The sequence below is a fragment of the Legionella parisiensis genome (genome assembly GCF_001467945.1).
GTDB classification, from domain to species: Bacteria; Pseudomonadota; Gammaproteobacteria; order Legionellales; family Legionellaceae; genus Legionella; species Legionella parisiensis.
Window position 1 is genome coordinate 865109 of sequence record NZ_LNYQ01000013.1, and the last position, 57154, is coordinate 922262.

Genomic DNA, 57154 nt, shown 5'->3' on the forward strand with positions numbered 1-57154 from the left:
GAAAACATAAAGTATTTGATGTGGTTAAAGGACGAAGTGAAGGAGATTTAAGAGCCTACCTCCAGCAGCTGCCTGGAAAAGAACGGGTAAAAGTGATTTGCATGGACTTAAGCAGCACTTATCGCTCGATGGTAAAAAAGTACTTTCCTAATGCAATGATAGTCGCTGATAGATTCCATGTAATTCGTTTAATTCAACACCAGTGCATGATGACTTACCGAGAACTTTCTAGTGAGATAAAAAACAATAGACGCATCTTAGCGTTGTTAAGAACAAGACCCGATAACTTAACTGAAGAGAAGAAGGCTAAAAGAGATGCCTTTTTAATGCAAAATCCGGCTATCGATGCGATTTATCAATTTCAACAACGACTTCATTCTCTTTTAATGAAAAGAGCGTTAACGCAACATGTATGTCGTAAAGTAATTCCTACATTCTTGGACATGCTTGTTGAATTGAAGCAGAGCGCATTTAAAGCATTGGCTTCGTTAGGAAAAACACTTGGTGCCTGGAAAGATGAGGTCGCTAGAATGTGGCGGTTTAGTAAATCTAATGGGATCACAGAAGGGTTCCATCGCAAAATGAAACTCATTCAGCGTAGAGCTTATGGTTTTAGGAATTTTGAAAATTACAGGGTGCGTGTTAAGGTGCTCTGCGGGTGATTATAGCTGCCCCCTTAAATGGGAAAGAGCCAGTTATATTTCCTCTCATCATGAATACATGCAGCGCGTGAAACTATTGTAGTGGTAATAATTGGGAAAGAGCTTGGATCTATTTATGGTACCTAGGGTGGGACTCGAACCCACACGGTGTCACCACCACCGGATTTTGAATCCGGCGCGTCTACCAATTCCGCCACCCAGGCACTTGAGCGGCCATTATAACAAAGAAATGAATTCTCACAATGGGTTTTAGTATATTATTATTTAAAAAATAGCTCATTACTTAAGAGGCATTTATGAGAAAATATCGTTTTGTTATTTTTAGTTTTTTTCTTGCACAATTTACGGCAATGGGACATGCAGCAAATTGTCCCGATCCTCAAACAACTTCTTTAAAATGGGGTGTTCCTCCAGATCCGTGGGTAGTGAATCCTTATTCGCCTAATCGTCCGCAAGGGGATAAAAATACCCGTTTTGAGCGGGCTAATATTTTGGTCGCTGGTTATGGACAAGGAGTGGTGTGTACTTATAAGAACTCAACAGGTGAATATTCAATTTGGTGGCAAGTTCTTACTAAAATTCCCTCGCGTCTTGATTACAATTGGATTGATACCTTGGGTGGTTTTGTTTGCACACAAGGATTGGAGCAGTGCCAATTTTATACCGCATGAAATTCATGTCATGGCATTAATAAATATGGTCTATAGTATTAATGTCATTCATGAAAATGGAGATGCAAATGAATAATACTCATTCAGTTCCAAGAGGGATAGCCCAGCTTTTTGCCATTCTTTTTTTATTGGGTACCCCATTAGTTGGAGCATATGCAGCCTGCTGTTCAAAGCATGGGGGCGTTGCTTCTTGTAATACTACCACGGGTTATCAAATGTGTAAGGATGGTACCGCTTCTCCAACATGTACTTGTAAGAAAGCAACGGGGACTACGACCAATGCCAAAGGATGTTGTGCAAAGCATGGCGGGATAGCACAGTGTGATAAATCTACTGGTCATCTAAAGTGTAAAGATGGTACGCAATCACCTGATTGTACTTGTCATTAAGACACTTATATTCTGGATGAGCAATAGATTAATATCAGGGGAGGTCGAGTCTAGAGTTTGTTCAAATTCTTCGATTCTCTCATGAAAAAATTTCTATCGAAATTACGTAATTCAGTGTGTTGGGCAATAAAGTCAATCTACCACTAAATGGCCGATGGAAATACATACCCACTCCAACTCTCGGAAATAGGAATAAAATTTTTAATCAATGATTCTTTTGATAATCACAATTAATGAACTCTCTTATGCTCTTAAGCATACATCTCTTTTATCCAGAACTCCTAGACTGCCGATTGTTCCAATAAGCAGGTCATTAAATGCGATCTTCAGTAATATCTATCATCATTTGCAAAGATTTTTTAGCATTATCGATAACCCATTGTTGATCCTTTATTGGTAGCCTGTTTCTATTTCCCGTGAATTCATTAACGACGTCACCTGCTTTGACTTCATTATAAGACATTGTTTTCCCCTGTCTTAATAAATCAACAAGCGCGACTAGATGAGGGGGATCGTTACGCGACATCGTAGCACATCCACAACCTATTCCTTTTTCATTTCCTTTTTTTGGTGCTTCAGCCAAATTGACTACTTCTATATTTAAACCCTTACAATATTGCTTTAGATTTTCTACCATATGATTTTCCGTACCAATCGCATAACGTTTAGTTTGAGCTCGATCATGGACTACATAATCCCAGATGAAGGCTGTGGAACCTGAGTGTTGTGCTACTTTAATGACTGAGTTACGGCATTCTGGATGGACTATAGTAGTGTATCCTTGATTATTCCAATAATCACACATTTCAGGTTGATAGTGTGTATGTACGGCGCATTGGCTTGCAAATAATATTAATTGGGCTTCATCAAACTGTTTGAGTGTTTTCGAATTTTGAGCTGCAAGTGAATATTGGGCTCCTGCGGTTCCACCAGGCCAATAAGCAAGATTTTTTAATCCTAACCAATAAGCTACATTTTCTCCCATATGCTGATCGGGAATAAAAAGGATCTTTTTATTTTGCTTTAGTGCCCATTGAAATATTTTTTTTACGTTAGAACTGGTACAAACAGCTCCACCTTGGGCACCAGTTAAGGCTTTGACTCGGCCGGACGTATTCATATAACAAACTGGCAAAATATTCTCGGCACCATAACGTTCGTTTAAATCAAGAAAAGCAGGTTCAACCATGAAGTCCTTGGCAAGCATTTCCATGGTACAACCCGATTTAGGATTAGTGATATAAACCTGTTGGTTGGAATTCGCTAAAATACTAATGGATTCCGCCATAAAGTGCACTGCAGATTCAATAATAATGGATTTTTCAGGATGTTCAGCTGCCATCAAGGCCAATTGATAGGAGTCACCGATAACTCCTCCAAATTGTTCGACTAAACGGACAATATCGCCACCCATGTAATAATGAGCTAAAAGTAATAACCGCTCACCAAAATGATCTTGGGCTTTTTTAAGATAAGGAGTCATCCAGCTTAAAATTGTTGTAAGCTTACGATCAGGTAATGCCTGGTACTCTTGAGCATAAGGAATGAATTCTTCTTGATACCAGTCGATTGGATAATCACTTTGGCAAATACTCATATCATTTCTGATATGCATTAAGGTAGTTTCAGGTTTGTACAGAGTGGAATTTTTAAACATCAATTTTACCTCAAATCATTTTAATGTATCACTTGCATTTTATTATTCCGGGGAAGTATCCATTAGCCCAAGTTTGGCAATGCTTTCTTGTGCCTCGGCTTTCTTATTTGGGTAATCCTCACGAAAGTGACCGCCACGTGATTCTCGTCTTGCCAGAGCTGCTCTTACAATGAGTTCGGCATTAAGAATAATGTTTCTTAATTCAATAAAATCTCGGGTGATACTATGCTTCCAATAATATTCTTCAATTATTTTTTTACGCTTCATTATTAATTGTAGTAGATCTTCAAGTCCAGCTTCAGTTCGCACTATGCCTGCATAAGAGGTCATTTCTCCTCTTAAACCTCGCCATTGAGCATTAATTTGGCTGGCGCGGCGTGCATTGACTTCACTGGGTGCACTCCAGTTAGGAATATGCTCGGTGTATTTCCACGGAGAAGAAACATCTTTTAACGTACATCGAGCGGCATTGGAACCCATGACTAAAGCTTCAAGCAAGGAATTACTCGCCAAGCGATTGGCACCATGTAAACCGGTAAAAGCGACCTCTCCTATGGCATAGAGTCGTTTTAAATCTGTACGTCCATCAATATCCGTAAGTATGCCTCCACATTGATAATGTGCTGCTGGTACGACAGGAATCATATCTTGGCTCATATCAATGCCAATGGATAATAGAGTCGTATAAATTTGCGGAAAACGTTTTTTCAGGAACTCTTTGGACTGATGTGTAATATCTAAATAAACATATCCCATTTGACTGCGTTCAATTTCACTAAAAATAGCACGCGCAACTACATCACGTGTTGCTAACTCCATTTGCTCAGGGGCGTAGTGCTTCATAAATCGTTCCCCTGTTTCGGCATTTTTGAGGGAGGCTCCTTCGCCACGCACCGCTTCTGAGATGAGGAAATTATTTAAAGAATGATGATGCAGCAGAGTAGGGTGGAATTGGTAGAACTCCATATTCCCAACTCGTGCGCCAGCACGATAAGCCATGGCCACCCCATCTCCGGTGGCAACCATAGGATTTGTTGTATATCGGTACGTCTTTCCTGCGCCTCCAGTCGCCAATACCACACAGTTCGCTAGAAAAGTATGAATTCGATTTGCAGTACAATCCAGTATATAAGCTCCTAAAACCTCTCCTTGAATATCGGTACGATGAGGATGGTAATGAGTAATTAAATTAACCGCTACGTGATGCTCAAAAAAATGAACTTGGTGCTGCTGTTGAGTGAGTTGGTTCATTGTTTGGGTAATCGATAAGCCCGTTTGATCACCACAGTTAAAAATACGCCGATAGGAATGTCCTCCTTCTTGAGCCAGGTGAAAGTTTCCCTTGCTATCTTGTTTAAAGTGAACATTATATTGACTCAGCTGTTTTATCATCTCTGGGCCTTGTCGAATAATAAATTCGACGGCCGGAGGATAACATAGCCCATCTCCAGCGATCAGGGTATCGGAAATATGCGATTCCGGAGAATCATCTGCTGAAAAAACAGCAGCGATTCCGCCTTGGGCATAACGGCTATTGCATTCAATGGCTTCTGCCTTGCTAATTAAAGCAATCTTTAACCGCGGCTGCAGCTCAATCAACTGTAAACAATATTGTAATCCCGCCAGTCCTGTGCCTATAACAAGGACATCAAACTCAAAGGTTTGTCCTTGTTGCGAGAATGTCTCACTCATAAAAAGGCCTTTACTAACTGGGTTGCCAGGCCTGTATAGTTTTCTGGAGTGAGTTTAATCAATTGCTCTTTAGCTTCTTCAGGTATCGAGAGCCCTTTAATAAATTGTTTGAGACTTTGTTCATCAATTCCTTGCCCACGGGTCAAAGTTTTTAACTGTTCATAAGCATTTGGCACATTATAACGACGCATCATGGTTTGTACCGCCTCAGCCAATACCTCCCAATTTGATTTTAAATCTTCTTGCAAAGGACGTTTATTGATCTGTAATTTATCATTACCTTTGGCAAGGGATAGATATGCAATAAGGCTGTAGGAAAATGCCATACCTATATTACGCAATACGGTAGAGTCAGATAAATCGCGCTGCAGTCGTGATTGAGTAAGTTTATTTGCAAAATGAATGAAAAGGGCATTTGCCATTCCTAAATTTCCCTCGGCATTTTCAAAATCAATGGGGTTTACTTTGTGGGGCATAGTGGATGACCCCACTTCTTCTGCTACAGTTTTTTGTTTAAAGTAACCGAGAGAAATATAGCTCCAAATATCTTGAGTATAATCGAGCAGGATATTGTTAATGCGCACCATAATTTGTGATACTTCTGCTAATCCATCATGCGGTTCGATTTGTGTAGTATAAGCATTAAAGGATAAACCCAGGGATGTAACAAAATTAGCACAGTGCTTGCGCCAGTCAACTTCAGGATAAGCTATAGTATGAGCGTTATAATTACCAACAGCACCATTGAATTTACCAGGAATTAATACTTCACATAATTGCTGCTGTGGTCTTTTGAGGCGGGCAACAAAATTAACTAACTCTTTGCCCATAGTTGTAGGTGTTGCTGGCTGGCCATGTGTTCTGGATAACATAGGTACATCAGCATGCTGTTTTCCAAGCAGCGTAATGCCTCCCATAATTTCAGCAAGCGTCGGTTGAATAACCTGGGCAATTGCCTGTTTGACCATTAAAGCATAAGCTAAGTTGTTGATGTCTTCTGAGGTACAAGCGAAATGAATAAAAGCAGTAATTGCTTTCAAACTGGCATTATGTTGGAACTTATCCTTTAAGTAATATTCTATTGCTTTAACATCGTGATTTGTTTGTCTCTCAAATTCTTTAATTTTGATGGCTTCCTCTTCATCAAAATTGGCGAGAAGATCATCAAGAAAGTCCTTGGTTTTCTGATTTAATTGAGGGACCTCAGAAATTGCATTATTGGCTGCTAAAGATTCAAGCCACCGAATTTCTACGGTTAGGCGATAATATATTAAAGCAAACTCACTAAAATAAGGACTCAAGGCCCTGGTTTTATTAATATAACGTCCGTCGATTGGAGAGATCGCATTTAAAGCAGTAAGAGTCATGAGTAGCCAGCCTTAATGATAAAGCACATATAATATTAGATGCGCGTGCAGATGTGAATAAACTGAGGAATTTTATCAGAAAATTGATACTTTTTTAATACAATTGTGTATAATAATCACATTTTTGGAATGTGTATTATAAAATTTTATGAAAACCATCATTGAATCATATCAAGAAGGCCTGTTCCATAAGAAATATTGGTTACAAAATATTATTTCAGGAATTATTGTGGGAGTTGTCGCCTTGCCTTTGGCAATGGCTTTTGCCATTGCGTCAGGTGTGCGGCCAGAGCAAGGGATTTATACAGCAATTATTGCTGGCTTGATTGTTTCAGTTATGGGCGGAAGCCGGTTACAAATTGCAGGTCCTACCGGCGCTTTTATTGTAGTGCTTTCAGGGATTACTGCCAAATACGGGGTTTCTGGTTTACAAATTTCAACGCTACTTGCGGGATTCATGCTCTTATTTTTTGGTCTTGCACGTTTAGGGGGTATTATTAAATTTATACCTGCCCCTGTAATTATTGGTTTTACTGCAGGGATCGGTGTAGTAATTTGGGTAGGGCAATGGCACTACTTTTTTGGTCTTTCCTCTGGTGGAAGCGGCCATTTTCATGAAAAACTATGGTATTTACTGCAGTCTTTGCCACAACTCAATATACCTACAACTCTTTTAGGCTTTTTTTCACTGTTTTTGGTTATTTTTTCAAATAGAATTCCAGGATTAAAGCGTGCTCCAGGACCGCTTGTAGCACTATTGGTTGTGGCAGGATTGCAGGCAATTTTTCATTTTTCCGGAGTTGCTACTATAGGTTCCTTGTTTGGTGGAATACCTCAGGGCTTACCGGAATTTAAATTGCCCGATCTTACAATAGACAAAGTAATTGAATTAATAGGCCCCGCTTTTACGATTGCGATGCTCGGTGCTATTGAATCCCTTTTATCTGCAGTTGTTGCGGATGGGATGGCAGGAACAAAGCATAATTCCAATCAGGAGCTGATAGGTCAGGGAATAGCTAATATTTTTACACCATTGTTTGGAGGTTTTGCAGCAACAGGTGCTATTGCCCGTACGGCGACAAATATTCGTAATGGGGCTAATAGTCCCTTAGCAGGGGTAATCCATGCGTTTACTTTAGTTTTAATAATTCTTTTTCTAGCTCCTTTGGCGGTGAATATACCGCTTACGGTGCTCGCTGCAATTTTGTTTGTAGTCGCTTGGAATATGAGTGAAGTAAAACATTTCATTAAGTTAATACAACGTGCCCCAAAAGCTGATGTTGTAATTTTGTTAGTCACTTTTTTCCTTACTGTGTTTGTTGATTTGGTGGTTGCAGTAAATATAGGTGTAATTATCGCTATACTGAATTTTATACGAGGTATGGCTTCCAGTGTTGAAGTGCAGCAAATGACTCAAGAAGAACTGGCACATGAATTGGCACAACAAAATATAGAAACGTTACCTGATGGAGTATTAGTCTATGCTGTAGAAGGGCCTTTTTTCTTTGGAGCAGCAGAAACCTTTCAACATGCTTTAGCGGTAACCCATACGGATCCCAAAACATTAATAATCAGAATGCGTTGGGTACCATTTATGGATGTTACTGGCTTGCAAACTTTAGAAGAAATTATAGAAGATTTACAGGGGCGTAACGTGAGAGTAATTTTAAGTGGCTCTAACTCACGAGTAGAAGAAAAACTACGTAAGGGAGGAATTATCAAACTTCTAGGAGAGAAGAATTTCCATAAGGAATTTTCTGAAGCTTTAGTTGCATGCCATGCCTATTAACCTGGTATCTGCTGCATTGATTCGATAAAAAGATCGTTTATCCCAATGGGATAAAAACAAATGTTGACTGGTAAGTAAAGTTTCTAATTCCCATAGCCTTACATTTTCAGTAAAATGACTATCATTTTATGGACTTGGGGTAGTTATGACGGTCAAAACACATATTATCGATTTAGCACATCTTGGCATGCACGATCTGGAACAGGTTGGTGGGAAAAATGCTTCTCTTGGAGAGATGATCAGTCATTTATCCTCAGCAGGAGTGTCCGTTCCTGGCGGATTTGCAACGACAGCGGATTCATTCAGAGAGTTTTTGTCCCAAAATAATTTAGATAAAAAAATCTATGAAAAATTAGCTGTCCTAGATCCGGATAATGTGCAGCAGTTGGCCGTCGTTGGGAAAGAAATCAGAGAAATGATTGTCAATACCCCATTTACTCCTGAGTTTGAACATGCAGTGCGAGCTGCGTATGAACAGATGTCCCACTCTATAGGCCATGATAATTTCAGTGTCGCTGTTCGTTCCTCAGCAACAGCAGAAGATTTGCCCGATGCATCATTTGCAGGTCAACAAGAAACTTTTTTAAATGTCAAAGGAATTGATGAAGTTTTGCTTTCGATTAAACATGTGTTTGCATCATTGTTCAATGATAGAGCAATCACTTATCGTACCCATCATCAATTTGCCCACCATGAAGTAGCTCTATCTGCAGGTATTCAACAGATGGTTCGTAGTGATTTGGCCGTAAGCGGTGTGATGTTTACCATGGATACCGAGTCGGGGTTTGACCAAGTAGTATTCATCACTTCATCTTATGGATTAGGAGAAATGGTTGTTCAGGGAGCAGTCAATCCAGATGAGTATTATGTGCATAAACCAGGAGTTCAAGCAGGTAGACCTGCGGTCATTCGCAGAAATCTAGGAAGTAAAGCCTTGAAAATGGTCTATTGCGATGACCCTAGCAAGCAGCAACGAGTCAAAACTGTCAATGTTGATGCAAAAGATCGGCTGCTCTTTTCTTTAACTCCGAGTGAAGTGGAGAGCTTGGCGAGGCAAGCCATAATTATCGAAAAGCATTATGGCCGACCAATGGATATAGAATGGGCAAAAGATGGACTAAATGGCCAATTGTATATTTTGCAAGCACGTCCTGAAACAGTCAAAAGCCGAGACAATAAACAAATATTGGAACGCTACACCCTGCAAAAAAAAGGTGAGATATTGGCCGAAGGACGCAGCATAGGACAACGTATAGGGCAAGGTAAGGCACGGATTATTAAAGACGTAAGTGAAATGGATCGTGTTCAACCTGGTGACGTACTGATCTCGGATATGACGGATCCAGATTGGGAGCCTGTAATGAAGCGTGCTTCAGCTATTGTTACTAATCGCGGAGGCAGAACCTGTCATGCGGCTATTATTGCTCGTGAATTGGGTATCCCCGCTGTAGTAGGATGTGGTGATGCTACAAAAACTATACGTGATGGGGATGAAGTAACTGTTAGTTGCGCTGAAGGGGATAATGGCTATGTTTACGCAGGCTTACTACCCTATGAGCAAGTACATCTTGACGTAGAAACCATGCCTGAATTACCGATGAAAGTGATGTTGAATGTGGGTAATCCGGAACGTGCCTTTACATTTCAATCCATTCCTAACTCAGGAGTGGGTCTGGCTCGCCTTGAGTTTTTAATTTCCAATACTATTGGTATTCATCCACGGGCATTGCTTGATTTTGATCGCTTGAAAGATAAGGAATTAATACAATTTATTAGAGAAAAAACAGCAGCTTATACATCTCCCGTTGAATATTATATTGAGCGATTAAAAGAAGGAATTGCAACAATAGCTGCTGCATTTTACCCTAAACCTGTAATTGTGCGGTTGTCTGATTTTAAATCAAATGAATATGCAAATCTTGTTGGCGGTAATTTATACGAGCCACAGGAAGAAAACCCAATGTTGGGTTTTAGAGGTGCATCACGTTATGTTTCTGAATCGTTTTCCGAGTGTTTTGCTTTAGAGTGTAAAGCAGTTCGACGAGTTCGTGAAGAAATGGGATTGACGAACGTGGAAATAATGATCCCTTTCGTAAGAACGGTCACTGAAGCAAGCAATGTAATTCAAGTTTTAAAGGAACATGGACTTGAGCGAGGTAAACATGGATTACGGGTGATTATGATGTGTGAATTACCTTCCAATGCATTGTTAGCTAAAGAGTTTTTAGAGCATTTTGATGGTTTTTCTATCGGTTCTAACGACTTAACTCAATTAACGTTAGGTTTAGATAGAGATTCTGGTTTAGTAGCTGCGCAATTTGATGAGCGAGATGAAGCAGTGAAAGTTTTATTACATATGGCAATTTCTGCTTGCAAAAAAGCCAATAAATACATAGGTATCTGTGGTCAGGGGCCTTCAGATCATCAAGACTTTGCTAAATGGTTAATGAAAGAAGGCATAGAAAGCGTTTCACTTAATCCAGACTCCGTTTTGGAAACATGTTTATTTTTGGCAAAACAATAGGGACTGTTTGCATTTCTACTATCTTGACCAAAATTGCCTGATTTTCGAGTACCAAGCGCAGTATACACGAAGTATGTGGATCAGAACTCAGAAAATCAAGCCATTCAATCCAGCAGGATCAGGTGGAATAAATTGTTGAACAGAATAGCCCTTGGCTGATGCTGGTATGCGGCATTGCTGTAAGGGATATTCTGCTCGAGAACTAAGTGCTAAGTGCGCGTTTTTTAGTGAGGGTATAAAAGAGTAATGCAGCGTTTAAAATGGTGGCTTTTTATTGCGGGACTATTTCCTGCCCTGGTTTTTGCCTCGACTGAACCCGATCATACTGATCCGGTTGCGTTTGTATTACTTGGTGTAACTACAATTTTCTTTTTTGCAATTATTGGCCGTTATACAGCAAGACGGATTCATCAGCCCAGCGTTCTTGGAGAATTGCTGATAGGGATTCTTATTGGTAATTTATTCTATTATTGCGGATTTCCTTTGGCTATTTTGCTACGGGAAGGCTCTTCAATTTTTGCGGCGATGAGGCAAATGCTTGAAGGAGTACCTTTAAATCAAGCAGTGACTTCGGTTATTCCTAATGCAAATTATGCACAGCAAGTTACTAGTGCCTTAAGTGGCCCTCACGGTGCTGATTTCCTAAAAATCGCTTATATTGTCGATATTTTTTCACGATACGGGGTTATTTTTCTTCTCTTTATGGTGGGGTTGGAAAGTTCAATAGAAGAAATGAAACATACTGGCCGTGATTCATTTTTTGTTGCTTTGATTGGTGTTGTTGCGCCTATGCTATTGGGGTTTACGGTGGCATATCTATTAATGTCTAATGGCTCTTACCAATCCGATTTGTTTATTGCCGCGACATTGAGCGCTACCAGTATAGGAATTACTGCACGCGTTTTGACTGAAATGAAAAAATTACGTACTCGTGAAGCAAAAATCATTTTAGGTGCGGCAATGCTGGATGATGTATTGGGTCTCATCATATTAGCTGTGGTCAGTTCTTTAGTAATTAGTGGCTCCGTAGATATGATGGTTGTCTTGCGTATTATTGTAAGCGCACTGTTGTTTTTTGCTGGTACTCTTTTCCTGGGGCCAATTGTTTTACGTAAGGCAATTCATTTTTTTCGTTTTCTTGAGCCTTGGGAAGCAAAATTATTTATTTCCTTTATATTTATCATGACCCTTTCCTGGCTCGCTTCGGTGCTTCAACTTGCAACAATTATCGGTGCATTTACCGCAGGGGTCATTCTACATGATGGCTATTTTGATGATATTCCTTTGACCCAACAAGAAAATCGCAGTATTTATCATTTATTATCGCCATTGGAATCCATCTTGGCTCCGATGTTTTTTATTGTAATTGGTATTCAAGTTAAATTAGAGACTTTCTATCATTTGAATGTAATTATTTTGGCGAGTGGTTTAATCATTGCGGCGGTGATTGGGAAGTTGCTTAGTGGCTATGGAGCCCGCCCTTCAGATGATCGATGGGTTATTGGTATTGGTATGTTACCTCGTGGTGAAGTAGGTTTGGTTTTCGCTTCAATTGGTCGAACTTTGGGGGTTATGTCAGATGATTTATTTTCTGCGACCGTTTTAATGGTTATGGTTACCACTTTTATTGCGCCTCTTTTATTAAAAGCTCGCTATGCGAAGAAGGATAGGAAATAGCATATGAATAAAACTTCTTTACGAATAGAAGCTGAAGTGACGCGTGCATTACATGAGGATGTGGGTGATGGCGATGTGACTGCAACTTTGTTATCTGCCCATCTTCAGGCTGAAGCAACAATTATTTCTCGTGAACCTATGGTAGTTTGTGGTCAACCTTGGGTTAATGAGGTATTCAATCAACTTGATGATCAAATCAAAGTGGAGTGGCACGTTGCAGAAGGTGAATGGTTGCCATCCCCATCTACCCTGTGTACTTTATTTGGTTCAGCAAAAAATATTTTAACAGGCGAGCGTACTGCCTTAAATTTTTTACAAACTCTTTCAGCTACAGCAACACAAACTCATCATTATGCAGAAAAGCTTCGGGGTACGCCAACTCGATTACTGGATACGCGCAAAACGCTTCCTGGATTAAGAGCAGCACAAAAATATGCGGTTACGTGTGGAGGCGGTTTTAATCATCGTATGGGTCTTTATGATGCAGTTTTAATTAAAGAAAACCATATTTTAGCCTGTGGTTCAGTAGCAAAGGCGGTTGCTTTGGCAAGAACGAACCAAAAAAATGTATTAGTTGAAGTAGAAGTCGAAACTTTAGATGAGTTACGCGAAGCAATTTGTGCTCACCCTGATAGAATCATGCTGGATAATTTTAGTCAGGAGATGCTTGAAAAGGCGGTTAGAATGAATCAACCAAAGCATTGTACTTTAGAAGTTTCTGGAGGGGTTACGTTGGAAAATATTGCTGCAATAGCTCAATTAGGTGTTGATTTTATTTCTGTTGGTGCGCTTACCAAATCAATTCAAGCCATAGACTTAAGTTTACTAATTAGGAAAATTTTATGATGCCAAGGATTGTTTTTACAGGAGGAGGTACAGCCGGGCATGTAGCGCCTAACATGGCGTTGATTAAAGAATTTAGCCACAAAGGTTGGGAAATCGCCTATATTGGTTCTGCTCAAGGTATTGAAAAACAGATGATAGCGCCACTTAAAATTCCTTTTTACGGGGTAAGCAGTGGTAAATTGCGTCGATATTTGAGTTTTAAAAACTTATCGGATCCTTTTAAGATCCTTCTGGGTATTGTGCAATCTTTTTTCCTTCTTAATAAATTAAAGCCCGATGTGATTTTTTCTAAAGGCGGTTTTGTTGCATTTCCTGTGGTAGTGGGTGCTTGGTTAAATCGCATTCCTGTTGTTGCTCATGAGTCTGATATGAGTCCCGGTCTTGCCAATCGACTTTGTTTTCCATTTGTTAATAAAATATGTTTGACCTTTGAAGTGGGAAAAAAACATTTTAAAAAACAAGATAAAATAGAAATAACTGGTACTCCTATTCGTGAGCAGCTATTTACTGGTACCAGTGGCCAGGGGCTTGCGTTGTGTGGATTTAATGCAGATAAACCCTGTCTTTTAGCGATAGGCGGTAGCTTAGGGGCTGGCTCCATCAATCGTAGTATTCGGGAGTCATTACCTCAGTTAACAAAAAAATACCAAGTCATTCACATATGTGGAAAAGGGAAATTAGAATCTTCCTTATCTGATCAAAAGGAATACAAACAATTTGAATATGTTAATGAAGAATTAGCGCATCTGTTTGCTATGGCATCTGTAGTTGTTTCACGGGCTGGGGCTAATTCTCTATATGAAATCTTAGCTTTGGGTAAACCTCACATCTTAATTCCTTTACCGACTGAGGTAAGTCGAGGAGATCAAATCCAAAATGCTCGATATTTTCAAAAACTAGGTATTAGTCTCGTAATTGATGATCGATCTTTGAATACCGATACTTTACTGCAAACGCTACATGAACTGGAGAATAATAAAGAGGATATTAAAAATAAAATCGATGCACTAGGTATTAAGTCCGCCACGGAGCATATTGTATCTATTATTGAGGAGCAAGTTCATGTTCAATCCGCAAGCACTGTATGACTTTGTTTGTCGTCAATGGGAAGAGAAAATCATTCCCAGTTTATGTGACTATATAAAAATTCCTAATAAATCACCCCATTTTGATCCTAAATGGCAGGAGCATGGATTAATGGAGCAGGCAGTGTCTCATATTGCTACTTGGTGCAAGGCGAATGCGCCTAAAGGGATGATGCTGGAAATTATGAGGCTTAAAGGGCGTACTCCATTAATTTTCATTGAAGTCCCTGGCGAAATTGATGAAACGGTTCTGTTGTATGGACACCTTGATAAACAGCCGGAAATGTCCGGATGGAATGACGATTTGCATCCATGGAAACCTGTGTTAAAAAATGGACGTCTTTATGGTCGCGGTGCTGCAGATGATGGTTATGCCGCTTATGCTTCATTAACCGCGATTTGTGCATTGCAGAAGCAAGGGTTACCTTTTCCTCGTTGTGTTTTGATTATTGAAGCATGTGAAGAGAGCGGTAGTTATGATCTGCCTTATTACATTGAGCTGCTCAATGACAGGATTGGCAAACCCAAACTCGTTATTTGTCTTGATTCTGGCGCAGGTAATTACGAGCAATTATGGATGACTACTTCCTTGCGTGGCAATTTAGTGGGTGAGTTATCAGTTGAGCTGATTCGTGAGGGTGTTCATTCGGGTGCAGCGAGCGGTATCGTTGCGGACAGTTTTCGAATTGCTCGACAATTAATTAGTCGTATTGAAGACGAAGTTTCAGGCGATGTAAAATTGCCTGAATTGTATTGTGACATTCCTGAAGAAAGAGCAAGTCAGGCAGATCAGTGCGCACAGGTGTTAGGGGATTCTGTTTATACAGAGTTTCCGTTCCATGAAGGTGTTGAACCAATAACACAAGATAGGAAGGAATTGATTCTGAATCGAACCTGGAGACCCGCATTGACGGTTACCGGAGCCAATGGGTTTCCTGCCATAGAGGATGCAGGAAATGTTTTGCGGCCGCAAACGGCATTAAAATTATCCATGCGGCTGCCGCCATTGGTAGATCCTGAGATTGCTGCAACAGCGATGCACAATGCATTAACTGAAGAAACTCCTTATCATGCTAAAGTGAGTTTCAAGATAGGTGATGGCTCGCAAGGATGGAATGCTCCTAAGCTTGCTTCCTGGCTTGAAAAAGCTGCTGATGCTGCATCAATGGCCTACTATGGTAAGCCCGCTGCCTATTTGGGTGAAGGTGGAACCATTCCATTTATGGGGATGTTAGGGAAGAAATTTCCTGAGGCACAATTTATGATTACCGGCGTTTTAGGACCTCATTCCAATGCGCATGGACCTAATGAGTTTTTGCATTTGGATATGGTAAAAAAACTAACTGCAAGCGTTGCTTATGTGCTTTATCATGCAGCTTAATGTTTTCAATCATACAACTCTCTATGCACTGCACTTTATACCCTAGAAGGTTCTCACAAAACTTAAACAGGAAAATACGTTTTAAAAACCTTCCATACCCGCGTAGGCAGGGATGGAAGGTTTTTAGGTATAACTCTAATTGTACTATTGGTTAGTCCGTAAACCACAAGCTATTTGCAATCCGAACCCAAATTATCCCAATCATGTTATGTAATGAATCTTGAGTTACTTGTTGCTTATTGAAAGAAAATAAAAAACCACTCGACAGCGAGCTCAAATCTTGGGATACTCTTTCCGGCTCTGGAACGAGCCATATAGTCCAACAATTAGGAGAAAATTATGAAAGCAAAACTTATTGCTGTTGTATTGTCATTATCTGTAATTACTCTATCTGCGCATGCAGTTAATACTAAAGAAAATTCGATCAAACAAAAGCCGCCTGTAGTAATTCATAAAATTGATCTGAACACTGCTGATTTATCCATGCTTACTGGTTCAGTGAAAGGCATAGGAAAAAAACGAGCTGAAGCAATTATTGCATATCGAAAAAGCCACCACGGCTTTAAATCTTTGGAAGAACTTGCTGAAGTGAAGGGCCTAGGGCAGCATTTTGTGACTGCGAATCGAGATAAATTGAATCAAGTATTTGTTGTTAATAAGATAGAATAATAAACTGGAGTCAGCGGTTTATTTTCATCCTGGGGGAAGATCTGAAAGATCGAACCCCGGGTTTCGCTATGCTACACCCAGGCTAGTTTTAAGTTTAACCCTATTGCGCGAACACTGAAAATAAATCAAATTATTTAAAGTACTTTTGGTACATTAATTTTTTCCAAATCCTGTTTTAAATGACCAATTCCGTTCTTAAAGAAGGTAAAACTTGTGGCTTGATGAATCGGGATAAAACCTCTTTTATGATGGATTGCTTTAAGGAGTTTACCGATATCACTTTCTTCGCCACGGTTCTTGTTTAATTCTTCATTAATGCTTTCCTCAGATAAGGTAGCTATTTTATATTTATCATCAACAGACAATTCTTGGAAAGCAGTTTCAATTGCTTTCGTTTTCTTATGGGGATCGGAGGAAAAAAATCCAGCTCGCTCCAAAATTCCTTTATTGATATTTTCAATAAACATATTGATTTTTTGCAAACGTTTAATTTCAGTGTCGATTTCCAATAACTGCTCACCCTCTTTGCTTTTAATTATTTTATCTTTTATCCCGATCATATCTGATCTATTTAAACGCAATGCCCCAAGAGCAATTAATAAATCAGCTTTTATAGTACTTAAACCAGGTAATACGCGTTGCTCCCTGGACATTGGTTGTGTTTGACGCAATACTTCTTTAAGTTGAATATTTTCTTTCTGTATCGATTCCAACTGAGATCTAAGCTGAGTTACTTCCAAGGTATCATTAGTTGATGATCCTTTAGCATGTTTGCCTATATCGCGTGGTTGCATAGACTCTAACTGGAATCTAAGTTCGGACACTTCAGATGTGGCCTCACCTGAAGATTTTGGAGTTTGTTTCTCTACTTGAAGTTGTTGTTTTAACAAGATGTTTTCTCGTTGTAAGGCTTCTAACCGCCTTCGAAGTTCAAGAACAGTTTGTTCGTGTTTTTTTGCAGAAACTAGCTGAATTTTTAACTCTTCGTTTTCTCTTTTGACAGCTGACACTTCCTTTTCCAACTTTACTAAATTACTACTATTCTGCTGTGCATCGATACGAGTTTTTTCTATTTCCTCTTTTAGTTTCTTGATGGTTTCTTTAGAGGTGGATTCAACCTGCTTTAATCGCTCAAGCTCTAAATGTTGTTTCTCAAGTGTTCTGCTAGTTTTATCTGATTCAAGTTTCAGCGCTTCATATTGTCGCTGAACACTTTTTAGCTGTTTATCGGATTGAGCTAAAGCAGACTCTTGTTGATGTAAGGTATCTTTTGTCTTTTGTAATTCTTGTTTAGAAGAAGCTAATTCATTTTTTATCTTATCTAAAGCTGCTTGCCATTGAGCAGCATAAGTATTGATAAGTTGGGTGAGCGTCATGGCTTTTATTGCTTCAGCTTTCTCAGGTTCTCTTTGGACAAGGCTTTCTCTAAATGCAGTAATATAGTGAGTGATTTTCACTGGATTTCCCTCTGGAAAACCGAGTGCTTTAAATGTTTCACTGAGTTCTTCATCGCGTTTTTGGATTTCTACAAGAATTTCTTTTTTTACTTTATAACCAGCGTTAGCTACTCCAAAGCATTTTTGGCATGTACCTAGGAATTCGTGTATTTGCTCAAGAAATTCTCCCGCTTTTCCTATTTTACCCTTTTTTAAAGTGATAATATCTTCTAAACATCGATTAATAGCGTTGTACAATGAGGCCCATTGCAAGTCTATTCCAGAGGTTGACGCTTGCTCTTTTCCTAATTGTTTTGCTAAAGCTTTAGAGGCTATCTCCTCTAGGTCTAAGACCTTAAAAGGAGTTCGCATAAATTCAACTAATTTAAGAACTGAATCCAGGAGAGCATCTACATTTTCAGCATACTTAGGCTTGAACATACCCTTTTGATCTTCAGTAGAAACTCCTTTGAATATTAGAAGTTTTAATATGGTTACATGTTTTTGGGCTGGAGATCCTTCGAGACCATCAAAAAATATTTTTGGAGTAAATCCTTCTGGGATTAGTGGTTTTACAAAATTATGTACTACTTGGATTTGTTCATCACTTAGTTCAACAATGGGTTTGCCTTTTAATACTATATCCTGACGTAAATACGCACCTAACAAAGCCGAAGCATCGACGGATGCTCTATTTAATACAGGAATATGAAGTCGATCATCACCACGAACACTTATAAAATTACGAATATTTGCTTCTACCCGTTCATAAGCAAAATTAGTATCTTTTCCATTATTAGTTGCTGTTCTCATAAAAAGAAACAGATACAAGAGAAGCTTTGACAGGAGATCCGCATCACCATCGGTCCATTGTGATAGTTCATTTGCATTTAAACTGGGCATAATTATTACAACCTCAAAATAACAAAATGACATAGGAGGGGCAGTGTATTATATAATCATATTGACTACAAATTATATTTTATTTCAATGGAATACGATGACAAAAAAATCCATGGCTAATTTAAGAAAGTCATCTGAGTACTTAGATTACTAAATGTTCTTAAATAAAATTAACGTTCTTTATTTTGAGCTTTAGGTTCCAGTTCAAAAATTCAAAATTCCATGCATGTATGAAAAATTCACTCTTTAATTTTAAATTGTTGTGTAAGAACTGTCGATTTTTATCCAAATTTAGGATAAAGTAGCGCACAAAAAAAGAATGGGATAGTGCTGCATATGTTCAGAAAATTAAGGGGAGTGTTCTCCAATGATTTATCGATTGATTTGGGAACTGCTAATACATTGATTTATGTAAGAGATAAAGGGATTGTCCTAAACGAGCCTTCCGTAGTTGCTTTACGTAATGAATCAGGACAAAAACGTGTTGCGGCTGTGGGGCTCGAAGCGAAGCGGATGTTAGGAAGAACCCCAGGAAACATCAATGCCATCAGACCAATGAAAGATGGTGTGATCGCTGACTTTTTTGTTACTGAAAAAATGCTGCAGCATTTCATACATAAAGTTCATGAAAATAAATTCTTACGACCAAGTCCACGTGTTTTGGTTTGTGTTCCTTGTGGTTCTACACAAGTTGAACGTCGCGCAATACGTGAATCTGCAATGGGTGCTGGTGCTCGTGAAGTATTTCTTATTGAAGAACCTATGGCAGCTGCTTTAGGCTCTGGAATGCCAGTAGAAGAAGCTAGTGGTTCCATGGTCGTTGATATAGGTGGTGGTACCACTGAAGTTGCGATTATTTCTTTAAGTGGTATTGTTTACCACCAATCTGTTCGTATAGGTGGCGATAAGTTCGATGATGCCATTGTATCTTATGTACGTCGTAATTACGGTACGCTAATCGGTGAAACTACTGCAGAACGTATTAAACATGAAATTGGTTCAGCTTTCCCAAGTCGCGATTTATTCGAGATAGAAGTTCGCGGAAGAAACCTTGCGGAAGGTGTTCCTCGTAGTTTCATTCTGACTAGTGCAGAAATTTTAGAAGCACTTCAAGAACCTTTATCAGGAATTGTGGGTGCAGTGAGAGCTGCGTTGGAATTAGCTCCACCTGAACTGGCAGCTGATATTGCTGAGCGTGGCATGGTACTTACTGGAGGCGGTGCTTTATTGAAAAATATTGATACATTGCTCATGGAAGAAACTGGCTTGCCTGTATTAATTGCTGAAGATCCACTGACCTGTGTAGCACGTGGTGGTGGTAAAGCTTTAGAAACCATGGACTTACGCGGCGGTGATTTCCTCTCAACAGAATAATAAACATAATAGATTATTTAGCAGGAGCGGGTACAGTTCTATAGGATTTGTGCTTGCTCTTGCCTTTTCTATTTTTCTAATGTTTTCTGATTATCATTATCGATATTTAGATACTGTCCGTAGCGGCTTTTCCATAGTAGTTGCGCCTTTGCAATATGCAGTAGATTATCCTGTACGCGTTATTGGCTGGGTACAGTCACTGGTTAGTGCAAAAAAAGCATTAATTGCAGAAAACATACAATTGCGTTATCAACAAACCATGCTGGAAGCGGAATTACAAAAATTAATCGTGATTCAAAAAGAAAATTCTCAGTTAAAAGAGTTGCTTCTCACCTCAACACAAACAAATATGAGTGCTATGGCTGCACAAATTCTTGCGGTTGATACCAGTAACTCTCGTCAGGTTGTTGTTTTAAATAAGGGAAAACGTGATGGTGCTTACGTGGGACAACCTGTTTTGGATGCGAAAGGAGTTATGGGGCAAATTGTCGATATAGGCCCAATAACTAGCACGGTTTTACTTATCTCCGATTCCAAGAGCGCTGTACCTGTACGAAACAATCGTACAGGAGAACGGGCAATTCTTGTTGGAACCAACGATATAGAGCAATTATCTTTAATTAACTTACCAAAAACTTCATCCATTCATCCTGGCGATGTATTGGTAACCTCAGGTTTAGACAGGCACTATCCTGAAGGTTATCCCGTAGGTCGAGTGGAAGAAGTAAATAGTGTTCCTGGTGAAGATTTTGTTAAAGTGAGAGTGAAGCCAGTTGCACTACTCAATCGTAACCGGTTGGTATTGCTCATATGGTCTGATGTCGAGCAAGCGCAATTGAATGCACAAATTAATGAGCGTTTAAATGCCAAGGAGACTATGTGATAAGAAATCTGCGCGTACGTTTGTGCTTGGGTTTTATTGGGGCTCTTCTTTTATCTATATTACCCATGCCTGAATTAATCTCAGCATTCCGTCCTCCCTGGGTATTATTGCTGGTACTTTATATAGAATATTTTTTACCAGGTAACTTCAGATTGACAACATTGTTTTTTGTCGGATTATTATTGGATGTGTTACTTGCAACAGTAATAGGAGAGCATTCATTTGCCTTGCTTTTGGTAACTTGGATTGCCTCCAGCAAATCAAGACGATTTCAATTTTTTTCTATGATGCAACAAATTTTTTTAATCGGATTTTTCTGTCTTTTATACCAATCGATTATTTCTTTAATTGCTGCTCTGCTCGGCTTTAATTATAGCTTATTTACCTCGGCAGCCAGCGCTTTGGTAGGTATGTTTATCTGGCCATGGATTCGCCTGCTTGGCGAAGATACTTTATTGAAACGTTTGGTTTATCGTTGAAGAAATATGGCACGATTGGACTCTTCCCACTAGCTTCCCACTGCACTCATTTAAGTTTGATAATGGGATTTTCTGAATAACATAACACCCCCCTCTAGTTTTTCTATTTAATTAATATGAATTCTTTCAAAAAGTTTCTTTCTTAAACGGAGAATTTACTAACTATTTTCAAATTTGTGGACAAAAATAAAAACAGTTCTGCTATTTTGCGTAGTTCAAAACAAGTCCATTGTGGACGCAATCGGTCATTATGTGTATAATTAATTCATATATTTAAGTAATATAGTACGTCTTATGCCGAGAATCCGAGATAAAGCTGTGATAGCGGAGATAACAAGGGGAAACCCCATTGGCGAGGCACGTGGAGAAAATGCTTATATATCCATTTTTCCTATGAGATCGGATGAACGCAAAAATATGGTTAAGCGTTTAGATGAGAGTATTAGGGAGCTGATGGATGATGCTGAAAGAACCTATCAAGCGAACTGTTTTAAACCAGGAACTAGAGTTGTAGATCCCGATTACATTACTCGCTTAAGTACCAATGAATTCTTTTTTTACACTGAAGAACCTCTTACGCTGAAAGAGTTCGAAGAACTACAAAATAACATCGCTGAGAAAGCGAAAAACCTCTCCCCGGGAGTGCAACTAATTCTTGGTTCTTTTGCTGTAATTACAGATAACGGTAGGGTAATGAATGTGACTCCACATATTACTTGTGGGAACCCGCCAGACTTTCATTTCCTTGTCAAAAATTATTCTTCATTTATAGACGTCCGTTACAAACGGTCAGATTGGGAAGGGGGTACAAAGTCACTTCCTGTCTTGGATGTGCGTAATGCCCCTAAAACCATGCCCCAGATCGTGGTTAATGGAACAGCCAGAGAGCTCACTTTTAATAATATAGTACCGTGCAAAACTCCAGGTGGTACTCCATTCCTAACAGCAGTGGATATCTGTCTGGATCACAAACATGGCGTAGCTAAAAAAAATTATGAGGCTCTAGCAAAGAAAAAACCAGATATATTAAAGCTGCCTGTTTCCCATGTTATGGTGTCCAATACAGCAGAAGTACATAAAGAGCAATGTCTTGGCTCTTTAATGCATATTGATCCACTGTATTCACTGGCAGGATGCAAAAAAGGTGTTTCACAGCAAAAAGGTCCTTTACGATTGCTTCCATTCGGAAATGACGCTTGTTTCATAGTTGAGGTAGCTGCTGCGAAAATTAGCTATCAGATAGCTAATAAATATGCTTATAAAATTTCAGAGTCTCAGGATGGAAGAGATCACCAATCTTATACTGCCGCTTTATCAAATATCAATTTTCAAAATCAAACATCCCCTGAATTTCAAGATTTTAAAAGTAAGTATCAGAAATATAAGGGAGATTATTTAAAAACCCAAATTTTAGAAGATATTAAAAATCAAATTCAAGAAACCAGTTCAAAAACAGAATTATACGAATTAAAAGAAAAATTAAAAAACTCATATGAGTATCAAGTGCTTAAAACTGGACAGGGCTGGTTCACACAAACATTTAGCTTGGATACTTCATCGGTAAAAGCATTTGATAAAATGTTTAAACAACAAGAAGATAACTTATCGTATACAACTCCAAAATCATCAGTTTAAACTATTTAATTTAAGTTTACTTGTGAGTATTAGATAATTGGAGTGTATCGGAAAATTTTTGGAGGAAATATGAGAAAAGAAATAATGGAAAAAATCACTGGAAATAAGAATGGGCTTCAAGTGAATTTAGCCGGTATGAAAATCACTGATGATGAAATTCTTGAGGTACTCGAAACGATTAAACGGCTTAAGCCTACTGCTTCCATGATTGATTTGGATAATAATAATCTTAGTGATCTAGGCGCAACAATTTTAAGCAAACATTTAAGTGATTTTAAAAATATAGAAGAGCTGAGCCTGCAATTTAACAAGGTAGGGAGAGAAGGCGCTATTGAATTATTTAGTCTTAAAAAAGTATTCCCTAATCTTGATATTTTGTTTCATGGGAACAAGATTGTAAATGTAGATGAAATGGATGAAATTGAACACTTGGCCCTAGGAGACTCTCTAAGACCATGAGGTAAAGCATTGGAGTTTGGCATAGCTACTAATTGGCTGACCTGATCCACACGCACAAGGAAATTAACTTAATCTCTCTCTTTTTTCCTTGGCATATTTAAGCCTTTAAAATGGTGATGTATTGTTCTATATTCACCAGGTCTTAAATTATCTAATTTCCAGTCACCGATTTGATGTCGTACCAACCTTAAAGTGGGGAACCCAATTGCTGCAGTCATTTTGCGAATTTGATGGTTTTTTCCTTCTTTTAAAATAATTTCCAGCCAACTTGTAGGGATATTTTGTCGGAAACGAATTGGAGGATTACGCGGCCATAATCGGGGTTCATCAATAAGTCTGGCTTCTGCCGGTAAAAAGATAGTATTTTTAAGAATCAAACCTTTTTTAAGAGGTTCTAAGTCTGTTTCGGTAGGTATGCCCTCTACCTGTACCCAATAATACTTCCTTTTATTGAATTTGGGATGAGATAGATGATGTTGTAAAGCGCCATTATTGGTTAATAATAATAATCCTTCACTGTTTTTATCTAATCGTCCCGCTGCATAAAAATCGGGTCTATTAATAAAAGCAGCTAATGTGTGTTCGGGATCATCACCAGAGAATTGAGTGACGATACCATAAGGTTTATTGAAAAGTATAATTTCTGGCATTAAGTATGGTATAAAAAAGAAGTTTGAGTGTGCTTATACTAAGAGCTTTCTGCATCATGAGCAATTTCCTTATTGTAATTCGTTGTTTTTTAAGGTCAATACTTGTACAATGGCGCATAAATTATACTTTATGGTGAAAATTTTATGAAATCTGCAATCTTAGTTTCACTTTTTTTTTGTCAGTTTGCAAATGCAATGAATCATATTGTAATGGTTGGTGATGAAAAAGTAGAGATTAAGCACACAATAGGCAAAGGTAAAACTTATATTCATGTGCACCATAATGAACAAACAGCTTTAAAAGCAGCACAGGCGGTGATTCAGAAAGACGGTGGGAGCCTTATTACTTTAGTACACTCCGGTGGGCGCAATGTAGTATTTCATTTAGATAATCAGCGTTATGAGTTTGATCCGAACCGAATTTTTACAGATAAAGGGATAAAAAAAACGCTTTCACAGTTTGGACCATACACTCCTCGCGCTCATCAGGAAGTAAATAAGTTGGCAAGTAAAATTAAACAGCTACTGCCAAAAGGTAAAGTAGTTGCTGTTCATAATAATTCATCTTATTCGCTAAAAGATTATTTACCAGGAAAACCTTTGGAAAATGATGCTCAGGCGATTCATCTGGTTCCTGACAATTATTTTCGGAATTTTTATTTAGTAACTAAAATTAACGATTTTCTCCGCTTGAAAAGCAAAGGTTACAATGGTGTTTTACAAAAATCTTCTGCAACAGATGATGGATCATTATCTATTTATCTAGCAAAAAATGAGTATATCAATGTTGAAGCAGGATATGATCAACTGATTGAGCAAATCAAAATGTTGCAACATGCTTAGTAAGCTTCCAACATAAAGAATTAAATAGAAATGGTACTTGGGATTCCAAGTTATCACATGCTATCATTCCCTTTTCTCTAATTTTACGGAGTTGTCAATGACATACGATAAAATCAAAGTGCCTTCTCATGGTGAAGCTATTACAGTTACTGCTGATCTATCACTTCGTGTACCCAATAATCCCATTATCCCTTTTATTGAAGGTGATGGCATAGGTGTAGATGTAACACCCCCTATGATTCGAGTTGTTGATGCGGCTGTTGCAAAAGCATATGGCGATAAGAGAAAAATTGCTTGGATGGAAGTGTATGCAGGTGAAAAAGCAACCCAAGTTTATGGTTCTGAACAATGGCTACCTAAAGAAACTTTAGAGGCATTGAAAAAATATGTTGTTTCGATTAAAGGCCCATTGACTACACCTGTCGGCGGTGGAATTCGTTCACTTAATGTTGCCATTCGTCAAGAACTTGATTTGTATACTTGTTTACGTCCAATTCGCTATTTCACTGGTGTTCCAAGCCCTCTTAAAGAGCCAGAGAAGACAGATATGGTTATTTTTAGGGAAAATTCTGAAGATATTTATGCTGGTATTGAATGGCAAGCTGACACCCCCGAAGCCAAGAAAGTGATTGAATTCTTGATGAAAGATATGGGTGTTAAAAAAATCCGTTTTCCTGAGCACTGTGGCATAGGAATTAAGCCAGTTTCTAAAGAAGGAACCACGCGCTTGGTCAGAGCAGCAATCCAATATGCAATTGATAATGACAGGCACACTGTTACCTTGGTTCATAAGGGTAATATTATGAAATTTACAGAAGGTGCCTTTAAAGATTGGGGTTATCAAGTTGCACGTGATTTTTTTGATGCCAAGGAATATGAAGGCGGACCCTGGATGGAAATTAAGAATCCTAAAACAGGGAAACGAATTATCATTAATGATGTCATTGCGGATGCGTTTCTACAACAAATTCTTTTAAGACCAGAAGATTACAGTGTTATTGCCACACTTAATTTAAATGGTGATTACATTTCTGATGCCTTGGCAGCCCAGGTAGGTGGTATCGGTATTGCTCCAGGCGCAAATTTAAGTGATAAAGTTGCTGTATTTGAAGCAACTCATGGAACAGCACCAAAATATGCAGGTAAGAATAAGGTAAATCCTGGCTCGATTATCCTTTCCGCAGAAATGATGTTACGTCATATGGGATGGACTGAGGCAGCTGATTTAATTATCAAAGGCATGCAAGGTGCTATAGCAGCCAAAACAGTAACTTATGATTTTGAGCGGGGTATGATTGGTGCAACATTGGTGAGTAGTTCTGGTTTTGGAGAAGAAATAATTAAGCAGATGTAAAGTGTATGGCATAAGTACAACCTGATTTAAATGCGTGTAATTTGGAGGGGCGAATACAGTTTCTCCGAGTTCACATTGCTCCCATGAGGTTGAGATTTATGCCATTTTTGATTTCCATCGTTAATGAATGCTAACTAATCAATATGTTTTTGATTATTTCAAAGGCTAATTTTTTCATTAAAATTAGCTGATTTTACTGGCCAAAAGTGCGTAGGGAGTCTATAAAAATAGTATAGAGGTTGTATGTTATGAGTGGGCAGAATCTAGAGGAAATTGTAAGGCCTAAAGTAGCTGAGCCGGAGCAGAGCACCGAAATCAGAGTGCCTAGAAAGTACAAAGTAGTGTTGCTCAATGATGATTATACACCTATGGATTTTGTAGTTGATGTACTGAAGCATTTTTTTCATCTTAGTGAAGAAATTGCAGTTCAGGTGATGTTACAGGTTCATATTCAAGGAAAAGGCGTGTGTGGGGTATTTACGCGAGATATAGCAGAAACAAAAGTAGCGCTGGTAAATGAATACGCCAGAATGAATCAGCACCCATTGCTATCCAGCATGGAACCCGAGTAATTTGCTATGGGCTGAAGAGGAGCAACGACAATGTTAAATAAAGAACTTGAATTCACCTTGAATTTAGCTTTCAAGGAAGCAAAGGAAAAACGTCATGAATTTATGACCGTTGAGCATTTGTTGTTGTCATTGCTTGATAACCCTGCAGCTGGAAGTGTACTACAAGCATGTGATGCAAATATTGAGGCATTACGCCGGGATTTAATTGAGTTCATCGATGAAACTACTCCAAGAATCCCTGAAGATGAATTAGATAGAGAAACTCAACCTACGCTTGGGTTTCAACGGGTTTTACAACGTGCTGTATTTCATGTTCAATCGGCAGGAAAAACCGAAGTCACCGGAGCTAATGTATTAGCAGCTATTTTTAGTGAGCAAGAAAGCCAGGCAGTTTATTTCTTACGCAGAGAAAATATTACACGACTTGATGTGATTAATTATATTTCTCATGGTGTTTCTAAATATCAAAATAATGATATGCATGAGAACATGAATTCTATGGAAGATGATATGGGTTCATCAGAAGGTAATGAGTCACCTCTAGAAAGTTATTGCACAAACCTCAACCGACGGGCGAAACAAGGAAAGATTGATCCTTTAATTGGACGTCATGAAGAAATACAACGTACCATTCAAGTATTGTGCCGCCGCAGGAAAAATAATCCATTACTTGTTGGCGAAGCAGGGGTGGGCAAGACCGCAATTGCCGAGGGCTTGGCGCGACGCATTGTAGATGGTGAAATACCGGATGCAATCCGTGATTGTATCGTCTATTCACTTGATTTGGGTGCATTGCTAGCTGGAACCAAATATCGGGGTGATTTTGAAAAACGATTAAAAGCGGTATTAAAGCAATTAGGACAGCAGGAAGGGGCAGTACTGTTTATTGATGAAATTCATACAATTATTGGTGCGGGAGCAGCATCTGGCGGTGTTATGGATGCATCCAATTTAATTAAGCCCCTGCTGGCAAATGGTGAGTTAAAATGCATTGGTTCCACAACATATCAAGAATACCGAGGTATTTTTGAAAAAGACAGAGCTTTAGCGAGACGTTTCCAGAAAATTGATATTCCTGAGCCTACAGTCGATGAAACTTTTGAAATATTGAAAGGACTAAAAGGTCGATTAGAAGAGCATCATGGAGTGAAATTCACGATTCCTGCATTAAAAGCAGCCTCTGAACTAGCAGCAAAATACATTAATGACCGTTTTTTACCGGATAAAGCCATTGACGTTGTTGATGAAGCGGGCGCTTATCAGAATCTATTAACTGCAAGCAAGCGTAAAAAAATAATAAGTGTCACTGAAATTGAGAGTGTTGTAGCCAAGATTGCTCGCATACCGATTAAGAAAGTATCAGCGCGTGATAAAGATACTTTGCGTAATTTAGAACGTGATTTGAAGCTTTTAGTTTATGGACAAGATCAGGCGATCACTGCGTTAGCTTCCGCAATTAAATTAGGCCGATCTGGACTTAGAGATCCTCAAAAACCTGTAGGTTGTTTCTTGTTCGCAGGACCAACTGGTGTTGGAAAAACAGAGGTAACCAGACAATTAGCTAATGTCTTAGGCATAGAATTATTACGTTTTGATATGTCTGAATACATGGAAAAACATACTGTGTCACGTTTAATTGGTGCTCCTCCAGGATATGTTGGTTATGATCAAGGTGGGCTGTTGACTGAAGCTGTAACTAAAAATCCTCATGCAGTACTGCTGCTTGATGAAATCGAAAAAGCACACCCAGATGTATTTAATTTACTACTGCAGATTATGGATCATGGGATCTTAACCGATACTAATGGACGTCAAGCAGATTTTAGGCACATTATTCTGGTTATGACTTCTAATGCAGGAGCAGGGGAGCTGGTGCGAAACTCCATCGGTTTCTCACAACAAGACAACAGTAATGATGGGTTGGAAGTAATTAAAAAACAATTCAGCCCTGAGTTTAGAAACAGACTTGATGCAATCATTAATTTTGCTCCATTGGATGCAGTGACGATTGGTTTAGTCGTTGATAAATTCATTATGGAGCTGGATGAACAGTTAAGTCATAAAGGAGTTACCTTTAACGTCGATAAAATGGCACGTGAATGGCTTATTGAACATGGCTATGACAAAGTGATGGGTGCTCGTCCAATGGCCAGATTGATTCAAGAGAATGTAAAAAAACCTTTAGCTGATGAACTATTATTTGGTAAGTTGATGCACGGCGGCCACGTAACCTTAAAAGTTAAAGATGGTAAGTTACACTTTGATAGTCATGATCATAGAGAGGGCGTTTTTTAAATGACATTGAGTGTAATAATAATCACCAAAAATGAAGAAAAAAATATTAGAAGATGTCTCGAATCTGTTCGATTTGCTGATGAAATAATAGTGTTGGACTCGGGAAGTACCGATAAAACGGTTGCTATTGCTAAGGAATATACAGAGTATGTTTTTTCTACCGACTGGCCAGGTTATGGTGCTCAAAAACAAAGGGCATTATCAAAAGCACAGGGAGACTGGGTGCTCAATCTTGACGCTGATGAGTCTGTGAGTGAGGAATTGCAGCGTGAAATGATTGAGGCCATGGCATCTGATTCAGCAGATGCATTTAGAATTGCAATCCAAATGTATTTCTATAATCAACCTCTAAAATACTCTTCCAGCCCTAAGAGGCATGCTCGTCTTTTTAAGCGTGCAAATGCACATTTCAGTAGCGACATTGTTCATGAAAAGATAGTTCTTCCTGAGAAAGCGCGTATTGGTAAAATCAAAAGTACCATTATGCACCACTCATATAAGGACGTCAGTCATGTATTATATAAAATGAACAAATATTCATCTTATAGTGCCAAAACATACATCCTAAATAAAAGAAAACCCAGCTTTATTAAAACGTTGGCGAGTACTTCTTGGATGTTTTTTAGATGTTATATCTTGCAACGTGGGTTTCTCGATGGCAGAATAGGTTTTTTATTTGCAGTGTTTAATGCACAAGGAACTTTTTACCGTGGTATTAAGCAATTGTATCAAGACAGTAATATAGAACAATTGCCTTCTTTGGCAAAAGGCACAGAGGAATTAATTTGAACCTGAGCTTCTTAGAAGAAAAAATTGAAAAATTTAATCTACTGATACCAATTCTTCTCATGTTATTGGTGTTTTTTATTCCTATAAGCCCAAGCATTAAGTCAATATTAACTGTAGTCAGCTTGTTAGCCATAGGATTTACCCCTTCTTATAGACAATACCTTTTTTATGCTTTCAATACATTATGGGCGAGAGCTGCTATTGTTTTATTTTTTTATGTTCTCATCGCCTGTTTATGGTCAAAAGCTCCATTCAAAATGGAATACAATATTATCAATAAATATTCTAAGTTAATTTTTCTACCAATTTTTGCTGTAGGCTTTATTAAACCCCAAGCAAGAACATGGGCTTTAAATAGCTATATACTATCCATGCTGTTCACTTGTATTCTTTCTATGCTGAAAATTAACAATCTATTCATAAATGATTTTTTTACTTCTCTGGATCCTGGAGAAGTATTTTATAATCATATTGTTACTGGAATAATGATTGCTTTGGGAGTTTATTTTGCTGGAATTTTGCTACTCCAAACGAATTCAGGTAAATGGCTGCGATCTTTATATTTATCCATGATCGTATTAGGAAGTTATCAAATATTTTTTATCAATTCAGGAAGAGCCGGTTACATCATTTATGGTGTATTAATGTGCTTGTTGATCGTGCAAAAATTCCCTATTAGGAAAGCTTTAATAGGACTCGTACTATTTATGAGTGTGAGTGGTTTGGGCTTTATGCTTAGTCCAGTAATGCAAGATGGGGCTTACTCCCTGGTAAATGATCTTAGGCTCTTAAAGTACAATCAAACAGATACTTCTTTAGGTTATAGATATCAGTTTCATCGATATGCAGAATCTTTATTTAAAAAACATCCAATTGTAGGAGTAGGGACAGGAGGATTTCAATATCACTTTATTAAAGATCAGCCTGTACCTTCTTGGGGACATAAGCTTAATGAACCTCATGGCCAATACTGGTTGACCCTTGCAGAGCTTGGTTTGATAGGCATTGCTTTTTTTCTTTTTTTTATTGGTACATTGTTTATTACTGCTTTAAAGCTAAAAGAAATGAAACCTTTTCTATTGGGAATGCTGGTTTCCTTTTGTTTGCTATGCTTCTCGGATACTATATTTTGTTACTCCGCAATAGGGTACTTGTTGATTCTTTTCAGTGCCTTATGCTTTGGCGAATCAATTGAAAAAGAGGGAATGGCCTACAAAAAAATAATTAAAGATAAACTTGAACTCAATATAAATTTTTCACTCGTATTCTGGGTGAGAACCCGTAAGAGTTTATGATAGGAAAATCCATATTGTAGCCTCCAGCCATACCTTATAGCTTTGTTTTCTCAGTCTAGCAATTGTACCGGCCAAAAATGGTAAAAATGATGCACCGGCCCATTTCCTTGACCAATATTTTCGTCCTTTGCAGCCTTTATAGCATTGAACAAATAATTTTTTGCAATGCTACATGCTTTAACTAAATCAATTTTTTGGGCAAGGCAAGCAGTTATTGCTGCAGAAAGAGTACATCCAGTTCCATGGGTGTTTTGTGAGTTAATTCTTGGGCTAGAAAACCAATGTGTATCTCCATTTGCTCCTATTAATAAATCATTCGACTCAAATGATTGCAGGTGACCGCCTTTGAGTAAAACGTATTTTGGTCCAAAATTAAGCAACTTTTGACCAATGTACTTCATTTCCTTTTCGGAAGAAGCAGTTTCTCCAGTAAAAGTGGATGCTTCTGGAAGATTAGGGGTAATTAAGGTGGCAAGGGGCATAAGCCCGGTTATCAAAGAATCTACAGCTTCAGGTGATAATAAAGGGTAGCCGCTTTTAGCAACAGTTACAGGATCGATAACAATAGGAATACCTGTTGCTTTTCGTTTAAGAAAAGAAGCTACTAAGCTAATGATTTCACTACTGAAGAGCATACCTATTTTTATACTGTCAGGTTTAATGTCATCGAAAATAGCATTTAGTTGATCTTCTATCGCTTGCAATGGAATACCGTAACAGCTTTTTACGCCACAAGTATTTTGCACTGGCAATGCCGTAAGTACAGTCATTCCATAGCAACCCAATGCAGAGAATGTCTTTAGGTCGGCTTGTATTCCAGCCCCACCAGAGCCGTCAAATCCTGCTATAGATAAAGCCTTGTAGTGCATTTAACCTTACTCTCGCTTAATTGTTAGTAGACGGCAAACTGATCAGTCCGATCAAAATGAATTAATAAGAGTTTCATGCGGCAGGTGCATTTATTTGCTATGGCAGACCAAAACAAGAAGCCTCTTAAAATGTACCTGGAAAATAATTGGGCTTACCAAGCTGCAATTTTCTCTTCTGGTCGCAAAGAACACTCTTCTGATATGGAACCGTCATTACATACAACGAATCCAGTTATAGTGTAAGTAGAAACAACGCCCCCTTTCCATAAGCAGCACCCTCGAAACAGATTTAAATCCATCACAGCATGTGGTGTACAATAACATGTAGAGTAAAAACCATTTTTACACACAAGACGGCCTGCTGATGAGTCACAGTAGCTGATTCCACCCATCTGACTGCAGCAACCAGAAGGAAGAAATTGGGTTGTTGCGGCGTATAAAGGTGAAATAAGAAAACCTAATATACCAATACAAAAAAGAGTTTTAAGTGACCGCATCTTGATTTCTCGAATTATTTTTTTATTTTTAGAATAGCATAGGCTTTGTTTACATTTCTACTATCTTGGTCAAACTGACCTTATTTTCTGCGCTACGCTGCTTGGTACTGCATCCATGTGGTTCTTTGCCACTTGAGTCACGCACCATTTTGGCTCAAACACTAGTAAAATGTAAATAGAGCCTAATGTTTTTAAAAATTATTAGATGGAGTTTGAATCATCTGTAGGGAATCAGGATACATTGCCAATAAATAGCTCGTAGCTAAACCGGCTAAAAGTCCAAATAAATGTGCCTCCCATGATACGCCTTTTTCTTTAGGAAAAATACCAAAGAAGATACCGGCAAAGTAATAGATACAAATGATACCTAAGATGATGGTAGTCAGAGTGCCGCTCTGATAAATATTACTCACTAAAAAGCCCCAGTAGCCAGTAATTAAACCACTGGCACCTACGTGTAAACCGGGTTTGGCAAAGCACCAGATAGCGATGCCGCTTAAAACAGTAATCATTATTGTAACGATAAGAAAGTAGCTCAAGCCATTAATCAAAATGAAATTACTCAAAACGACTAAAGGGATCGAGTTAAAAAATATGTGATTGAAATTCGCATGTAAAAGTGGGGCAAATAAAATGCCAGGCAAGCCATAGGCACGCCTTGGAATAATACCCAGCAATAATATTTTTCTAAAAAAAAGACTTACAAAAAAGAAAAACCAGATGGTCAATAAAATAATCTCTAAAATGGGAATGTTATTTTTTGTCTGGCTTATAATCCAATTAAGGCTATTATTTAATTCTTCAAGCATTTTTTACTCGTGTATTTGAGTGATTTCACAAGTTAAATCACCTTGAGCCAATCGTACATCGATTTTATCGCCAATTCGTACCTGGTTGCTGGAAAACAACACCTTATGTTTTTTTGTTGCAATAGCATATCCTCTATCCAGTGTAGCTAAGGGACTGACTGCATGCAAGGTAGATAATTGTGTTCTCAATTGATAATTAAGTTGATTAATCTTATTTTGCATATGATGGATTAATTGTGTTGAAACTTTTTGTAACAGTATTTGTGTTTGCTTGATTTGTGTTTTAGGGTTTTTAGCATTCAAATGATTGATGCACAGATGAAGTTGATGGTTTTTTTGTTTTATTATGTACATCATGTGAGCAATCAATTGACGCTCAAGGTAATCTGTAGTTTGCCAGTAGCTGGCAATCGCTTTTTGTGGTGAAGATATTTTTTCGATTAGGTGCTGCAATTTAATTTGGTATTTTTGCAAAAAACGGTACATTGATTGATGCATACGTGATATGGAGTGATTTAATAATTTATATAATTCATTACAGTCTGGGGTCACAGCAGCAGCTGCTGCTGTAGGTGTTTCTGCTCTGTAATCTGCTACAAAGTCGGCAATTGTAAAGTCTGTTTCGTGACCCACACCTGATACGATAGGTATTGAGCTGGTTGCAATCTCGTGTGCTAATTGTTCATTATTAAATGCCCATAAATCTTCAATACTTCCTCCGCCACGTGCAAGCAGAAGCACATCACAGCGCTTCTCTGAATTGGCACGTCTTAATGCCTTTATCAGTTGTTGTGGTGCTGACGCACCTTGAACCTCGCTTGGATAGATGAAGACATCAGCTATGGGAAATCGTCGTGCAAGAGTGGATAATATATCACGAATTGCTGCGCCAGTTTTTGATGTAATTACTCCAATGGCACGAGGCATGACGGGAATTGGTCTTTTTTTTGTTGAGTCAAATAAACCTTGGGCAGCAAGTTTATTTTTTAATTCTTCAAAACGCTGATAAAGTGCCCCTAAACCTGCTTCAGTCATTTGTTCTACGATTAATTGATAATCGCCCCGAGCCTCATACAGACTTAATCTTCCGCTCGCGACTATATGTTGTCCGTCACAAAGCTTATATGCAAGTGAGTTGGTATGGCGATTTTTAAAGTACACACAGCGAATTTGGGCATGAGTATCTTTCAAGGTAAAATAAAAATGCCCCGATACCGGCTTACTCAAATTAGAGAGTTCTCCTTCGACATGGACCGTACCCAGCTCATTTTCAAGGTAGCTTTTAACCTGTCGATTAAGCTGACTGACAGTAAGGATTGTGTTCATTTTTTCTATAATCAATTGTGATTGTCCCCATGAAACGACAGATTATAAATTTTAAACATAAAAATTTGTATTTCACATGCAGAGTATCAAAATTAATAACTTACTTATAGAGACAAAAGAATTTCACTTCATCTATGAGCCCATCTTGGCAAACCTTCTCGGAATAAGCTATGATTCGCGCTTTAAAATAATAAATAAAAATAAAATGAACTCATTCCAAAATAAAAAATTAGGTTTTTTTAGCTCATTTTTGTTTTTACTCATAACCATCTGTGTAACTGGTTGTGTCGATCTATCCGGTGGCAGGGCTTCAGAGAAAAGACCAATACCTAAAACAGCCCAATCTGTGATTCACCAATCTGCAACCCAGAAATCGGCAAAAAAAGGGAAGATAGTGAAAGTGAGCAAGTCACAGCCCTATCATGGCGAAGTGCATACAATGTTAGGTGGTTTAGGGGTTTTTAGCACTGGTATGAGAACACTTAGTGATACTGTTGAAGAAGAGTGTAATGTAGCCGCACCCAGTGACATGTGGTATAACGCGGGTAATGTGACTCGTGAAATTGTTGCTTATTATCAGAAACATAAACAGCATAGACCAATTATTCTGGTCGGACATTCTTTAGGTGCTAATGAGCAAATCAAGGTCGCACGTAATTTAAATAAAGCAGGTATTCCTGTCGACTTATTGGTTACTGTAGATGCCGTATCTCAAACCATTGTGCCTCCTAATGTAAAACACGCGATGAATTTTTACAAATCTGGGTATGTGCCCATGTTTAGTGGTTTGAAACTCAAAGCTGTAAATCCGGATCAAACTCGTATTGACAACATTAATGTTGCTGCGATAAAAGGCGTTACAGTGAATCATTTCACGATTGATAAAGAACCTGTTGTACAAGCAATGATAATGGAAGAAGTAAAAAAGGTGTTGAGTAATGCAAATAAAGCAAAAGGGTAAAGAAAATTTTCCTCGTGTCTGCGTTATCGGAGCAGGTCCAAGCGGACTTGCTGCAATTAAAAATTTACAAGAGCAGGGTGTAACAGATATCACTGTATTTGAAAAAAATAATCAGATCGGTGGCAATTGGGTATACGATGAGGGTAATAATCATTCCAGTGTTTATGAAACGACCCATATTATCAGTTCAAAACGATGGTCGGAGTTCGAAGACTTTCCTATGCCGGCGCATTATCCTGATTATCCATCGCATACTTTGGTTTTAGATTATTTTAAAAGCTATGCGAATCATTTTGATTTAACTAAATACATCCGCTTTAACACCAATGTACTACAAGTAAAACATACTGATCAACATCAATGGAAAGTCATTTTTGAAAATAATATGGGTACGCATGAAGAATACTTTGATTATTTATTAGTCGCAAATGGCCATCATTGGGATCCTTTTATGCCTGAATATCCAGGTGAGTTCTCTGGTAAGCTGCTTCACTCGCATCAATATAAAAAAGCTTCTGTTTTTAAGGATGAACGTGTTTTGGTAGTTGGAGGCGGCAACTCTGCATGTGATATTGCTGTAGAAGTGGCACGTATTTCTCCAAAAACGTGCATCAGCATGCGCAGAGGTTATCATATTTTTCCTAAATTTGTATTTGGTAAACCGACAGATGATGCAGTAGCAAAAATTAGATGGATGCCTTCTTGGTTAAGACAGAAGGTTTTGAGCTTTTTTGCTCGAATCTTACAAGGTAGATACGCCAAATATAAATTAATGAAACCAGATTGCGGTCCTTTAGAAATTCATCCAACGATTAATACGGAGCTACTTTATTTTATTCGTCACGGTGAAATTTTCCCTCGCCCTGGAATTTCTCATTTCGAAGGAAATCGTGTCTATTTTACTCATGGCAAGTCGGAAGAATTTGATACAGTGATTTTTGCTACGGGCTATAAAATAAGTTTCCCATTTATTGACAAGCAAATTGCTGACTTTAGTAACTCAACAAAGATACCGCTTTATCGGAAAATGATGCACCCAGACTATGATAATCTATATTTTATTGGTTTGTGCCAACCTCAAGGATGTATTTGGCCGCTTGCTGACTATCAGTCAAAAATAGCCGCACGCATAATTATGGGAACTTTAAAACGCCCTGATAAATTGCATGAAAAAGCACATGAGGAGATGAACAAACCTCATTACCGATTTAAATCGCATATACGACATGCCGTAGAGGTTGATTATCATAAATTCCGCCGTGAATTATTGGATATGTTGGAAGCATAATCAGAGAAGTTATAGCCGGAGTGGTGAGACTCAGTGACTCAAGCTACAATGTAAGTGATCAGTCTCAATTTGGGCCCAGTCTTTTTTTGATCACCTTGAGAGAAAAATTATCCAGTTACTTCTCACATACTTGCGTATGCTGCGCTTTCAGAAAAAATTTTCTCACAGCCTACGCTCAAATCCCCGTTCGTGTAACCATTCACATGGGCAGGCTTGCGTTATTATGCACGATTAATCCCTGGATTCCTGCCGTTTAATGAGCGCACCCATTAATTTTTCTATATTAGTTACATGTGGGTTTTCTTGTACAATCATTGCCTTGGTACGTTCTTCACAATATCCTTTTACTTCTTTATCTGGAAAAATATAGAATTTCTTTTGATCCACTTCGTGAACAATATGCTCTGCAATATCTATGGCAGGGCGTGAGTGCGATAAAAGAGATTGCAACACTTCATGAAAGGAAGAGTGTATATCGGTAGTATGAGATAAAAGTGAGGTATCTGTAAAAGAAGGGAAAACTACCGAGACATCTACTGGTTTTTTCATGCGCATCAGATCAAAAAACAATGATTCAGATAAAGCAAGTACTGCATGCTTTGACATGGCATAAGAAGCAGTTTGCGAACCGGTACATAATGAATATAAGCTTGCTATATTGATAATACGTGAATGAAAAGTTTGTTGAAATAGGAAAGGAATAAAGGCCTGAATGATATTGATCATTCCATGTAAATTAACCTCCATGACTTTTTTGATGTGTTCAGAGCTCAAGTCCCAAATGGGGCCTAATTGACCTATAATGCCTGCATTGTTATAGATCCAATCAATGCGCCCTAATTTACTTTCAACGCGTTGTACCAGTTGTGCTACGTCATTTAGTTGTGTTATGTCACAAGAAATTTCCAGAAGTTTTTCTGGAAACAGGGACCAAAGTCGTTCAGCTTCCTGCTTGAGTTTAATCTCATCTTTATCTACCATAACTACAATATTGCCACGTTGTAAATGGACTTGGCTTAATGCTAAGCCAATTCCATTTGCAGCGCCGGTGATTACAGCCACTCTCATTTTCTTTCCTTTTGCTATAATTTTATAAATCTTACCAACATAAGGGTGCTATTTTGAAAAACGGCGACGAAATACCAGAGCCTTATGAGTATCCTGATGAGCCTAACGAATATCCAACAGAACCAGAGCCTTATGAGCCTGATGATCCTGGAATTCCTGAGCCTGAGCCATCACAACCCTCTGAGCCAAATTTGGAGTAGTAGTACTCAGATCCAATCATAGAACGGCTCTATTTGGCGCATCGTGCGAGAAAATTTGCTCAAGCAATGCTCAGTATACTGATGTATGCAGCGCTTGTTTAAAAAACAATTTTCTCAACACCTGCGCTAAATCAAACCGTTTACGCAAGCATTCACATGAGGGGGAGCTATTTTATGTCTGATAATTCCCACTTATAAGCTGATCTAGAGCCACTCCTATATCCTTGGCTCTCATGAGACTTTCTCCAATGAGAAAAGTATTAATACCATGAGTTTGCATCAAATTTATATCTGAATGCGAATTAATACCACTTTCAGTTATGATTATTTTATCTTGGGGGATATAATGTTTTAATTGGATGCTGAGTTGGATGTCTGTCTTAAAAGTATGAAGGCTGCGATTATTAATGCCGATTAAAGGAGTGGGTAACCGTAAAGCACGATCCAGCTCTTCTTTGCTATGGCTTTCCACAAGTACCGCCATTTCCAGCTCGTGTGCTAATTGACAGAAATCTGCTAATTGCGCATCATCAAGTAAGGCGACTATAAGTAAGATACAGTCTGCGCCTAATATTAAGCTTTCATAAATTTGATAAGAATCAAGAATAAAGTCTTTTCTTAGTACGGGTAATTTACAATGTGATTTTGCTTGAGCTAAATAATCAGGGTGGCCCTGAAAAAAATCGACATCAGTAAGCACTGAAAGGCAGCGTGCACCATGTTTTCCATAGATTGAAGCGATCTCGTTTACATTGAAATCCTTACGAATTAATCCTTTGCTTGGAGATGCTCGTTTAATTTCTGCAATAATTGCTGGAGTTTCGTTAGTTTGCAGAGCAGCAACGAAATCACGTCGCTCCATAATGGGCTGTTGTAACAATTCATTTAAAGGTTTATTTTTCTTTGCAAGAGCTACCTCTTCCTGCTTACGTTGGGCAATACTTTGTAACATACTATTCATGATGCGATTCTTTATTTAAAGTTTGGGTTAGTTGGCTAAGCTGAGTAAAACAATGCTTGGCTTTACCGTTATCTATAACGAGTTTTGCCTGCTCTAATGCGTCTATAAAAGAGATATCTCCATGAGCGCAGTAAATTGCTGCAGCAGAATTCAATAATACCATGTCACGTGCTGCACCTTGCTTTCCAGAAAAAACGGCTTGAATCAATTCTAAACTTTGAGCTGGTGAATCAACCATCACTTCATTTAAAGAATGATGGCTGATGTTATAGTCTTCTGGATTAATTATCCAGTCATTAAAAGTTCCTTCTCGATACTCAATGACATCTGTAGGAGCTGCAATACTGATTTCATCTAAGCCATCTTTGGAACTTACTACCAAGGATCTTTCACTTCCCAAATGAGCAAGAACTGTAGCTAGAGGTTTTTGCCAAACTGATGAAAATACACCAACAACCTGTTTTTTTACTCGAGCAGGATTAATTAAGGGGCCAAGTAGATTGAATAAGGTTCGAATGCCGAGTTGTTGTCGCGCTGTTCGTGCGTGTTGCATTGCTGGATGGTAATGGGGGGCAAATAAAAATGCCAAGCCACATTGTTGTATACACGTTTTAATGTGTTGATCAGATAGATTCAATATAAAGCCTGCTTGTTCTAATAAGTCGGCACTACCACTACGGCTAGAGACAGAACGATTGCCATGTTTTGCAACCGGGTACCCTGCTGCGGCAACTACAAAACTACAGGCTGTTGATACATTAAATGTATTTTTTCCGTCTCCACCTGTCCCAACGATATCAATTAGATCAGTGCCTAATTCAATTGGATGGGCCAATTGTTGCATTACTTCAGCTGCGGCAATTAATTCATCGGTTGTTTCACCTTTCACGCGCATGAGCGCTAAAAAAGTCGCGATTTGTACGTCATTATACAGGCCTGACATACAGGCATGGATGACTGCTTGCATTTGTTCTGGATTTAAATTTTTTTTCGCGATGAGATGCTCAAACAGAAGATTGGGTTTCATATTTTAAGAAATTCTCTAATAATTGCAGTCCATATTCGCTTAATATTGCTTCTGGATGGAATTGTAGACCAAAAACAGGATAATGACGATGCGAAATTGCCATAATTGTATCATACACCCATGCATCGATAGAAAAACATTCTGGAAGACTGTTTTTATCTACTGCCAAGGAATGATAACGAGTAGCTTTGAAATAGTTCGGAACATTTTTAAAAATTCCTTGTTGATTATGTTCTATTGTCGACGTTTTTCCATGCATGATTTCCGGGGCAGGAATTATTCGACCGCCAAAGACTTGGGCAATACTTTGGTGCCCCAGACAAATACCTAATATAGGAATAGTACGATAAAATGTACGAATAGTCTCCATAGAAATACCTGCATCATCAGGAGCTTTCGGTCCTGGTGAGATGACCAAATATTTGGGGGCAAGTTTTTTTATTTGGTTCACACTGATTTGATCATGGGTGTAAACACATACTTCTTGATTGAGGCATTGGAAATATTGAACCAGGTTGTAGGTAAATGAATCGTAATTGTCAATAATGAGTAACATGTTTAAATAAAATCTTAATTAATTTCTAGTCTAGTGTAACTCACAAGCTGCAATACGTAGTGATTTACTTTGGTGTGTAAAATAAGGCCCGTTAGAAGTTACAGCAGGCCATAATTTTATTATAAAGTGAATTCTTCGCCTAAATAAACAGCCCTTACTTGTTGATTAGCCAGTATAATATTGGGGGTTCCTTCGCACAATATTTTTCCTTGACTGACAATATAGGCCCGTTCGCATATATCCAGGGTTTCTCTTACATTATGATCAGTAATTAAAACGCCAATGCCTTTATTACACAAATGTTGGATGATTTTTTTGATATCGATAACTGAAATTGGGTCAACCCCAGCAAAAGGCTCATCAAGAAGGATAAATGATGGCTCTATTGCAAGGGCTCTTGCAATTTCAACACGCCGTCTTTCTCCTCCGGATAAGGACATCCCCAGACTTTTATGGAGATGTGATATATGAAATTCTTGCAGCAACAAATCCAGTTTTTCTTCTCGGGCCTGTTCGTTTAAATCAGGCCTAAGCTCTAAAATGGCCATGATATTTTCTGCCACAGTCAGTTTACGGAAAACAGAGGCTTCTTGGGGAAGGTAGCTAATCCCCAAGCGTGCCCTTTGATGCATGGTATGTGCTGTTATATCTTGGTTGGACAGGAAAATTTGACCTTCATCGCATGATTGCAAACCAACTATCATATAAAAACAGGTTGTTTTTCCTGCTCCATTAGGTCCTAACAGGCCAACACACTCACCTTTTTTAATATGGATGCTGATGCTATTAACCACGGTTCGCGATTTAAACGATTTTTTTAGATTTCGCGCTTCCAGGATGCTCATGATGGTTTCTTTTCTGGATGATAAATAATAGTTATTCTTTTACTGCCGTTACCTTGAGACAGAACATGTTGCTTTTCAGTATCATAACTTATTTTTGCAGCAGAAAAAGAATTTTCTCCTTGCTCTACTCGAGCATTTCCTATTAATTCAATTAAATGACGCAGTGGATAGTAACGAATTGTGTCTGCATAAGCATGTACTGGAGGTTTATTGGGATCGGTTATTGTCCAATAATGAGCTTGCTTCTCAGAAGTCCCAGTGGCTATAGCGACCTCAAGTTGATTTTTTTTATTCCCCAGGGTTATTGCTTTAGAGGCCAGCAGATTTGTTGTACCTTGTATCAACTCAACATTGCCAGTATAGACACCTTTATGTTCCTGTTGACTGAGATCAGCAGAGTCTGCCATTACATGCATTACTTTTTCTTTATCTTCCGGAAGAGCGTAAGCCACAGAAGTAAACATTAAAAGAAAAAACAGACCGTAGTTAGCCATGCGTCGGAACATAACTTCCTCTCGCCTGGTGTAATAACTCTACTCTTTTTTCATCGAGATAAGCATTCATTCCGGTTGATTGAATAATATTCCCTGGTTGTTCATATGTTACAAGCAGATCGGAACTTGCTTTTTTTTCTTTAGGGTAGTAGGTAACCTCTTCAGTTTTTAATGTGCTCTCTTGTGAATTATTTCCTTTTTTCTGGCGCACAATAACATTGCCTGTAAAAGTAATCTGTTTTCCGCCTTCAAATGATTTGGCTCTTATTGAGCTAATATCCCAGGGTGGTTGCTCTTCCTGACTTACGACAATATGCGGATTTTGAAATAAATAGACATTACCTTTTTGAATATGTTGCATGAAAGGGGTGATAAGTTTATTAGCAAGTGCTCCTTGTTGATTAAACTGGCGTACTATAACGTGAGAAATAGTAGTATCTACTGAGTTTGCTAATGTTTCACTATCCAGGCGAATTAATGTTCTTGTGTGGCTGTAATACCATCCAGAACATGCCAGGAGTATCAAAGTAAAAAAAAGCCACGCGAATTGTTTTGTTGCATTCATTATTTTAGATAACCTGCTATAGCCAAATTCATCTTGTTTTGTGCATTAAGAATAAGGTCGCATAATTCACGTACCGCTCCACGACCACCTGGTAGAGACGTTTGCCATATGGCAATTTCTTTAACTTGGTATACCGCATTGGCAACTGCCACGCTAAGGCCGACTTGCTGCATAATTGGGGCATCAGGAATATCATCGCCAATATAAGCAAAATGTTGATCCTGAAGATTTAATTTATTTTTCAGCTGCTTGTATGTTTCCTGCTTATCCAATTGATCTTTGTAATAATGGATAATACCTAGTTGTTGCATCCTGTGATCTACTACAGCGTTACGTGAACCAGTGATGACGGCTACCTCAATTCCAGCTGCTATGAGTAATTTTAAGCCTACCCCATCGTGAATATGGAATGTTTTCAATTCATTAAAATGATTATCAATATATAAGAGGCCATCAGTAAGAACCCCATCCAAATCACAGATAAGGCATTTAACATTTTTGGCTCGTTCAATTAATTTATTCATTAAAAAACACCTGCTTTTAATAAATCATGAAGATGAAGAACAGCTTGTGGACGTTTTTCTTCATCGATGACAATTAATGAAGTGATGCAGTGTTTTTGCATAATAGCTAAAGCTTCGGCAGCAAGCATTCCCTTAGGGATTGTGCGGGCATTACGCGTCATGACTTCTTTTATTGGAGTCGTATTAATATCATACTGGCGCGTTAGAGTCCGTCGAACATCCCCATCGGTATAGACTCCAACGAGATAGCCCTTTTGATCGATAATGCAGGTCATGCCTAATTTTTTATCCGTTACTTCAATGAGTGCTTCACTTACTGTTGCATTTTCATGTACGAGTGGAAGTTGTGTTCCCTGATGACACAGATCGTCTATGCGTAGTAAAAGTCGTTTACCCAGTGATCCGCCCGGATGCGATAAGGCGAAGTCTTCCTCACTAAAGCCCCGGGCCTGCAACAGAGCAATCGCCAGTGCATCGCCCATAACTAAGGCTACGGTAGTACTGGTTGTTGGTGCAAGGCCGAGCGGACATGCTTCCTGTTTGATACTAACATCTAAGTTAACATCTGCTGCTTTCGCCAAAGTTGATTCAGAGTTTCCAGTTAAGGTAATCAAAGGGACTTCCAATCGCTTTAATAAAGGAAGTAAAGTAACTAATTCTAATGTGTTGCCTGAGTGAGAAATAGCGATTACTGTATCCTGTCGAGTAATCATTCCCAGATCCCCGTGGCTTGCTTCACCAGGATGCATAAAAAACGAGGGGCTGCCCGTACTTGATAAGGTAGCAGCAATTTTGTTCGCTATATGGCCTGATTTTCCCATGCCAGTTACGACAATCCGTCCTTTGCAGGCAAGCAACAATTCACAGGCTTTTTCGAACCGGCTATCGATTCGCTGGGTTAATTCAAAGACAGCTTGTGCTTCAGTTTCAATGACAGCAAGTCCAAGTGTGCAGAAATTCATAGGCTATTGGATGTTTTTTGTTTATTTTTCATTCTAACAAAAAAACATTTGAATAAATAGGATTAAACACCTCATTTTTTTTTTCGATCCAGTATATACTTCTACTTTTGGCTATAACCGGAAAAGAGAATATGCCTGAAAATTGGGTTGAAATAAAAAATTTAGTCTTTACTCGTGAAAGCCGTCACATTTTCAATGGCATTGATATGGTAGTTAAACGAGGTAAGATTACCGCAATTATGGGGCCTAGTGGTTCTGGAAAGACTACCTTATTGCAGTTAATTGGTGCTCAGCTAAGACCTGACAGTGGATTTATCCACGTCAATGGTCAAAACATGCATCTATTATCCCGTAGAGCTTTATATGAAGCGAGACGCAACATGGGGTTGCTTTTTCAAAGTTCCGCTTTATTTACTCATCTTTCTGTGTTTGATAACGTTGCTTTCCCTTTGCGAGAACATACTCAATTAAATGAATCGATGTTGCGTGACATTGTATTGATGAAACTTGAAGCAGTCGGATTACGTGGGGCTGCCTCTCTGATGCCAGCCCAGTTGTCAGGCGGAATGGCCAGACGAGTTGCTTTAGCACGTACTATAGCACTGGATCCAGAGCTTATGATGTATGACGAACCATTTACAGGGCAAGATCCGATTTCTCTAGGTGTATTAGTTCGTTTAATCAAAAGGTTAAATGAGTTATTGCATACAACAACAATTATTGTCTCGCATGATGTCGAAGAAACCTGTTCTATAGCAGATTATATTTACCTTATTTCTGGCGGAAAAATCATAGGGCAAGGAGCTCCAGATGATCTTATTCAATCATCTGAACCTCAGATAAAACAGTTTATGCATGGAGAGGCTGATGGGGTTGTTCCTTTTCACTATCCAGCCAGATCGTATATAGAGGAGCTACTAGATGCTTGAGTTCATCACACGTATCGGTAACCGTAGTTCACGAGTTTTGCAAAACTTTGGAAATTCCGGATTATTTCTGTTCTTCATGTTGTTTAGACGACCGGGCATTGCAAAGCTTTGGCCTTTGCTGCGCTACCAAATCCATTTTGTTGGTGTTTTGTCGTGTTTGATTATCGTTGTTTCTGCTTTATTTATTGGTATGGTTGTTGGTTTGCAAGGTTATAATACTTTGCAAAAATTTGGTGCATCAAGCCAATTAGGTCAATTATTGGCCTTGAGTATCTCAAGAGAACTTGGACCGGTCATTAGTGCTTTACTGTTTGCTGGACGTGCAGGCTCAGCTTTAACTGCTGAAATTGGCTTGATGAAAGCAACAGAACAGTTGTCCAGCATGGATATGATGGGAGTTGACCCTTTAGGCAGGGTTATTTATCCTCGTTTTATAGCAGGGTTCATTACCTTACCTCTTTTGGCGCTAATTTTTTCTGCTGTAGCTATTTTTGGAGGTTATTTTATCGGTGTTCACTGGTTAGGAGTGGATGCTGGAAGCTTTTGGTCCAATATGCAAGCAGCAGTGGATTTCCGAATTGATGTACTCAGTGGTATCATTAAAAGTTTAGTTTTTGCTTTTGTTGTAACCTGGATTTCTGTATTCCAGGGATTTGAATGTGTGCCTACTGCAGAAGGTATTAGTCAGGCGACGACTAAAACAGTAGTTTATTCATCGCTTGCTGTATTAGGACTGGATTTTTTGTTGACCGCAATGATGATTGGAGATTGGTGAATGAGTAAGCAACGTTATGTAGATTTCAGTGTCGGCCTATTTATGTTGCTTGGTATCTTGGCTTTGTTGGTCATGACAATGAAAGTGAGTAGTTTCTCTAGTCTCATGTCTCGTGACAGTTATGAGGTAACTGCTGATTTTACCGATATTGGTGGGTTGAAAGTTCGAGCGCCTGTTACCGTGGCTGGTGTTAAAATTGGGGAAGTAACTCATATTGATTTGCAGCCTGGGGATCTTAATGCAAAGGTAACTATGCGCTTGCGTAGCGATAAGAAAATACCTTATGAAGATGCTTCAGCGCGGATTTTGACAGAAGGGTTGCTTGGTTCTAATTATATTAGTATTGTCCCTGGTTTTGAGGATGAGGACGATAAAGATCATCCTTATTTGCGAAATGGAGATGTGATTGGAAAGACTCAAGAAGCAATTATTCTTGAAAATTTAATTGGTCAACTATTATTTAACATTAAAAAATAAGGTCGGAACATGAGAATAATAAAAACCATTTTATTCGTTGTCAGTGTGATTTTATCTCCTATGATGAGCGCGTCACAAAACTCTCCCATACCTATGTTAGAGCAAACTGCCAATAATATCATTGCGAGCCTAAAACAAAATAAAGCCAGTTTAAAAAACAATCCCAGTATTATTTATCAGGCTGTAGAAACAAATTTACTTCCTATCGTTGATGTAGCAGGCATGTCACGTTCTGTTCTGGGAAGGCAGGCATGGAGTAAAGCAACAAATTCACAAAGGGTGCAATTTTCCAAAGCTTTCACACGTCTGGTGATTCGTACTTATTCCAGCCCTTTGGCACAATATACCAATGAAAGCATACAATTCTTACCTTTAAGAGGATCCCTGAACTCTCGATTTTTGCGGGTTAACAGTATTATTGTTCGTGCCGAAGGTCAAAATATCCCGTTGTCTTATAGTCTTGTCGCTAAAAATGGTCAGTGGAAGATTTATGATATCAGCGTTGAGGGAGTAAGCTTATTGCAAAGTTTCAGGTCGCAGTTTGCAGCAGCATTGCAAAATTCCAGTATTGATGAAGTCATCAAGTTAATGGAAAAAAAGCAACTTAAAAGGGATTCCTAATGGCGAGTAACGTTTGTTTTAAACCGGGTATCGATCTTACATTTAAGTCAGTTGTTGCAGTGCGGGCGAAGCTTTATGAGTCTTTGATGGAAGATAAAAGTGACCGATTTAGTCTGGATTTAAGTGATGTGAAACATTGTGATAGTGCAGGTTTGGCATTACTTATCGAGGCCAGAAAGTTATGTAAGAAAAATAATAAATTTTTTGAAATCATTGGTATACCTGATGAAACTCAATCTTTAGCAGAATTTTGTGGTGTAGAGCGTATTTTGGAGGCCGTATAATTTTTTTATAATTTTTCTAAGAGGAATTTCCAATTTTTGGAGAGTGGTTACTTTTTTTAGGATTATAAATTGTAGCCTGGGTGAAGGTGCGAGCCATAACCCGGGTTTTCTTTTTATTGAGATAACAGACCCTTGGGAAATACTGGTGTTTTCTCCTTAAATGTATTTGTTGTCAAAAGTTGTATTTATTTCAATTTGTGAGCTAATTTTAATGATAAGTAATGAAGAAATAGAACAAAAGTTTAAAGCCATTGATGATGTTTTTTACATCAAAGTGGAGGGGGATGGTTATCAATATCAGATAACTGTAGTAAGTGATGTTTTTTTAAACAAATCCAAGGTGGCCAGACAGCAGTGGGTCTATGCCCAGCTCAAAGAGCTGATTACCACTGGTAAGCTTCACGCAATTAGCATGAAGACGTGGACAAAAGAAGAATGGGGAACGCAAAATGGATAAATTATTAATAAATGGTGGTAAAGCACTCAATGGTGAAGTAGTTATTTCAGGAGCAAAAAATGCTGCTTTACCCATTATGGCTGCAAGTTTGCTTGCAAGAGATCATGTCACCATTTCCAATGTGCCTCATCTCAAAGACATCACTACTATGATGGAATTACTCGGTCAATTAGGTGCTCAATTAATTGTTGACGAGAAAATGAATGTCCAGGTTGATGCAAATCAAGTCAATGAGTTTGTTGCTCCTTATGATTTAGTTAAAACCATGCGTGCTTCGATTTTAGTTTTAGGGCCTTTGCTTGCTCGGTTTGGTAAGGCAGATGTATCTTTGCCCGGAGGTTGTGCTATTGGGACAAGACCCGTTGATTTGCATTTAAAAGCGTTGAAAACGATGGGCGCTGATATCTCAGTCAAAAATGGTTACATCAATGCCCGTTGTAAACGTGGTCGTTTGCAAGGAAAGCGTTTGATGTTTGATACAGTCACTGTTACTGGTACTGAAAATGTACTCATGGCGGCCACTCTTGCTGAAGGGACAACAATTATTAAAAATGCAGCCCGTGAGCCTGAAGTAGTTGATTTAGCCAATTTTCTAATTCAAATGGGAGCAAAGATTTCCGGTGCTGGAACCTCAATAATCGAGGTCGAGGGTGTTGAATCTCTTTCAGGTGGGACTTATTCCGTAATGTCTGACCGTATTGAGGCAGGAACTTATCTTGCTGCCGGGGCTCTAACACGAGGACATGTTACTGTAAAGCGAGTACGACCTGATACATTACTATCACAGTTATGTAAGTTTGAAGAAGCCGGCGCAGAATTAACCATAGGCGAAGATTGGGTTAGTCTAAATATGCACAATCAACGTCCTCAGGCAGTAAATATTTCTACAGCACCGTACCCAGCTTTTGCAACAGACATGCAGGCCCAGTTTATGGCGATGAACTCAGTAGCAGTTGGTTCTTCAACTATTATTGAAACCATATTTGAAAATCGTTTTATGCATGTACAAGAGTTACAACGCATGGGGGCACAGATTCAACTTAATGGAAACACAGCAATAATTAATGGCGTTGAAAAATTAACTGGCGCACCTGTTATGGCAACAGATTTACGTGCTTCGGCCAGTTTGATTTTAGCTGGATTAGTTGCAGAGGGTGAAACCTCGGTTGAGCGTATCTATCATGTGGATAGAGGATATGAGCGCATAGAAGAAAAATTATCTTTATTGGGTGCTGACATCAAGCGGGTTTCTGACCGGTGATTACTCAAGAAGAACTGTCTTTATACTTGCATCAATTGTTAGGTTGTGAACGATACAATGACTATGCTCCTAATGGAATGCAGGTTGAAGGCAAACAACAGATTAGTCGAATTTGCACTGCAGTCACTGCATCTGAGGATGCAATTTCCCAAGCTATTGCTTGGAACGCAGATGCTTTACTGGTTCATCATGGATATTTTTGGCGTGGTGAAGCACCAGTGATTACAGGGATGAAACGGCAACGAATTTATAAGTTGTTATGCAATAAATTAAATTTATTTGCCTACCATCTTCCTTTGGATTGTCATCCTGAGCTTGGAAATAATGCTTGTCTGGCCAAATTATTTGAAGTGGATATGGTACACATGCATAGAGCAGGTGGTACTGATAATCTGCTTTGGTCAGGAAAGTTAACTCAAACGATGAAGCACGCAGAATTTACTGAGTATTTAACAAAAAAATTAAGGCGATCTCCTTTACTCATCGTAGGTAGTGAAAAGCCGATTACTCATATTGCTTGGTGCAGTGGGGGCGCGCAGGATTTTATCGATGATGCCTTTCGTTTAGGCGTAGATGCTTATATAAGTGGAGAAATATCCGAACGAACTTATTATCAAGCAAAGGAATTAGGACTTCATTATTATTCTTGCGGGCATCATGCAACGGAGCGTTACGGCATTCAGGCTTTAGGTAAGCATCTTGCTTCTCAATTTGAGTTAGAACATTTATTTATAGATAGTGATAATCCTGTTTAGTTACTCTGGAACTTCAGATTTAGTTCATCTTGAACGATAAAATACGCTGAAAAATGCTCACATACTGATTTATACTGCGCTTTGTCAGCGTAATTCTCGTTCAACCTGAGTACAAATCCGATTTTCACCTCGATTTTATGTGCCAGATACTATGCTTTATCTGGCTACATTATTTATCCAATTAGTGATGTATATCTAAAGGCTCTATCTCGCCTATAGTGAAGGTTGGTCCATGATCACCTGGCTCAAAGCTGTTGGGATTTTGGTTATCCAGAACGTCCAATTGAATACTGACACCATCGAGTGGATAGTTTTTCATCAAATCTCTCCCCATTGCAGTAGCGAGAATTTCCCAAAATACTTCTGCAGGAAATTCCACAGTAGGTTCCATATACCTTAAAACAGCAGCGCGCAATACCCGATAGTCAGGGTATTTATTGTTCGGTAAGTTTTTATTGTAGGCATATCGCACATAAATATTAACCGTTTGTCCTGATTGCCTGCTTGTATGATATTGAGGGATGACAAATTGAAAATAATTCCTTTCAATATGATTTTCATTATCCATTGAGGCCCATAGAGATGGAGGCCAATAGGAAATTATCATAATTAATAAAATGACTTTAAATAAATTTTTCATAAAATTCTCCAATAATATAACCGGCTGATGATTAAGAAATCAGTGGCATAAGTATTTAAAAACAGAGGGTTAATTATTAGAAAAACCGTGGTGGTTTATAGACTCGCGTTATCAATCCAGAACATAGGGATAAAAGATAGAGAGAAAAGAAGAGCAAACCAATATGTGCATGGGTTTTTGATAAGCTCAATTCAGTTGGCATTACATACGCTTGGGTAAAATTACAGCGGATAGATGTGGTAATAGGAGTTTTATGTAAACATTGATTTGTAGAGCCCGCAATAGTTGTAACAGGATGAGAAATAATGTTTTTGTTGCTCACGGTAGTATATGGGAGCAGTACAAGAAATATCGCAATAAAAATAAAAAATACTTTCATGGTCATTACTCTACCAGATTAACTATCAAAAATAACTACTATTTAAAAATGAATGGAATTAGATGTGCTACATTTAATAAATCAATAGTGATTTACCTTATGTTACTCTTGTACCCGCTGGCGTCATAGGCTAACATGATTTGATAATCGCTAAAGGATTGTTTTTAATGATCAATTTTCGTTACTTTATGTTTTTTGTTTTTTTATTTTGTTCCTTTTCGGGCCAAGCAAATACAAGTGAAAAGCACAATAAAGCTTTTCGAAATTTTTGGCATCCTACTTATCTAGGGGAGCGTCTGGATTATTGTACCGTAGATGGTAAGGAATGTGGCAAAACCGTAGCAGATCATTATTGTCAAATGCTAGGTTATGATTATTCCAGCGATAATGAAATAGCCTACAATATCGGGTTAACACATTACTTATTAACCAGTCAAAGTTGCAAGGGGTGGCGCTGCAACGGATTTATGACTATTGTTTGCGCTAGAGGCTTATCTCATATCCCTCCAAAACCCTATCACTATCGGGAAAAGCGTTTTGCCGATCCTCGTTTTAACGATTATCGTGTGGATTGGTGCTATGACCAAAAGCAAGGTTGTGGATCACGGGCAGCCAATTCTTTTTGCAATCGCATGGGATTTATGCAGGCCAAGTATTTTGTGAAAGAAACCCGGGTAAGTGCGACTAAAACAATTGGTAGTCAGGAATTGTGTTTTGGGAATCAGTGTAATGGTTTTCAATTAATCGTGTGTTATCGATAAGTTATTATTGAAAGTCTTTCCGATTTAAGGGAGAGAATGATGGTGGCAAGTATATAAAACTTAAGGACAAGTTTATGAGTATTAATGACAAGGTTCTTATCATTGATAATAATGAAAGTCGTTGCGGCAAGTTGTGCACAATACTGGATTTTATCGGTGAATCTACTGAAGTCAGCAAGTATAGTGAGTGGTACTTTGCTGATATAAGTCCCGATGTTATCCTTCTTGGGGCGAGTGAATCAATTCAGGAAACGCTCAATGAGCTGGATTCTTTGGTAAACAAATTTGCTAAAGTACCTATTATCGTGATAGGTCAAAAACTAAACAATGCTCAATGTCTCTTGCGTAATGTTGTCGCTTGCCAACCGTTCCCATTTACTTATGCCCAAATAATGGAATCCTTGCATCAATGTCAAATTGCTAAAGAAGCAGTAAAATCCATTATGATTAGCAATCATAAAAATCCTTTACTACGTAGTCTGGTGGGTAACAGCGCCAGTATTCGTAATGTCCGCCGTTTAATAGAGCAGGTTTCTGACACTGAAGCAAGTGTTTTAATTCTTGGGGAATCTGGCACAGGTAAAGAGGTAGTCGCACGTAATATCCACGCCTTGTCATCAAGAGGTATGAAACCTTTTATCCCGATTAACTGCGGCGCGATTCCAGGAGAATTGCTTGAGAGTGAATTATTTGGCCATGAAAAAGGTGCATTTACGGGTGCAATTACTTCGCGGCAAGGACGATTTGAATTGGCGAACGGAGGGACTTTATTTCTTGATGAAATAGGGGATATGCCTTTGCCCATGCAGGTAAAATTATTAAGGGTATTGCAAGAACGGTGTTTCGAACGAGTGGGCTCCAATAAAAGCATTGATGTGAATGTAAGAATTATTGCCGCGACACATAGAAATTTGGAAGAGGCGATTAAGGAAGGAAAATTTAGGGAAGATTTATTTTACAGGCTTAATGTATTTCCTATAGAAATGCCTCCTTTAAGAGAACGGGCAGAGGATATTCCTCTGTTATTTAACGAATTGATCGCACGTATTGAGAGCGAAAATAGGCCAAGCGTACGTCTAATGCCAGATGCGATGGCTGCATTAAGTAAGTACAGTTGGCCAGGTAACATCAGAGAGTTGGCTAACTTGGTGGAGCGGCTTACTATTTTGTATCCCAAAGGAATTTTGAATAAAGAAGATTTACCCCAAAAAGTACGTGGTGAATATATGCCTCTATATGCAGAATCTGATACATCCAACTCTGAACGAGAAGCTTTATTAGAAGTGATGAATCAAGAGCAGATCTTCACTGCAGAAGGCATAGATTTAAAAGAGCATTTGGTAAAAACTGAGCTAGCATTGATTAGTCAAGCATTAAATGAAGCAGATTGGGTAGTGGCTCATGCAGCAAGCTACTTGAATATGAGACGTACCACTCTGGTTGAAAAAATGCGCAAATATGGACTTACCCGACCTGAGCGGGTTTGAGCATAAGGTAATTCAGACATTTAAAACCGGCATGATTTCATATCAATCCCGGGCTCCGCTGTGCTTCACCCAGGTTGTAATGTAATCAAATAAAATGTTTATTGTTTCGTGTCATCATTTTTTGGTTCTTTTGGCTCAACAATTTCAATAGTTTCAACAACTTCAGTGGTTTCGATGGTTTCAATAGGCTCGCTAGGTTTAGCCGGTTCAGCTACCACTTTATTTTCCTCAACAGGTTTTTCGGGTTTGGCTTCTGTAGCTGGTTCTACCTTTTGTTCCGCTTCTTCCGATTGTGCTCGATTTTCTTTATAGTTATGAACGATTTCACCAACGCTCTTTTTAATATCTGTAAATAACTTGCTTGTCATTGAAGCTAACTCTTTGAGATCTGGTAGTCTTGATTTAAAGTCACTCATGGCTCACTCCATTTTGTAATATAAATTAATTATACACCATTATCTAAAATTCATCCGCTCAGCCAGTATTTTGAATATTAAGGATTTTTATTATTCATCATTATATTCAACTGCTGAATTTGATGTCTTAACCCCATGGGTGCATAAACCGTATCGCTGGCTTTAGCAATTTAGTAGCTAGAGAAGCTTTAGAGGGGACGGTTAGTTTGAATGCTTTATAGTTTGCAATTTTTTCTATTAAATAGTCATCGCTTGTGCATAATTTATCTACAAGATGCAGATCAAAAGCATCTTTGGCTAACCAATGCTCTCCTGTAGAAACTTGTTCTATATTGAGTTGCTCCCGATGCTCAGCTACATAATTTCTAAAAATAGTATGTATCTTTTCTAGATCTTCCTGAGCTTTTTTTCTGCCTTTTTCAGTATTCTCACCCAACAGTGTTAGGGTGCGTTTATATTCTCCAGCAGTTAGTAATTCCACATCAACATCGTGTTTTTTAAGCCAACGATGGAAATTGGGTATTTGGGCTACTACACCTATGGAGCCAATAATTGCAAAAGGAGCAGCAATGATTTGATTGGCAACGCAGGCCATTAAGTAACCCCCACTGGCAGCCATTTTATCGATACTTACAGTCAAAGAAATATCTTTATCACGAATACGCTTGAGTTGCGAAGCAGCCAGCCCATAGCTATTGACGATGCCCCCAGGGCTATCGAGACGAACTAAAACTTCATCTCCAGGTTTTGCGGTGCAGAGAACAGCAGTTACTTCATCCCTAAGTTGCTCTACCTGAGATGCTTTAATATCACCATGAAAATCAATTACATAAAGTGTAGGTTGCTCTTCCTTATGTTTTTTCTTCTTGGGTGATTTTTTTCCAAGAACTTCTTTGTTCATTATGGATGTGATATGATCATAATGTTTGTTTAGAGATGTAATCTCCAGCTTAGGCTTCGGTTTACGGCTCATAGAAAAAAAACCTGCGAATACTACTAGGCAAGCAATAACTACTGTTATTGATTTTAAAAGAAACATACCGTATTGACTTAAAAATTCCATTACTAACCTTAAATAAAATAAAAACAAATTATGGCGATCAATAAGGGAGTTCGCAAGTATTTGATTAAGTATTTGAATAGTGTTTAGAGTCTGTAAACAGACCTTGGTTTTGTGAAATGAATTTAAAAAACTTGTTTTGTTTTTTAGTTCAAGTACTATTTCTTTATAAAGTGCAGCCTAGGAAGAGCAAGGCAGGATTCGGGATTATAAGTTCGAAATTTTTCCGGTTCTGCTCACTGCGCCCGCAGCTAAATAAATACCAACCAAATGAAGTGTATCATTGGCCTATGCTTGATGTGATTAACCTTGATTTTGATTATCAAGATCAACCTTTAATAAGTAAAGTAAGTTTTCATTTGCCCGCAGGAGGATTACTTCATTTGCGTGGTAGAAATGGCGCAGGCAAGACGACCCTATTAAAACTAATCGCTGGTTTATATCAACCGCTTCAAGGGGAAATTGAATTTTTTGGGCAAAATATTGCTGAGGACTACTCTGCTTATCAACGTCAAGTGTGTTTTGTAGGTCACAAAACAGGTATTAATCCTAATTTAACTTTAAAAGAGAATTGCTTTTTTGATCTTCATTATGCCACATCATCACAGAGTATAAAGGAAGAAGGGCATTATAAACTAGAAGAGCTTGCTTCAATTTTTAAACTCGAACAACACCTTGATGTTCATTGCGGCTTACTGTCCGCCGGACAACGCAGGCAAGCAGGGTTGCTGCGCTTGTGGTTCTCTAATGTCAAATTATGGCTTCTTGATGAGCCTTTAATCGCGTTGGATGATAAAGCCATTACACTAATTATGGATAAGATAGCAGCTCATCGAAAACAAGGCGGCTCCGTTTTATTAACGTCTCACCAGCAATTACCGCTAAATTCCTCTGATTATGAGGAGTATTGTTTGTGATTTCTTCCTTTTCCTTATTTACCAAACAGTGCAAACGTGAATTGCTTATCCAGGTGCGTCAAATACGTTTTTTAGTGAATTCATGCCTGTTTTTCTTAATTTTTCTTTTTATGTTTCCCCTGACGCTAAAGCCGGAAGCTGTGTTGCTTAAAACTATAGCTCCTGGTTTAGTCTGGATGGCGATACTCTTGTCTTTTTTGCTATCTTCAGAGCGCTTATTTCAACAAGATTATGAGCATGGTGTAATCGAACAATGGATTGTTTCCGGTCAATCTTTGCCTTTGTTGGTTGGTGCAAAAATAATTGCGCATTGGTTATTTAATTTGTTGCCTTTACTCATTTTATGTCCCTTGGTTGCTTTATTATTTTCATTGAGTTTTTGGGAAACAGAAGTGCTTGCCCTTACTATAATTTGCGGCACCCCAGCCTTACTGTTTCTTTGTGCTTTGGCCGCTGCATTTGGAGTGGGAGTGAACCAGAAGGGGCTTTTGATGGCTTTAATTTTATTGCCGCTGACCCTGCCTTTAGTTATCTTTGGAAGTGGCACTTTAAATATAGCCATGCAAGGATTGCCAATTAACGCCTATCTAGCTTTATTACTAGCAATGTCTGTAGTGGCTACAGGATTTTTACCCTATGCAATTGCCGGGGTGATGCGCATCAGTCATGTTGAATAGGATCCGATTCTATTTCTATTACTTTCCAAACCATCCTGGTTTTCTGCGTTCCAATACTCACATACTACAAGTATGCTACTTAAAAAGCAGATCATTTTCACTCAAGCACGCGAAATGGAAACCGATCCTGGATTTCTAATATGCTGCTTGAATGTAGTTTCTCAAAAGATCAATGGCCGAACTACTTCAAAAAATCCTTTTTTATAAAAAATCCGTCCGGATATAACAGCTACATGGGATATGCCTGATTTTTAATGCAGCTTATTAATAAAACTCACCCAATTACACATTTAAATTATTGTAAACGTTCTCCTTTACAATGCTCAGATTTTTACTCGCAGTTATTTTTCGTTGATCTTGGTATAAAATGGATTACTATGTTTAATGCATCAAGGATACAAAATTTGTGCAGGTCATAATCTAACAGGCTTTAAAATTATGCATCATTTTATAAAAAGGTTTGGTGCTTAATCTTTTGTGAATGAGCTCAAAGCGGCTCCGATTCATAAGCGGGAATATTTTTAGGGTGTTGTTGCTATACCCACTATAATAACAGTGTCGAACGGTATGAAAGATAAGGTAGAAATTAAAGAGAAGAAAATTGCTGATCTATACGGTTATAAAAAAATATTAATGGCTATAGAAGAAGGAGACATTGAATCTTTAATTTATTTATTAGCGGGCTTTAATTTAGAAGAAATTACTGACTGCTGTACTGATGATGGGAAGTCACTCCAAATGTTGATTGAAGAATCAACTATTCCCATTCGAATTAACGAAAGATACATCGACCACTTTAAATCTCGATTAACCCCATTGCAAAAAATTTTTAAAATCTGTGAAGGGCAAACACATCCTCCGTTTCAATTGTTGCATGTACTCTTGCAGTTAGGGGCTGATGTGAATAAAGAAGTTGATGAGGAAGGGAAT

Annotated in this window: 59 protein-coding genes and 1 tRNA gene (1 of these 60 only partly in view); 37 read left to right on the forward strand and 23 right to left on the reverse strand. The window is 38.4% G+C overall.

Features of this window, described 5'->3' with window-relative positions; genetic code table 11:
• Window positions 1-662: transposase (locus Lpar_RS09880; RefSeq protein ID WP_162264357.1), on the forward strand; the 662-nt coding region annotated here is incomplete at its 5' end.
• A gap of 116 nt (window positions 663-778) precedes the next feature.
• Here the strand turns inward: Lpar_RS09880 and Lpar_RS09885 are convergent.
• A tRNA-Leu gene (locus Lpar_RS09885) sits at window positions 779-865 on the reverse strand.
• A gap of 93 nt (window positions 866-958) precedes the next feature.
• Between Lpar_RS09885 and Lpar_RS09890 the strand changes: the two genes are divergently transcribed.
• Both Lpar_RS09890 and Lpar_RS09895 read left to right on the forward strand, forming a co-directional pair.
• Window positions 959-1333 (forward strand): DUF3757 domain-containing protein, encoded by a 375-nt coding sequence (locus Lpar_RS09890; RefSeq protein ID WP_058517789.1) that lies wholly within the window; start codon window positions 959-961, stop codon window positions 1331-1333.
• Between the two features lie 68 nt (window positions 1334-1401).
• Window positions 1402-1722 carry a hypothetical protein gene (locus Lpar_RS09895; protein WP_058517790.1) on the forward strand — a complete coding sequence of 107 codons (321 nt, stop codon included), beginning with the start codon at window positions 1402-1404 and terminating at the stop codon, window positions 1720-1722.
• Window positions 1723-2035: 313 nt separating this feature from the next.
• On the opposite strand, the gene nadA is transcribed toward Lpar_RS09895, so the two are convergent.
• Genes nadA through purB form a run of 3 tightly spaced genes read right to left on the reverse strand, consistent with a single transcriptional unit; the run spans window position 2036 to window position 6438 of the window.
• Complete coding sequence (gene nadA / locus Lpar_RS09900) at window positions 2036-3379, reverse strand: quinolinate synthase NadA (protein WP_058517791.1); 1344 nt, start codon at window positions 3377-3379, stop codon at window positions 2036-2038.
• A gap of 42 nt (window positions 3380-3421) precedes the next feature.
• Window positions 3422-5071: an L-aspartate oxidase gene (gene nadB, locus Lpar_RS09905; RefSeq protein ID WP_058517792.1), complete on the reverse strand. Its 1650-nt coding sequence runs from the start codon at window positions 5069-5071 to the stop codon at window positions 3422-3424.
• Window positions 5068-6438: an adenylosuccinate lyase gene (gene purB, locus Lpar_RS09910; RefSeq protein WP_058517793.1), complete on the reverse strand. Its 1371-nt coding sequence runs from the start codon at window positions 6436-6438 to the stop codon at window positions 5068-5070. Before purB ends, nadB begins: the two co-directional genes overlap by 4 nt.
• Before the next feature lie 148 nt (window positions 6439-6586).
• Between purB and Lpar_RS09915 the strand changes: the two genes are divergently transcribed.
• From Lpar_RS09915 to Lpar_RS09945, 7 genes are all read left to right on the forward strand, one after another.
• Window positions 6587-8227, forward strand: coding sequence for a SulP family inorganic anion transporter (locus Lpar_RS09915; protein ID WP_058517794.1), 1641 nt, complete (start codon window positions 6587-6589; stop codon window positions 8225-8227).
• A gap of 145 nt (window positions 8228-8372) precedes the next feature.
• Window positions 8373-10751 carry a phosphoenolpyruvate synthase gene (gene ppsA, locus Lpar_RS09920; RefSeq protein ID WP_058517795.1) on the forward strand — a complete coding sequence of 793 codons (2379 nt, stop codon included), beginning with the start codon at window positions 8373-8375 and terminating at the stop codon, window positions 10749-10751.
• Between the two features lie 246 nt (window positions 10752-10997).
• Window positions 10998-12428: a cation:proton antiporter gene (locus Lpar_RS09925; protein WP_058517796.1), complete on the forward strand. Its 1431-nt coding sequence runs from the start codon at window positions 10998-11000 to the stop codon at window positions 12426-12428.
• 3 nt (window positions 12429-12431) lie between these two features.
• Complete coding sequence (nadC, locus tag Lpar_RS09930; protein ID WP_058517797.1) at window positions 12432-13274, forward strand: carboxylating nicotinate-nucleotide diphosphorylase; 843 nt, start codon at window positions 12432-12434, stop codon at window positions 13272-13274.
• The gene (locus Lpar_RS09935) at window positions 13271-14362 is read left to right on the forward strand and encodes an undecaprenyldiphospho-muramoylpentapeptide beta-N-acetylglucosaminyltransferase (protein ID WP_058517798.1); all 1092 of its coding nucleotides are present in this window, start codon (window positions 13271-13273) and stop codon (window positions 14360-14362) included. The genes nadC and Lpar_RS09935 overlap by 4 nt, the downstream gene beginning before the upstream one ends.
• On the forward strand, window positions 14337-15740 hold the full coding sequence (locus tag Lpar_RS09940; RefSeq protein WP_058517799.1) for a M20 family metallopeptidase: 1404 nt from the start codon (window positions 14337-14339) through the stop codon (window positions 15738-15740). Before Lpar_RS09935 ends, Lpar_RS09940 begins: the two co-directional genes overlap by 26 nt.
• Window positions 15741-16079: 339 nt before the next feature.
• On the forward strand, window positions 16080-16409 hold the full coding sequence (locus Lpar_RS09945) for a ComEA family DNA-binding protein (protein ID WP_058517800.1): 330 nt from the start codon (window positions 16080-16082) through the stop codon (window positions 16407-16409).
• Window positions 16410-16543: 134 nt separating this feature from the next.
• Here the strand turns inward: Lpar_RS09945 and Lpar_RS09950 are convergent, their stop codons facing one another.
• Window positions 16544-18748, reverse strand: a complete 2205-nt coding sequence (locus tag Lpar_RS09950) for a coiled-coil domain-containing protein (protein ID WP_058517801.1) — start codon at window positions 18746-18748, stop codon at window positions 16544-16546.
• A 336-nt stretch (window positions 18749-19084) separates the two neighbouring features.
• Here Lpar_RS09950 and Lpar_RS09955 point away from each other — a divergent pair, with 336 nt between their 5' ends.
• The 5 genes from Lpar_RS09955 (at window position 19085) to Lpar_RS09975 (ending at window position 23578) form a co-directional block, all read left to right on the forward strand.
• The gene (locus tag Lpar_RS09955) at window positions 19085-20122 is read left to right on the forward strand and encodes a rod shape-determining protein (RefSeq protein ID WP_003636696.1); all 1038 of its coding nucleotides are present in this window, start codon (window positions 19085-19087) and stop codon (window positions 20120-20122) included.
• Window positions 20100-21005: a rod shape-determining protein MreC gene (gene mreC / locus Lpar_RS09960; protein WP_058517802.1), complete on the forward strand. Its 906-nt coding sequence runs from the start codon at window positions 20100-20102 to the stop codon at window positions 21003-21005. Before Lpar_RS09955 ends, mreC begins: the two co-directional genes overlap by 23 nt.
• On the forward strand, window positions 21005-21484 hold the full coding sequence (gene mreD / locus Lpar_RS09965) for a rod shape-determining protein MreD (protein WP_058519231.1): 480 nt from the start codon (window positions 21005-21007) through the stop codon (window positions 21482-21484). Before mreC ends, mreD begins: the two co-directional genes overlap by 1 nt.
• 294 nt (window positions 21485-21778) lie before the next feature.
• Window positions 21779-23119 carry a hypothetical protein gene (locus tag Lpar_RS09970; protein WP_058517803.1) on the forward strand — a complete coding sequence of 447 codons (1341 nt, stop codon included), beginning with the start codon at window positions 21779-21781 and terminating at the stop codon, window positions 23117-23119.
• A 69-nt stretch (window positions 23120-23188) separates the two neighbouring features.
• Window positions 23189-23578 (forward strand): leucine-rich repeat domain-containing protein, encoded by a 390-nt coding sequence (locus Lpar_RS09975; RefSeq protein ID WP_058517804.1) that lies wholly within the window; start codon window positions 23189-23191, stop codon window positions 23576-23578.
• Between the two features lie 68 nt (window positions 23579-23646).
• Here Lpar_RS09975 and Lpar_RS09980 read toward each other — a convergent pair whose 3' ends face one another.
• Complete coding sequence (locus tag Lpar_RS09980) at window positions 23647-24228, reverse strand: pseudouridine synthase (protein ID WP_058517805.1); 582 nt, start codon at window positions 24226-24228, stop codon at window positions 23647-23649.
• Between the two features lie 144 nt (window positions 24229-24372).
• Here Lpar_RS09980 and Lpar_RS09985 point away from each other — a divergent pair, with 144 nt between their 5' ends.
• From Lpar_RS09985 to Lpar_RS10010, 6 genes are all read left to right on the forward strand, one after another.
• Complete coding sequence (locus tag Lpar_RS09985) at window positions 24373-25071, forward strand: protein tyrosine phosphatase (RefSeq protein WP_172465773.1); 699 nt, start codon at window positions 24373-24375, stop codon at window positions 25069-25071.
• A 97-nt stretch (window positions 25072-25168) separates the two neighbouring features.
• Window positions 25169-26425, forward strand: coding sequence for an NADP-dependent isocitrate dehydrogenase (gene icd / locus Lpar_RS09990; protein WP_058517806.1), 1257 nt, complete (start codon window positions 25169-25171; stop codon window positions 26423-26425).
• A gap of 248 nt (window positions 26426-26673) precedes the next feature.
• A complete protein-coding gene (gene clpS, locus Lpar_RS09995; RefSeq protein ID WP_058517807.1) occupies window positions 26674-26997 on the forward strand; it encodes an ATP-dependent Clp protease adapter ClpS in 324 nt (107 codons plus the stop codon).
• A gap of 30 nt (window positions 26998-27027) precedes the next feature.
• Window positions 27028-29292 (forward strand): ATP-dependent Clp protease ATP-binding subunit ClpA, encoded by a 2265-nt coding sequence (gene clpA, locus Lpar_RS10000; protein ID WP_058517808.1) that lies wholly within the window; start codon window positions 27028-27030, stop codon window positions 29290-29292.
• On the forward strand, window positions 29293-30081 hold the full coding sequence (locus tag Lpar_RS10005; protein WP_058517809.1) for a glycosyltransferase family 2 protein: 789 nt from the start codon (window positions 29293-29295) through the stop codon (window positions 30079-30081). It begins immediately after the preceding gene.
• Complete coding sequence (locus Lpar_RS10010) at window positions 30078-31376, forward strand: O-antigen ligase family protein (protein ID WP_058517810.1); 1299 nt, start codon at window positions 30078-30080, stop codon at window positions 31374-31376. The genes Lpar_RS10005 and Lpar_RS10010 overlap by 4 nt, the downstream gene beginning before the upstream one ends.
• A 50-nt stretch (window positions 31377-31426) precedes the next feature.
• Here the strand turns inward: Lpar_RS10010 and thiD are convergent, their stop codons facing one another.
• The 4 genes from thiD to xseA all read right to left on the reverse strand — a co-directional run bounded on the left by thiD (window position 31427) and on the right by xseA (window position 34877).
• Window positions 31427-32245: a bifunctional hydroxymethylpyrimidine kinase/phosphomethylpyrimidine kinase gene (thiD, locus tag Lpar_RS10015; protein WP_058517811.1), complete on the reverse strand. Its 819-nt coding sequence runs from the start codon at window positions 32243-32245 to the stop codon at window positions 31427-31429.
• Between the two features lie 152 nt (window positions 32246-32397).
• Entirely contained in the window at window positions 32398-32742 is a 345-nt protein-coding gene (locus Lpar_RS18520) for a neurogenic locus notch (protein WP_082650365.1), read from the reverse strand.
• A 191-nt stretch (window positions 32743-32933) separates the two neighbouring features.
• Window positions 32934-33551 carry a rhomboid family intramembrane serine protease gene (locus tag Lpar_RS10020; protein ID WP_058517812.1) on the reverse strand — a complete coding sequence of 206 codons (618 nt, stop codon included), beginning with the start codon at window positions 33549-33551 and terminating at the stop codon, window positions 32934-32936.
• Window positions 33552-33554: 3 nt separating this feature from the next.
• On the reverse strand, window positions 33555-34877 hold the full coding sequence (xseA, locus tag Lpar_RS10025) for an exodeoxyribonuclease VII large subunit (RefSeq protein ID WP_058517813.1): 1323 nt from the start codon (window positions 34875-34877) through the stop codon (window positions 33555-33557).
• Window positions 34878-35082: 205 nt separating this feature from the next.
• Between xseA and Lpar_RS10030 the strand changes: the two genes are divergently transcribed.
• Entirely contained in the window at window positions 35083-35838 is a 756-nt protein-coding gene (locus Lpar_RS10030) for a thioesterase domain-containing protein (protein WP_058519233.1), read from the forward strand.
• Complete coding sequence (locus Lpar_RS10035) at window positions 35816-37126, forward strand: flavin-containing monooxygenase (protein WP_058517814.1); 1311 nt, start codon at window positions 35816-35818, stop codon at window positions 37124-37126. The genes Lpar_RS10030 and Lpar_RS10035 overlap by 23 nt, the downstream gene beginning before the upstream one ends.
• A 231-nt stretch (window positions 37127-37357) precedes the next feature.
• On the opposite strand, the gene Lpar_RS10040 is transcribed toward Lpar_RS10035, so the two are convergent.
• Window positions 37358-38194 (reverse strand): SDR family NAD(P)-dependent oxidoreductase, encoded by an 837-nt coding sequence (locus tag Lpar_RS10040; RefSeq protein ID WP_058517815.1) that lies wholly within the window; start codon window positions 38192-38194, stop codon window positions 37358-37360.
• 53 nt (window positions 38195-38247) lie between these two features.
• On the opposite strand from Lpar_RS10040, the gene Lpar_RS19100 reads away from it, so the two are divergent.
• Window positions 38248-38394, forward strand: coding sequence for a hypothetical protein (locus tag Lpar_RS19100; protein WP_165482434.1), 147 nt, complete (start codon window positions 38248-38250; stop codon window positions 38392-38394).
• A gap of 172 nt (window positions 38395-38566) precedes the next feature.
• On the opposite strand, the gene trpC is transcribed toward Lpar_RS19100, so the two are convergent.
• From trpC to Lpar_RS10080, 8 genes are all read right to left on the reverse strand, one after another.
• Complete coding sequence (gene trpC, locus Lpar_RS10045) at window positions 38567-39355, reverse strand: indole-3-glycerol phosphate synthase TrpC (RefSeq protein WP_058517816.1); 789 nt, start codon at window positions 39353-39355, stop codon at window positions 38567-38569.
• Window positions 39348-40382: an anthranilate phosphoribosyltransferase gene (gene trpD, locus Lpar_RS10050; RefSeq protein WP_058517817.1), complete on the reverse strand. Its 1035-nt coding sequence runs from the start codon at window positions 40380-40382 to the stop codon at window positions 39348-39350. The genes trpC and trpD overlap by 8 nt, the downstream gene beginning before the upstream one ends.
• Window positions 40360-40938: an anthranilate synthase component II gene (locus tag Lpar_RS10055; RefSeq protein WP_058517818.1), complete on the reverse strand. Its 579-nt coding sequence runs from the start codon at window positions 40936-40938 to the stop codon at window positions 40360-40362. Before Lpar_RS10055 ends, trpD begins: the two co-directional genes overlap by 23 nt.
• 119 nt (window positions 40939-41057) lie before the next feature.
• Window positions 41058-41783, reverse strand: a complete 726-nt coding sequence (gene lptB, locus Lpar_RS10060; protein ID WP_058517819.1) for an LPS export ABC transporter ATP-binding protein — start codon at window positions 41781-41783, stop codon at window positions 41058-41060.
• A complete protein-coding gene (lptA, locus tag Lpar_RS10065; protein WP_058517820.1) occupies window positions 41780-42289 on the reverse strand; it encodes a lipopolysaccharide transport periplasmic protein LptA in 510 nt (169 codons plus the stop codon). The genes lptB and lptA overlap by 4 nt, the downstream gene beginning before the upstream one ends.
• Window positions 42270-42842, reverse strand: coding sequence for an LPS export ABC transporter periplasmic protein LptC (gene lptC, locus Lpar_RS10070; protein ID WP_058517821.1), 573 nt, complete (start codon window positions 42840-42842; stop codon window positions 42270-42272). The genes lptA and lptC overlap by 20 nt, the downstream gene beginning before the upstream one ends.
• Window positions 42842-43366, reverse strand: coding sequence for a KdsC family phosphatase (locus tag Lpar_RS10075; RefSeq protein WP_058517822.1), 525 nt, complete (start codon window positions 43364-43366; stop codon window positions 42842-42844). Before Lpar_RS10075 ends, lptC begins: the two co-directional genes overlap by 1 nt.
• The gene (locus Lpar_RS10080) at window positions 43366-44328 is read right to left on the reverse strand and encodes a KpsF/GutQ family sugar-phosphate isomerase (RefSeq protein ID WP_058517823.1); all 963 of its coding nucleotides are present in this window, start codon (window positions 44326-44328) and stop codon (window positions 43366-43368) included. Before Lpar_RS10080 ends, Lpar_RS10075 begins: the two co-directional genes overlap by 1 nt.
• Window positions 44329-44459: 131 nt before the next feature.
• Between Lpar_RS10080 and Lpar_RS10085 the strand changes: the two genes are divergently transcribed.
• The 8 genes from Lpar_RS10085 to Lpar_RS10120 all read left to right on the forward strand — a co-directional run bounded on the left by Lpar_RS10085 (window position 44460) and on the right by Lpar_RS10120 (window position 49887).
• Window positions 44460-45257, forward strand: coding sequence for an ATP-binding cassette domain-containing protein (locus Lpar_RS10085; protein WP_058517824.1), 798 nt, complete (start codon window positions 44460-44462; stop codon window positions 45255-45257).
• Window positions 45250-46032, forward strand: coding sequence for a lipid asymmetry maintenance ABC transporter permease subunit MlaE (gene mlaE, locus Lpar_RS10090; protein WP_058517825.1), 783 nt, complete (start codon window positions 45250-45252; stop codon window positions 46030-46032). The genes Lpar_RS10085 and mlaE overlap by 8 nt, the downstream gene beginning before the upstream one ends.
• Complete coding sequence (gene mlaD / locus Lpar_RS10095; RefSeq protein WP_058517826.1) at window positions 46033-46509, forward strand: outer membrane lipid asymmetry maintenance protein MlaD; 477 nt, start codon at window positions 46033-46035, stop codon at window positions 46507-46509.
• A gap of 9 nt (window positions 46510-46518) precedes the next feature.
• A complete protein-coding gene (locus Lpar_RS10100; protein ID WP_058517827.1) occupies window positions 46519-47130 on the forward strand; it encodes an MlaC/ttg2D family ABC transporter substrate-binding protein in 612 nt (203 codons plus the stop codon).
• Window positions 47130-47414 (forward strand): STAS domain-containing protein, encoded by a 285-nt coding sequence (locus Lpar_RS10105; RefSeq protein ID WP_058517828.1) that lies wholly within the window; start codon window positions 47130-47132, stop codon window positions 47412-47414. The genes Lpar_RS10100 and Lpar_RS10105 overlap by 1 nt, the downstream gene beginning before the upstream one ends.
• Window positions 47415-47625: 211 nt before the next feature.
• Window positions 47626-47871 carry a BolA family protein gene (locus Lpar_RS10110; RefSeq protein WP_058458158.1) on the forward strand — a complete coding sequence of 82 codons (246 nt, stop codon included), beginning with the start codon at window positions 47626-47628 and terminating at the stop codon, window positions 47869-47871.
• On the forward strand, window positions 47864-49132 hold the full coding sequence (gene murA / locus Lpar_RS10115) for a UDP-N-acetylglucosamine 1-carboxyvinyltransferase (RefSeq protein ID WP_058517829.1): 1269 nt from the start codon (window positions 47864-47866) through the stop codon (window positions 49130-49132). Before Lpar_RS10110 ends, murA begins: the two co-directional genes overlap by 8 nt.
• Complete coding sequence (locus Lpar_RS10120) at window positions 49129-49887, forward strand: Nif3-like dinuclear metal center hexameric protein (RefSeq protein ID WP_058517830.1); 759 nt, start codon at window positions 49129-49131, stop codon at window positions 49885-49887. Before murA ends, Lpar_RS10120 begins: the two co-directional genes overlap by 4 nt.
• 181 nt (window positions 49888-50068) lie before the next feature.
• Here the strand turns inward: Lpar_RS10120 and Lpar_RS10125 are convergent, their stop codons facing one another.
• Complete coding sequence (locus Lpar_RS10125) at window positions 50069-50527, reverse strand: hypothetical protein (protein ID WP_058517831.1); 459 nt, start codon at window positions 50525-50527, stop codon at window positions 50069-50071.
• A gap of 76 nt (window positions 50528-50603) precedes the next feature.
• Entirely contained in the window at window positions 50604-50906 is a 303-nt protein-coding gene (locus tag Lpar_RS10130; protein WP_115341251.1) for a hypothetical protein, read from the reverse strand.
• Window positions 50907-51073: 167 nt separating this feature from the next.
• On the opposite strand from Lpar_RS10130, the gene Lpar_RS10135 reads away from it, so the two are divergent.
• Together Lpar_RS10135 and Lpar_RS10140 are read left to right on the forward strand one after the other, a co-directional pair.
• Window positions 51074-51667 carry a hypothetical protein gene (locus Lpar_RS10135; RefSeq protein ID WP_058517833.1) on the forward strand — a complete coding sequence of 198 codons (594 nt, stop codon included), beginning with the start codon at window positions 51074-51076 and terminating at the stop codon, window positions 51665-51667.
• 74 nt (window positions 51668-51741) lie between these two features.
• Window positions 51742-53154 (forward strand): sigma-54 dependent transcriptional regulator, encoded by a 1413-nt coding sequence (locus tag Lpar_RS10140; RefSeq protein WP_058517834.1) that lies wholly within the window; start codon window positions 51742-51744, stop codon window positions 53152-53154.
• A gap of 98 nt (window positions 53155-53252) precedes the next feature.
• On the opposite strand, the gene Lpar_RS10145 is transcribed toward Lpar_RS10140, so the two are convergent.
• Window positions 53253-53570, reverse strand: coding sequence for a hypothetical protein (locus tag Lpar_RS10145; RefSeq protein WP_058517835.1), 318 nt, complete (start codon window positions 53568-53570; stop codon window positions 53253-53255).
• A gap of 127 nt (window positions 53571-53697) precedes the next feature.
• Window positions 53698-54633, reverse strand: coding sequence for a protease SohB (gene sohB / locus Lpar_RS10150; protein WP_058517836.1), 936 nt, complete (start codon window positions 54631-54633; stop codon window positions 53698-53700).
• A gap of 287 nt (window positions 54634-54920) precedes the next feature.
• Here sohB and ccmA point away from each other — a divergent pair, with 287 nt between their 5' ends.
• The 3 genes from ccmA to Lpar_RS10165 all read left to right on the forward strand — a co-directional run.
• Window positions 54921-55547, forward strand: coding sequence for a heme ABC exporter ATP-binding protein CcmA (gene ccmA, locus Lpar_RS10155; RefSeq protein WP_058517837.1), 627 nt, complete (start codon window positions 54921-54923; stop codon window positions 55545-55547).
• Window positions 55544-56224 carry a heme exporter protein CcmB gene (gene ccmB, locus Lpar_RS10160; RefSeq protein ID WP_058517838.1) on the forward strand — a complete coding sequence of 227 codons (681 nt, stop codon included), beginning with the start codon at window positions 55544-55546 and terminating at the stop codon, window positions 56222-56224. Before ccmA ends, ccmB begins: the two co-directional genes overlap by 4 nt.
• Window positions 56225-56791: 567 nt before the next feature.
• Window positions 56792-57154, forward strand: partial view of an ankyrin repeat domain-containing protein gene (locus Lpar_RS10165; protein ID WP_058517839.1) — the 5' end (the start) only. It continues 993 nt past the right edge of the window; the window shows 363 of its 1356 coding nt (coding positions 1-363); the start codon lies at window positions 56792-56794; its stop codon lies off the right edge, out of view.

What these genes read in the sequence shown, in the direction of transcription:
- lptA (WP_058517820.1), bottom strand. Translation starts at nt 42,289, where the DNA reads ATGTTCCGACGCATGGCTAACTACGGTCTGTTTTTTCTTTTAATGTTT.
- Lpar_RS09935 (WP_058517798.1), top strand. Translation starts at nt 13,271, where the DNA reads ATGATGCCAAGGATTGTTTTTACAGGAGGAGGTACAGCCGGGCATGTA.
- trpD (WP_058517817.1), bottom strand. Translation starts at nt 40,382, where the DNA reads ATGAAACCCAATCTTCTGTTTGAGCATCTCATCGCGAAAAAAAATTTA.
- Lpar_RS09970 (WP_058517803.1), top strand. Translation starts at nt 21,779, where the DNA reads ATGCCGAGAATCCGAGATAAAGCTGTGATAGCGGAGATAACAAGGGGA.
- Lpar_RS09955 (WP_003636696.1), top strand. Translation starts at nt 19,085, where the DNA reads ATGTTCAGAAAATTAAGGGGAGTGTTCTCCAATGATTTATCGATTGAT.
- Lpar_RS10035 (WP_058517814.1), top strand. Translation starts at nt 35,816, where the DNA reads ATGCAAATAAAGCAAAAGGGTAAAGAAAATTTTCCTCGTGTCTGCGTT.
- Lpar_RS10020 (WP_058517812.1), bottom strand. Translation starts at nt 33,551, where the DNA reads ATGCTTGAAGAATTAAATAATAGCCTTAATTGGATTATAAGCCAGACA.
- mlaE (WP_058517825.1), top strand. Translation starts at nt 45,250, where the DNA reads ATGCTTGAGTTCATCACACGTATCGGTAACCGTAGTTCACGAGTTTTG.
- Lpar_RS10040 (WP_058517815.1), bottom strand. Translation starts at nt 38,194, where the DNA reads ATGAGAGTGGCTGTAATCACCGGCGCTGCAAATGGAATTGGCTTAGCA.
- Lpar_RS09925 (WP_058517796.1), top strand. Translation starts at nt 10,998, where the DNA reads ATGCAGCGTTTAAAATGGTGGCTTTTTATTGCGGGACTATTTCCTGCC.
- Lpar_RS10100 (WP_058517827.1), top strand. Translation starts at nt 46,519, where the DNA reads ATGAGAATAATAAAAACCATTTTATTCGTTGTCAGTGTGATTTTATCT.
- lptB (WP_058517819.1), bottom strand. Translation starts at nt 41,783, where the DNA reads ATGAGCATCCTGGAAGCGCGAAATCTAAAAAAATCGTTTAAATCGCGA.
- xseA (WP_058517813.1), bottom strand. Translation starts at nt 34,877, where the DNA reads ATGAACACAATCCTTACTGTCAGTCAGCTTAATCGACAGGTTAAAAGC.
- Lpar_RS10130 (WP_115341251.1), bottom strand. Translation starts at nt 50,906, where the DNA reads ATGAAAGTATTTTTTATTTTTATTGCGATATTTCTTGTACTGCTCCCA.
- Lpar_RS10145 (WP_058517835.1), bottom strand. Translation starts at nt 53,570, where the DNA reads ATGAGTGACTTTAAATCAAGACTACCAGATCTCAAAGAGTTAGCTTCA.
- Lpar_RS09985 (WP_172465773.1), top strand. Translation starts at nt 24,373, where the DNA reads ATGAAATCTGCAATCTTAGTTTCACTTTTTTTTTGTCAGTTTGCAAAT.
- Lpar_RS09975 (WP_058517804.1), top strand. Translation starts at nt 23,189, where the DNA reads ATGAGAAAAGAAATAATGGAAAAAATCACTGGAAATAAGAATGGGCTT.
- Lpar_RS09895 (WP_058517790.1), top strand. Translation starts at nt 1,402, where the DNA reads ATGAATAATACTCATTCAGTTCCAAGAGGGATAGCCCAGCTTTTTGCC.
- icd (WP_058517806.1), top strand. Translation starts at nt 25,169, where the DNA reads ATGACATACGATAAAATCAAAGTGCCTTCTCATGGTGAAGCTATTACA.
- Lpar_RS10135 (WP_058517833.1), top strand. Translation starts at nt 51,074, where the DNA reads ATGATCAATTTTCGTTACTTTATGTTTTTTGTTTTTTTATTTTGTTCC.
- Lpar_RS09980 (WP_058517805.1), bottom strand. Translation starts at nt 24,228, where the DNA reads ATGCCAGAAATTATACTTTTCAATAAACCTTATGGTATCGTCACTCAA.
- clpS (WP_058517807.1), top strand. Translation starts at nt 26,674, where the DNA reads ATGAGTGGGCAGAATCTAGAGGAAATTGTAAGGCCTAAAGTAGCTGAG.
- ccmA (WP_058517837.1), top strand. Translation starts at nt 54,921, where the DNA reads ATGCTTGATGTGATTAACCTTGATTTTGATTATCAAGATCAACCTTTA.
- Lpar_RS09950 (WP_058517801.1), bottom strand. Translation starts at nt 18,748, where the DNA reads ATGCCCAGTTTAAATGCAAATGAACTATCACAATGGACCGATGGTGAT.
- thiD (WP_058517811.1), bottom strand. Translation starts at nt 32,245, where the DNA reads ATGCACTACAAGGCTTTATCTATAGCAGGATTTGACGGCTCTGGTGGG.
- Lpar_RS10075 (WP_058517822.1), bottom strand. Translation starts at nt 43,366, where the DNA reads ATGAATAAATTAATTGAACGAGCCAAAAATGTTAAATGCCTTATCTGT.
- mlaD (WP_058517826.1), top strand. Translation starts at nt 46,033, where the DNA reads ATGAGTAAGCAACGTTATGTAGATTTCAGTGTCGGCCTATTTATGTTG.
- Lpar_RS10080 (WP_058517823.1), bottom strand. Translation starts at nt 44,328, where the DNA reads ATGAATTTCTGCACACTTGGACTTGCTGTCATTGAAACTGAAGCACAA.
- purB (WP_058517793.1), bottom strand. Translation starts at nt 6,438, where the DNA reads ATGACTCTTACTGCTTTAAATGCGATCTCTCCAATCGACGGACGTTAT.
- sohB (WP_058517836.1), bottom strand. Translation starts at nt 54,633, where the DNA reads ATGGAATTTTTAAGTCAATACGGTATGTTTCTTTTAAAATCAATAACA.
- ppsA (WP_058517795.1), top strand. Translation starts at nt 8,373, where the DNA reads ATGACGGTCAAAACACATATTATCGATTTAGCACATCTTGGCATGCAC.
- Lpar_RS10085 (WP_058517824.1), top strand. Translation starts at nt 44,460, where the DNA reads ATGCCTGAAAATTGGGTTGAAATAAAAAATTTAGTCTTTACTCGTGAA.
- nadA (WP_058517791.1), bottom strand. Translation starts at nt 3,379, where the DNA reads ATGTTTAAAAATTCCACTCTGTACAAACCTGAAACTACCTTAATGCAT.
- Lpar_RS10055 (WP_058517818.1), bottom strand. Translation starts at nt 40,938, where the DNA reads ATGTTACTCATTATTGACAATTACGATTCATTTACCTACAACCTGGTT.
- Lpar_RS09890 (WP_058517789.1), top strand. Translation starts at nt 959, where the DNA reads ATGAGAAAATATCGTTTTGTTATTTTTAGTTTTTTTCTTGCACAATTT.
- Lpar_RS09915 (WP_058517794.1), top strand. Translation starts at nt 6,587, where the DNA reads ATGAAAACCATCATTGAATCATATCAAGAAGGCCTGTTCCATAAGAAA.
- Lpar_RS10005 (WP_058517809.1), top strand. Translation starts at nt 29,293, where the DNA reads ATGACATTGAGTGTAATAATAATCACCAAAAATGAAGAAAAAAATATT.
- nadC (WP_058517797.1), top strand. Translation starts at nt 12,432, where the DNA reads ATGAATAAAACTTCTTTACGAATAGAAGCTGAAGTGACGCGTGCATTA.
- Lpar_RS10030 (WP_058519233.1), top strand. Translation starts at nt 35,083, where the DNA reads ATGAACTCATTCCAAAATAAAAAATTAGGTTTTTTTAGCTCATTTTTG.
- murA (WP_058517829.1), top strand. Translation starts at nt 47,864, where the DNA reads ATGGATAAATTATTAATAAATGGTGGTAAAGCACTCAATGGTGAAGTA.
- Lpar_RS09945 (WP_058517800.1), top strand. Translation starts at nt 16,080, where the DNA reads ATGAAAGCAAAACTTATTGCTGTTGTATTGTCATTATCTGTAATTACT.
- Lpar_RS10125 (WP_058517831.1), bottom strand. Translation starts at nt 50,527, where the DNA reads ATGAAAAATTTATTTAAAGTCATTTTATTAATTATGATAATTTCCTAT.
- Lpar_RS10140 (WP_058517834.1), top strand. Translation starts at nt 51,742, where the DNA reads ATGAGTATTAATGACAAGGTTCTTATCATTGATAATAATGAAAGTCGT.
- Lpar_RS10110 (WP_058458158.1), top strand. Translation starts at nt 47,626, where the DNA reads ATGATAAGTAATGAAGAAATAGAACAAAAGTTTAAAGCCATTGATGAT.
- lptC (WP_058517821.1), bottom strand. Translation starts at nt 42,842, where the DNA reads ATGAATGCAACAAAACAATTCGCGTGGCTTTTTTTTACTTTGATACTC.
- trpC (WP_058517816.1), bottom strand. Translation starts at nt 39,355, where the DNA reads ATGAATAGTATGTTACAAAGTATTGCCCAACGTAAGCAGGAAGAGGTA.
- nadB (WP_058517792.1), bottom strand. Translation starts at nt 5,071, where the DNA reads ATGAGTGAGACATTCTCGCAACAAGGACAAACCTTTGAGTTTGATGTC.
- Lpar_RS09940 (WP_058517799.1), top strand. Translation starts at nt 14,337, where the DNA reads ATGTTCAATCCGCAAGCACTGTATGACTTTGTTTGTCGTCAATGGGAA.
- Lpar_RS10105 (WP_058517828.1), top strand. Translation starts at nt 47,130, where the DNA reads ATGGCGAGTAACGTTTGTTTTAAACCGGGTATCGATCTTACATTTAAG.
- clpA (WP_058517808.1), top strand. Translation starts at nt 27,028, where the DNA reads ATGTTAAATAAAGAACTTGAATTCACCTTGAATTTAGCTTTCAAGGAA.
- Lpar_RS18520 (WP_082650365.1), bottom strand. Translation starts at nt 32,742, where the DNA reads ATGCGGTCACTTAAAACTCTTTTTTGTATTGGTATATTAGGTTTTCTT.